General features: G+C 68.8%; 35 protein-coding genes, 1 rRNA gene and 3 pseudogenes (1 of these 39 running past the window's edge). 23 read left to right on the top strand and 16 right to left on the bottom strand.

Translation table 11 applies throughout. The features are described 5' to 3' along the window. The first annotated feature begins 177 nt into the window (after positions 1-177). From rrf to ACZ6TU_RS21965, 3 genes are all read left to right on the top strand, one after another. Positions 178-294: ribosomal RNA gene (gene rrf / locus ACZ6TU_RS21975) — 5S ribosomal RNA — on the top strand. A gap of 218 nt (positions 295-512) precedes the next feature. Beyond that, positions 513-1,670 carry a hypothetical protein gene (locus ACZ6TU_RS21970; protein ID WP_469550420.1) on the top strand — a complete coding sequence of 386 codons (1,158 nt, stop codon included), beginning with the start codon at positions 513-515 and terminating at the stop codon, positions 1,668-1,670. Further along, entirely contained in the window at positions 1,562-2,290 is a 729-nt protein-coding gene (locus ACZ6TU_RS21965; RefSeq protein WP_467675930.1) for a tetratricopeptide repeat protein, read from the top strand. Before ACZ6TU_RS21970 ends, ACZ6TU_RS21965 begins: the two co-directional genes overlap by 109 nt. Positions 2,291-2,353: 63 nt before the next feature. Here the strand turns inward: ACZ6TU_RS21965 and ACZ6TU_RS21960 are convergent, their stop codons facing one another. Continuing rightward, on the bottom strand, positions 2,354-3,646 hold the full coding sequence (locus ACZ6TU_RS21960) for a DUF1015 family protein (protein WP_469550389.1): 1,293 nt from the start codon (positions 3,644-3,646) through the stop codon (positions 2,354-2,356). 72 nt (positions 3,647-3,718) lie between these two features. Between ACZ6TU_RS21960 and ACZ6TU_RS21955 the strand changes: the two genes are divergently transcribed. The 4 genes from ACZ6TU_RS21955 (at position 3,719) to ACZ6TU_RS21940 (ending at position 7,807) form a co-directional block, all read left to right on the top strand. After that, positions 3,719-4,750: an HAD hydrolase-like protein gene (locus ACZ6TU_RS21955; protein ID WP_467675881.1), complete on the top strand. Its 1,032-nt coding sequence runs from the start codon at positions 3,719-3,721 to the stop codon at positions 4,748-4,750. Between the two features lie 107 nt (positions 4,751-4,857). Then, on the top strand, positions 4,858-5,901 hold the full coding sequence (locus tag ACZ6TU_RS21950) for a FecCD family ABC transporter permease (protein ID WP_469550386.1): 1,044 nt from the start codon (positions 4,858-4,860) through the stop codon (positions 5,899-5,901). Then, complete coding sequence (locus ACZ6TU_RS21945) at positions 5,898-6,938, top strand: FecCD family ABC transporter permease (protein WP_467675877.1); 1,041 nt, start codon at positions 5,898-5,900, stop codon at positions 6,936-6,938. The genes ACZ6TU_RS21950 and ACZ6TU_RS21945 overlap by 4 nt, the downstream gene beginning before the upstream one ends. Continuing rightward, the gene (locus tag ACZ6TU_RS21940; RefSeq protein ID WP_467675875.1) at positions 6,935-7,807 is read left to right on the top strand and encodes an ABC transporter ATP-binding protein; all 873 of its coding nucleotides are present in this window, start codon (positions 6,935-6,937) and stop codon (positions 7,805-7,807) included. Before ACZ6TU_RS21945 ends, ACZ6TU_RS21940 begins: the two co-directional genes overlap by 4 nt. Here the strand turns inward: ACZ6TU_RS21940 and ACZ6TU_RS21935 are convergent. Further along, complete coding sequence (locus ACZ6TU_RS21935) at positions 7,791-8,138, bottom strand: SCP2 sterol-binding domain-containing protein (protein WP_467675873.1); 348 nt, start codon at positions 8,136-8,138, stop codon at positions 7,791-7,793. The genes ACZ6TU_RS21940 and ACZ6TU_RS21935 overlap by 17 nt on opposite strands. Positions 8,139-8,180: 42 nt before the next feature. On the opposite strand from ACZ6TU_RS21935, the gene ACZ6TU_RS21930 reads away from it, so the two are divergent. The 5 genes from ACZ6TU_RS21930 to ACZ6TU_RS21910 all read left to right on the top strand — a co-directional run bounded on the left by ACZ6TU_RS21930 (position 8,181) and on the right by ACZ6TU_RS21910 (position 13,453). Further along, positions 8,181-8,456: a hypothetical protein gene (locus ACZ6TU_RS21930; RefSeq protein ID WP_467675872.1), complete on the top strand. Its 276-nt coding sequence runs from the start codon at positions 8,181-8,183 to the stop codon at positions 8,454-8,456. 7 nt (positions 8,457-8,463) lie between these two features. After that, on the top strand, positions 8,464-9,279 hold the full coding sequence (locus tag ACZ6TU_RS21925) for a TlyA family RNA methyltransferase (protein WP_467675870.1): 816 nt from the start codon (positions 8,464-8,466) through the stop codon (positions 9,277-9,279). After that, positions 9,276-10,181, top strand: coding sequence for an NAD kinase (locus ACZ6TU_RS21920; protein WP_354749996.1), 906 nt, complete (start codon positions 9,276-9,278; stop codon positions 10,179-10,181). Before ACZ6TU_RS21925 ends, ACZ6TU_RS21920 begins: the two co-directional genes overlap by 4 nt. Positions 10,182-10,378: 197 nt before the next feature. Continuing rightward, positions 10,379-12,097, top strand: a complete 1,719-nt coding sequence (gene recN, locus ACZ6TU_RS21915; RefSeq protein WP_469550417.1) for a DNA repair protein RecN — start codon at positions 10,379-10,381, stop codon at positions 12,095-12,097. A 210-nt stretch (positions 12,098-12,307) separates the two neighbouring features. Further along, entirely contained in the window at positions 12,308-13,453 is a 1,146-nt protein-coding gene (locus ACZ6TU_RS21910; protein ID WP_467675868.1) for a glycosyltransferase family 4 protein, read from the top strand. 13 nt (positions 13,454-13,466) lie between these two features. Here the strand turns inward: ACZ6TU_RS21910 and ACZ6TU_RS21905 are convergent, their stop codons facing one another. Then, positions 13,467-15,110, bottom strand: coding sequence for a PucR family transcriptional regulator (locus tag ACZ6TU_RS21905; protein ID WP_467675866.1), 1,644 nt, complete (start codon positions 15,108-15,110; stop codon positions 13,467-13,469). Positions 15,111-15,255: 145 nt separating this feature from the next. Here ACZ6TU_RS21905 and ACZ6TU_RS21900 point away from each other — a divergent pair, with 145 nt between their 5' ends. Beyond that, positions 15,256-16,212, top strand: coding sequence for an LLM class F420-dependent oxidoreductase (locus ACZ6TU_RS21900; RefSeq protein ID WP_467675864.1), 957 nt, complete (start codon positions 15,256-15,258; stop codon positions 16,210-16,212). Here the strand turns inward: ACZ6TU_RS21900 and ACZ6TU_RS21895 are convergent. After that, positions 16,199-16,333 (bottom strand): annotated as a pseudogene (locus tag ACZ6TU_RS21895) (BBE domain-containing protein); the annotation flags it as partial. The gene ACZ6TU_RS21900 and the pseudogene ACZ6TU_RS21895 sit on opposite strands and share 14 nt — an antisense overlap. Before the next feature lie 450 nt (positions 16,334-16,783). Here ACZ6TU_RS21895 and ACZ6TU_RS21890 point away from each other — a divergent pair. After that, positions 16,784-16,975 carry a hypothetical protein gene (locus tag ACZ6TU_RS21890; protein ID WP_469550380.1) on the top strand — a complete coding sequence of 64 codons (192 nt, stop codon included), beginning with the start codon at positions 16,784-16,786 and terminating at the stop codon, positions 16,973-16,975. A 130-nt stretch (positions 16,976-17,105) separates the two neighbouring features. On the opposite strand, the gene ACZ6TU_RS21885 is transcribed toward ACZ6TU_RS21890, so the two are convergent. Next, positions 17,106-18,374 carry a HEPN/Toprim-associated domain-containing protein gene (locus tag ACZ6TU_RS21885; protein WP_469550378.1) on the bottom strand — a complete coding sequence of 423 codons (1,269 nt, stop codon included), beginning with the start codon at positions 18,372-18,374 and terminating at the stop codon, positions 17,106-17,108. A 485-nt stretch (positions 18,375-18,859) separates the two neighbouring features. Between ACZ6TU_RS21885 and ACZ6TU_RS21880 the strand changes: the two are divergent. From ACZ6TU_RS21880 to ACZ6TU_RS21865, 4 genes and pseudogenes are all read left to right on the top strand, one after another. Then, positions 18,860-19,210, top strand: a pseudogene (locus ACZ6TU_RS21880) (hypothetical protein); the annotation flags it as partial. Next, positions 19,185-20,240, top strand: coding sequence for a hypothetical protein (locus tag ACZ6TU_RS21875; protein WP_469550374.1), 1,056 nt, complete (start codon positions 19,185-19,187; stop codon positions 20,238-20,240). The pseudogene ACZ6TU_RS21880 and the gene ACZ6TU_RS21875, both read left to right, overlap by 26 nt. Positions 20,241-20,278: 38 nt before the next feature. Further along, positions 20,279-21,259, top strand: coding sequence for a hypothetical protein (locus tag ACZ6TU_RS21870; RefSeq protein ID WP_469550372.1), 981 nt, complete (start codon positions 20,279-20,281; stop codon positions 21,257-21,259). A 513-nt stretch (positions 21,260-21,772) separates the two neighbouring features. After that, positions 21,773-22,708, top strand: a complete 936-nt coding sequence (locus ACZ6TU_RS21865; protein WP_469550369.1) for a S1 family peptidase — start codon at positions 21,773-21,775, stop codon at positions 22,706-22,708. 249 nt (positions 22,709-22,957) lie between these two features. Here ACZ6TU_RS21865 and ACZ6TU_RS21860 read toward each other — a convergent pair whose 3' ends face one another. From ACZ6TU_RS21860 to ACZ6TU_RS21840, 5 genes are all read right to left on the bottom strand, one after another. After that, entirely contained in the window at positions 22,958-26,479 is a 3,522-nt protein-coding gene (locus tag ACZ6TU_RS21860; protein ID WP_469550366.1) for a DEAD/DEAH box helicase, read from the bottom strand. Then, positions 26,464-27,336, bottom strand: coding sequence for a hypothetical protein (locus ACZ6TU_RS21855; protein ID WP_469550364.1), 873 nt, complete (start codon positions 27,334-27,336; stop codon positions 26,464-26,466). Before ACZ6TU_RS21855 ends, ACZ6TU_RS21860 begins: the two co-directional genes overlap by 16 nt. Positions 27,337-27,374: 38 nt before the next feature. After that, positions 27,375-27,821 carry a hypothetical protein gene (locus ACZ6TU_RS21850; protein WP_469550362.1) on the bottom strand — a complete coding sequence of 149 codons (447 nt, stop codon included), beginning with the start codon at positions 27,819-27,821 and terminating at the stop codon, positions 27,375-27,377. Beyond that, positions 27,818-30,061 carry a hypothetical protein gene (locus tag ACZ6TU_RS21845; RefSeq protein ID WP_469550359.1) on the bottom strand — a complete coding sequence of 748 codons (2,244 nt, stop codon included), beginning with the start codon at positions 30,059-30,061 and terminating at the stop codon, positions 27,818-27,820. The genes ACZ6TU_RS21850 and ACZ6TU_RS21845 overlap by 4 nt, the downstream gene beginning before the upstream one ends. A 791-nt stretch (positions 30,062-30,852) precedes the next feature. Then, positions 30,853-31,272, bottom strand: coding sequence for a hypothetical protein (locus tag ACZ6TU_RS21840; RefSeq protein ID WP_469550357.1), 420 nt, complete (start codon positions 31,270-31,272; stop codon positions 30,853-30,855). A 3-nt stretch (positions 31,273-31,275) separates the two neighbouring features. On the opposite strand from ACZ6TU_RS21840, the gene ACZ6TU_RS21835 reads away from it, so the two are divergent. From ACZ6TU_RS21835 to ACZ6TU_RS21815, 5 genes are all read left to right on the top strand, one after another. Next, positions 31,276-31,419 (top strand): hypothetical protein, encoded by a 144-nt coding sequence (locus ACZ6TU_RS21835; RefSeq protein ID WP_469550355.1) that lies wholly within the window; start codon positions 31,276-31,278, stop codon positions 31,417-31,419. A 630-nt stretch (positions 31,420-32,049) separates the two neighbouring features. Next, positions 32,050-32,307 (top strand): helix-turn-helix transcriptional regulator, encoded by a 258-nt coding sequence (locus tag ACZ6TU_RS21830; protein WP_469550352.1) that lies wholly within the window; start codon positions 32,050-32,052, stop codon positions 32,305-32,307. Between the two features lie 167 nt (positions 32,308-32,474). After that, on the top strand, positions 32,475-33,362 hold the full coding sequence (locus ACZ6TU_RS21825; protein ID WP_469550415.1) for a DUF6083 domain-containing protein: 888 nt from the start codon (positions 32,475-32,477) through the stop codon (positions 33,360-33,362). Continuing rightward, the gene (locus ACZ6TU_RS21820) at positions 33,359-33,838 is read left to right on the top strand and encodes a hypothetical protein (RefSeq protein WP_469550349.1); all 480 of its coding nucleotides are present in this window, start codon (positions 33,359-33,361) and stop codon (positions 33,836-33,838) included. The genes ACZ6TU_RS21825 and ACZ6TU_RS21820 overlap by 4 nt, the downstream gene beginning before the upstream one ends. A gap of 71 nt (positions 33,839-33,909) precedes the next feature. Further along, the gene (locus tag ACZ6TU_RS21815) at positions 33,910-35,406 is read left to right on the top strand and encodes a UvrD-helicase domain-containing protein (protein WP_469550346.1); all 1,497 of its coding nucleotides are present in this window, start codon (positions 33,910-33,912) and stop codon (positions 35,404-35,406) included. Positions 35,407-35,494: 88 nt separating this feature from the next. Here the strand turns inward: ACZ6TU_RS21815 and ACZ6TU_RS21810 are convergent, their stop codons facing one another. From ACZ6TU_RS21810 to ACZ6TU_RS21785, 6 genes and pseudogenes are all read right to left on the bottom strand, one after another. Further along, positions 35,495-36,583 (bottom strand): helix-turn-helix domain-containing protein, encoded by a 1,089-nt coding sequence (locus tag ACZ6TU_RS21810; RefSeq protein ID WP_469550343.1) that lies wholly within the window; start codon positions 36,581-36,583, stop codon positions 35,495-35,497. A 66-nt stretch (positions 36,584-36,649) separates the two neighbouring features. Beyond that, positions 36,650-37,333, bottom strand: a complete 684-nt coding sequence (locus tag ACZ6TU_RS21805) for a hypothetical protein (RefSeq protein ID WP_469550341.1) — start codon at positions 37,331-37,333, stop codon at positions 36,650-36,652. Between the two features lie 397 nt (positions 37,334-37,730). After that, positions 37,731-38,130, bottom strand: a pseudogene (locus tag ACZ6TU_RS21800) (transposase); the annotation flags it as partial. Between the two features lie 10 nt (positions 38,131-38,140). Continuing rightward, the gene (locus ACZ6TU_RS21795) at positions 38,141-39,949 is read right to left on the bottom strand and encodes a TniQ family protein (protein ID WP_469550338.1); all 1,809 of its coding nucleotides are present in this window, start codon (positions 39,947-39,949) and stop codon (positions 38,141-38,143) included. Next, positions 39,946-41,085 (bottom strand): AAA family ATPase, encoded by a 1,140-nt coding sequence (locus ACZ6TU_RS21790; RefSeq protein ID WP_469550335.1) that lies wholly within the window; start codon positions 41,083-41,085, stop codon positions 39,946-39,948. Before ACZ6TU_RS21790 ends, ACZ6TU_RS21795 begins: the two co-directional genes overlap by 4 nt. After that, positions 41,075-43,131 carry the 3' portion of a transposase gene (locus ACZ6TU_RS21785; RefSeq protein ID WP_469550333.1) on the bottom strand. 94 nt of this gene lie beyond the right edge of the window, so only the last 2,057 of its 2,151 coding nucleotides appear in the window; its start codon lies off the right edge, out of view; it ends in the stop codon at positions 41,075-41,077. Before ACZ6TU_RS21785 ends, ACZ6TU_RS21790 begins: the two co-directional genes overlap by 11 nt.

The raw sequence follows: 43,131 nt of genomic DNA, 5'->3' as shown, positions 1-43,131 counted from the left end.
GTTGATAGGCCGGATATGGAAGCACGGTAACGTGTGGAGTTGACCGGTACTAATAGGCCGAGGGCTTGTCCTCAGTTGCTCGCGTCCACTGTGTTAGTTCTGAGACAACGAACGGTTGTCGGCTTTGAGCAGAACAACAATTGAAGAGTGTGCTTGTTCGCTCGAAACCATTAGGGTTTCGGTGGTTATAGCGTAGGGGAAACGCCCGGTTACATTTCGAACCCGGAAGCTAAGCCTTACAGCGCCGATGGTACTGCAGGGGGGACCCTGTGGGAGAGTAGGACGCCGCCGAACAATCTTTGGAAGGACCCCTGGTCACCAGCGTTCAGCTGGGGACCAGGGGTCCTTTTTGTTTTTGCACTGCGCGCTGGGCACCCGGCTGCGCGAGAATGACTTTGCGGTACCGAAGACAGGAGTCACCATGTCCACCAACTCTCCCGACGACCGACCGGAGCGCGACCAGCGGCGACGGGAGGGTGATCGGAGCGACCGCGGCGGTCAGCGCGGGGAGCGTGGAGACCGTGGAGGCTTCCGCCGGAGCGACCGGAGCGACCGAAGCGACCGGGGTGAGCGAAGCGACCGCGGGGAGCGCGGTGGCTTCCGGCGTGACGACAACCGGGGTGGTGGCTTCGGCCGGCGCGACGACCGTGACCGAGGGCCGCGCAGGGACGATCGTGACCGGGGTGGGTTCCGGCGTGACGACCGCGGTGACCGTCCCTCCTTCCGCCGCGACGACCGCGGTGAGCGTCGGGATGACCGTCGGGACGACCGGGGTGACCGGGGTGACCGGGGTGACCGGGGTGACCGGGGTGACCGGGGTGGCTTCCGGCGTGACGACAACCGGGGTGGTGGCTACGGCCGGCGCGACGACCGTCGGGGCGATGTCCGACGCGGAGACGACGACCGTGGGCAGCGCGGTGGATTCCGACGGGATGACCGTCGGGACGACAGGCGTGACGACCGTCGCGATGACAGGCGTGAGGGCGACCGCGGCGGGTTCCACCGCCGTGACGACCGCGGAGAGCGTCGGGACGACCGGGACCGTGGCTTCCGTGGCGATGACCGGGACCGTGGCTTCCGCGGTGACGACCGGGACCGTGGCTTCGGGCGCGACGGCGATCGCGGTGGTTTCCGGGGCCGCGACGACCGACGGGATGCCCGTCGTGACGACCGACGCGACGACCGACGGGATAACCGTCGTGACGAGCGCCGTGGGGACGACCGTGGCGACCGTGGCGGTTACCGGCGCGATGATGCCCCTCGGGGCGGGCGTGGCGGATTCCGGCGTGACGACGGTCCTCGTCGCGAGCGTGGTGAGTTCCGTCGGGACGACACCCGAGACACCCGCGACACCCGTGGTGACCGCGACAGCCGCGGCGACCGTGGTGGTTTCCGGGGCCGGGACGACCGTGGCGGGCGTGGGCCGCGGCGCGACGATCGCGGTGGGCGGCCCGGGGGCTTCCGGGGCCGTGACGACCGTCGCGACGACCGGCGTGACGACCGTCGTGGCGGCGGCCGGTTCCGTGAGGAGCGCGAGCGGGACAGGGAGCCGATCAAGCGGCTGCCGATCCCCGAGGACGTCACGGGTGAAGAGATCGACAAGGACGTACGGCAGGAGCTCCAGAGCCTGCCGAAGACGCTCGCGGACGATGTCGCGAAGAACCTCGTGATGGTCGCGCGGCTCCTCGACGAGGACCCCGAGGGCGCGTACGGCTACTCCAGGGTGGCGCTACGGCTGGCGTCGCGTGTCGCCGCCGTGCGGGAGGCCGCCGGATTCGCGTCGTACGCCAGCCAGAAGTACGGCGAGGCGCTGGCCGAGTTCCGGGCCGCCAAGCGGATGACCGGGAACATCGATCTGTGGCCTGTCATGGCCGACTGCGAGCGTGGGCTCGGCCGGCCGGAGAAGGCGCTGGACATGGCCGGGGCACCCGAGGTGCATAAGCTCGACAAGGCCGGGCAGGTCGAGATGCGGCTCGTCGCGGCCGGTGCGCGGCGGGACATGGGGCAGCTGGACGCGGCCATCGTGACGCTTCAGAGCCCGGAGCTGGCCTCCAACTCCGTGCAGCCGTGGACCGCGCGGCTGCGGTACGCCTACGCCGACGCGCTGCTGGCGGCCGGGCGGGAACGCGAGGCGCGGGAGTGGTTCGCGAAGGCCGTGGAGGCCGACCGGGACGGCAGCACGGACGCCTCGGACCGGCTCGCCGAGCTGGACGGGGTGGATTTCGTGGACGCCCTGGCCGAGGAGGACGAGGGTGAGGGCGGCGACGCCTCCGCGGAGGAGAAGGACTGACGTTGCGTGAAAGGGGCGGATTCCGGTCGGGATCCGCCCCTTTCGTGTTTCAGGACCAGCGCGTCAAAGGTCCAGCGCGCGCAGCACCAGGCCCGATGCCGGCTTCGGGCCGAACGACGTCGACTTGCGTGGCATGGTGACGCCCTGTCTGGCCAGGCCGCGGACGACCTCTTCGCGGACCGGGTGCATCAGCACGGCCGTACCGCCGTCGCGTTCCGCCTTCGCGACCGTGGCGGCCGTGTCGTGGATGTAGGTGATGTGCGCGGGGGAGTCCTCTGGGATGCGCCAGACGTGGTCGAGGAGCGTGGCGTGCAGGACCGTCGCGTCGAGGGTGCGCCAGGCCGCTGGGCGGTCGGCAGGGATCGTGCGGGCCAGGAGGTCCGGGTCCGGGCGATCGACGAGGTGGAAGGCACCGTCGCCGGCGAGCAGGAACGCGTTGCCCGCGCAGGCCGCGTCCGCCAGCGCCTCCAGGGCCTCGGACAGCGGGACTTCGAGGCGGCGCACGCGGAAGTGGCCGTCCAGGGCGGCCGCGGCGTCGCCGACCGGCAGGCCGTGGAGGAGGCGGTGGATGGCGCGGACGCGGAGGGGGTAGCGGGCCGTGTCGACCAGGAGGACCAGGCCGTGGTCCCACGGGCTGGGGGAGGGGTGCTCCGTGCGGAGGCGGCGGTAGGTCGCCCAGCGGTGGTGGCCGTCGGCGATGAGGGCCTGGTGATGGGCCAGGTCGGTCTGGATCGTGGCCAGGTCGCCGGGGGCGGTGACCGACCACAGGCGGTGGCTGAAGCCGTCCTCCGTGGTGGTCGCCAGGAGCGGTGGCTGTTCGGCGGTGCGCTCGATCAGGTCCGCCGTGGCGTTCGTCGAGCCCGCGCCGCGGTAGGTCAGCAGGAGGGGTTCGAGGTTCGCGGAGGTGGCCCGCATCAGGGCCGCGCGGTCGGCGACGATGTGCGGCATGACGTCCTCGTGCGGCAGCACCACCTGCTCGGCCGGGTCCGACACGCGCAGGGCGCCGATGACGCCGCGTTGCAGCATGCCGTTGCCGTCCCGCTGCTCGTAGACGTACAGGCCGGGGTCCGGGTCGGTGGTCAGGACGCCCTCGGACAGCCAGCGGCGCAGGGTCTTGGCGGCCTGGTCGTTGCGGGTGCTGGGAGTGGCGGCCTGGGGGAGGATCAGACGGACGATGTTGTACGGGTCGGCGGACTGGAGATGGTTCACTCCGTCGGGGCGGACGACGACGTCGTACGGCGGGGACGTCACTGCGGCCAGGCTGCCGACCCGGTCGGGGTCGTAGCGAAGGCCTCGGAACGGGGTGAGTTCCAGGCCTCGGCGCTCCGTTGCTTCCGAGTGACCTGCTGTGTTCATCCCGGCATCGTACGGGTGTCGGTGGCATGGGGGATGATCGGGGGAAAGCCGTCGAACGAGGAGCGATGCGGGATGAGCCGGAGCGTCAGGACGAGGCCCGAGGGCAGTGGGCAGGCCCTGAGCGAGGCGTACGACACGGCGTTGCTCGACCTGGACGGTGTCGTGTACGCGGGCGGGAGCGCGATCGCGCACGCGGTCGAGTCGTTGGCCACGGCCCGGACGGGCGGGATGCGTCTGGCCTACGTCACCAACAACGCGCTGCGGACTCCCGGCACGGTGGCCGAGCACCTGACCGAGCTCGGCATACCGACGGGCGCGGACGATGTCATCACCTCGGCGCAGGCGGTCGCGCGGCTGATCAGTGAGCAGGTGCCGCAGGGCGCCCGGGTGCTGGTGATCGGCGGTGAGGGGCTGCGGGTGGCGCTGCGCGAGCGCGGGCTCGTGCCCGTGGAGTCCGCGGACGACGATCCGGTGGCGGTGGTGCAGGGGTACGGCGGTCCCGAGCTTCCGTGGGGCCGTTTCGCGGAGGCCAGTTACGCCGTCGCGCGCGGTGTGCCCTGGTTCGCCTCGAACACCGACCTGACGATTCCGAGCGGGCGTGGGATCGCGCCGGGCAACGGCGCGGCGGTGGAGGTCGTGCGGATCGCCACGGGCGCGGAGCCGCAGGTCGCGGGCAAGCCGTTGCCGCCGATGCACCGGGAGACCATCCTGCGGACCGGGGCGAAGCGGCCGCTGGTGGTGGGGGACCGGCTGGACACGGACATCGAGGGCGCGTTCAACGGGGACGTCGACTCGCTGCTCGTCCTGACCGGGGTGACCGACGGCGCGCAGCTTTTGGCCGCGCCGCCGCAGCACCGGCCGACGTATGTGGACGCCGATCTGCGCGGGATGCTCAGCGGCCAGCCGGATGTCGACGCGGCGGACGACGGTGGGTTCCGGTGCGGTGGCTGGACGGCGACGGCCGGTGCGGACCGGCTGGAGCTCGAAGGGGACGGCGAGGCGCTGGACGGGCTGCGCGCGTTGTGCGCCACGGCGTGGACGGCCGCCGGTGCGGGTGTGTGCGAGCTGGACGGGGGGAAGTCGCTGGCGAGGCTGGGTCTTTGAGTGCCGGTCGGCTCCGCGGTTCGCGGGCACGTTCCGGCCGGGCGTCCGTGGCGGCGGCCGGGCTCCGGAATCGAGATCAGATGGCAGGGTAGGCTAACCTAACCTGCGTGTTGGTCGAGAGTCCCCCTGAACAGCGCGCGGAGACCGCCCCCGCGCCCCCGACCCGACGGGTGATACGTGCCTTTGGGCTCGTTTTGGCCGTCGCGCTCCTGGTGCTCGTCGCGCTGGCGAGTATCGCGATCGGAGCGAAAGAGCTGTCCCTCGGGCAGGTCTGGCACGGCTTGTTCGAGGACTCGGGGACGTACGGCGACATCGTCGTCGCGGAGCGGCTGTCGCGGACCGTGCTCGGGCTGCTCGCCGGCGCCGCCCTCGGCCTGGCCGGGGCGGTTCTCCAGGCGCTCACGCGTAACCCGCTGGCCGACCCCGGACTGCTCGGCATCAACGCCGGTGCGTCCGCCGCGGTCGTCACGGCCGTCACCTTCCTCGGCATCACCTCGCTCAGCGGCTACGTCTGGTTCGCGTTCTTCGGCGCGGCCGCCGTCGGGGCCCTGGTGTGGTTCCTCGGCGGCAGCCGGGGTGCGACGCCGGTGCGGCTCGCGCTCGCCGGCACGGCGCTCAGCGCCGCGCTCTACGGCTACCTCCAGGCCGTGATGATCATGGACGACGCGGCGCTGGGCAAGATGCGGTTCTGGACGGTCGGTTCGCTGTCCTCGGCGAGCGACTCGATCATCAGGCAGGTCGTGCCGTTCCTGCTGGCCGGCATGGTCCTGGCGCTGGCCCTGTCCCGGCCGCTCAACGCCATGGCCATGGGCGACGACACCGCCAAGGCGCTCGGCGCCAACCTGAACCGGACGCGGGCGCTGTCCATGCTGGCCGCGACCGTGCTGTGCGGGGCGGCGACCGCGGCCTGCGGGCCGATCGTGTTCGTCGGGCTGATGGTGCCGCACGTCGTGCGTTCCTTCACCGGGCCCGACCTGCGCTGGATCCTGCCGTACGCGGCGATCCTGTCGCCCGTGCTGCTGCTCGGCGCCGACGTCATCGGCCGGATGGTGGCCCGGCCCGCGGAACTCCAGGTGGGCATCGTCACCGCGATCCTCGGCGGACCGGTGTTCATCTATCTCGTACGACGGCGGAGGACGGCGCAGCTGTGAAGACCACCAACCGTGCTGTGAGGACCCCGGGCGGGCTCTCCGTACGCCTGGACGTGCGGGCCTTCACCGTCGTGCTCCTGCTGCTGGTCGCGGCGCTCACGGCGAGTGTCGTGCTCATCGGCACCGGCGACTTCCCGATCCCGGCCGCCGACGTGCTGCGGACGCTGTTCGGCGAGGGCAACGCGGGCCAGGAGTTCATCGTCAACGAACTGCGGCTGCCGCGGGTCCTGGTCGGCCTGCTGGTCGGTGCCTCGCTCGGACTCGGCGGCGCGCTCTTCCAGTCCATCTCCCGCAATCCGCTGGGCAGTCCGGACGTGCTGGGCCTCGGGCAGGGGGCGACGGCCGGCGCGCTCACGGTGATCGTGCTGTTCTCCGGGAGCGCGAACGAGGTCGCCGCCGGCGCGCTGGTGGGCGGCCTGGTGACCGGTCTCGCCATCTACGTGCTCGCCTGGAAGCGGGGCGTGCACGGATACCGGCTGGTGCTGGTCGGTATCGGCGTCTCCGCGATCGTCACGGCGGTCAACGGCTATCTGCTCACCAAGTCCGACATCGTGGACGCGGCCCGCGCCGTCGTGTGGATGACCGGATCCCTCGACGGCCGTGACTGGGCCCAGGTCTGGCCGCTGCTCGGGTTGTGCGCCGTGCTCGTGCCGTTGGTCCTCAGCAACGCGCGCGGGCTGCGGATGATGGAGATGGGCGACGACGTGTCGTACGCCCTCGGGGTGCGGGTGGAGCGCGTACGGCTGTTGCTGATGGTGGCGGCCGTGCTGCTGACCGCGTCCGCGACCGCCGCTGCCGGTCCCGTCAGCTTCGTCGCGCTCACCGCGCCGCAGCTGGCCCGGCGCCTGACCCGTGCGCCGGGCCCGAACCTGCTGGCCTCCCTGTGCATGGGCGCCGCCCTGCTGGTCATCGCCGACTGGCTCTCGCAGCGGGCGTTCGGCGCCGAGCAGTTGCCCGTGGGTGTGGTCACCGGCGTGCTCGGCGGCGTCTACCTGCTGTGGCTGCTGGTCACCGAACGCAAGGCGGGCCGGATATGAGCAAGAACCGAAGGAGCACCGTGAACCGTCTGTCCGCCGAGAACGTCACGCTCGCCTACGACCAGCGGGTGATCGCCGAGCAACTGTCGGTGGAGATACCCGACAACTCCTTCACCGTGATCGTCGGCCCCAACGCGTGCGGCAAGTCGACGCTCCTGCGGGCGCTGTCGCGGATGCTCAAGCCCAGTGAGGGCCGGGTGCTGCTCGACGGCCAGGCCATCCAGTCGATGCCCGCGAAGAAGGTCGCGCGGACCCTCGGTCTGCTGCCCCAGTCGTCCATCGCGCCCGACGGCATCACCGTCGGCGACCTGGTGGGCCGCGGTCGCTATCCGCACCAGGGCATCCTGCGCCAGTGGTCGACCGAGGACGAGCGGGTCGTCCAGGAGTCGATGCGGCAGACCGGCGTCGCCGAGCTGGCCGACCGGTACGTCGACGAGCTCTCGGGCGGTCAGCGCCAGCGCGTGTGGATCGCCATGGCACTCGCCCAGCAGACGCCGCTGCTGCTGCTCGACGAGCCGACGACGTTCCTGGACATCCAGCACCAGATCGACGTCCTGGACCTGTGCGCGGAGCTGCACGAGGAGCAGGGGCGCACGCTCGTCGCCGTGCTGCACGACCTCAACCACGCCGCCCGCTACGCCACGCACCTCATCGCCCTGCGCGAGGGCCGGATCATCGCTGAGGGCGCGCCGAAGGACATCGTCACGGCCGACCTGGTCGAAGAGGTCTTCGGGCTGCGCTGCCAGGTCATCGACGACCCGGAGACGGGCACGCCGCTGGTCGTGCCGGCGGCGCGGAAGGCACGCGTCGGGGCGGCAGGGACAGGGGCCGAGAAGGTGGCCAGTACGGCCGCTACAGAAGCTTCCTGAGCTGGAGCAGGTCACGCACACCGGCCTGCAGTTTCACTCGGCCCGAGCCCCAGGCCCTGGCGAAGTTCAGCTCGCCGCCGACCAGCGCCACCAGGTCGTCGCCGGTCATGGCCAGCCTGATGTCGGCCTTGTCGGGCGGCGGTCCCGGGACCGTGTCGCGCACGTCGATCCGCCCGCCTTGCATGCGGCCGACGAAGGTGACGTCCAGGTCCGTGATGTGACAGCTCACCGAACGGTCCAGGGCCGCTGCCTCGCGGACGTCCCCTTCGGCGCGCTGCATGTTGTCCGAGAGCTTGTCGAGTGCGCTGCGGCACTCCTCGATCGTGGCCATCGCGATCGACGGTACCGCAGCGGTTCGCGGTAGCGTCAGGGCATGGACGACGCAGTTCCCGGGACTCCGGTGGTGGCGGAGGAAGAGCCGGAGCACGACCCCGCCGCCCCCGCCCCCCTGAACGTGCCCCGCACCCCCACGGGCAACGCCGACGTGGACGCGGTCCTGGACCGGCTCGGCGACGCGGACCACCTCGCCACGGACGGACACGTCGAGGTGTACGAGGATGTACACCGGGGGCTGCGCGACGCGCTCACCGCGCTCGACGCCCGCCCGGGACCCCCGGTGCCCCCGCGGCCGCACGAACACAGGAGCTGAACACACCGTGGCAGGAGTCGCTCGCCGCCGTCTCGACGCGGAGCTGGTCCGCCGGAAGCTCGCGCGCTCGCGTGAGCATGCCGGCCAGCTGATCGCCGCCGGGCGGGTTTCCGTCGGCAAGACCGTCGCGACCAAACCCGCCACGCAGGTGGAGACCGCGGCCGCGATCGTCGTCGCGGCCGACGACAACGATCCCGACTACGTGTCGCGAGGCGGCCACAAGCTCGCCGGCGCGCTGGCGGCGTTCATGCCGCAGGGCCTGGTCGTCGAGGGGCGCAGGGCGCTCGACGCCGGCGCGTCCACCGGCGGTTTCACCGATGTCCTGCTGCGGGCGGGCGCGGCCCATGTCGTCGCCGTGGACGTCGGGTACGGACAACTCGCGTGGTCCCTTCAGAACGATGAACGGGTCACCGTCAAGGACCGTACGAACGTACGCGAGTTGACACTTGAAGAGATCGATGGGGAGCCTGTGGATCTTGTCGTGGGGGATTTGTCCTTCATCCCGCTCGGGCTGGTCCTGCCAGCTCTGGTGCGGTGCGTGAAGCCGGACGCGGACCTGGTGATGATGGTCAAGCCGCAGTTCGAGGTGGGGAAGGAGCGGCTGGGCAGCGGGGGAGTCGTACGCAGCCCCCAGCTGCGGGCCGAAGCGGTGACGGGGGTGGCCGGTAAGGCCTGGGGACTGGGGCTCGGGGTGAAGGGCGTGACGGCCAGTCCGCTGCCCGGGCCGTCGGGGAATGTCGAATACTTTCTGTGGCTGCGGGCCGGGGCACCGGAACTGGACCCGGCCGATGTCGACCGTGCAGTGGCGGAGGGGCCGCGTTGACCGAGAACCGAGCTCGTACTGTTTTCCTGCTCGCCCACACGGGGCGGCCCGCCGCCGTGCGCAGTGCCGAGCTCGTGGTGAAGGGGCTGCTGCGCTCCGGTCTTGGCGTGCGCGTCCTGGAGGCCGAGGCGCGTGACCTGCCGCTGCCGGACGAGGTGGAGCTGGTCAAGGAGGCCACTCCGCAGTGCCTCGACGGGTGTGAGCTGCTCATCGTGCTGGGCGGTGACGGCACGCTGCTGCGCGGTGCCGAGTTCGCGCGGGCGTCGGGCGTGCCGATGCTGGGCGTCAACCTCGGGCGCGTCGGGTTCCTCGCGGAGGCCGAGCGGGACGACCTCGACAAGGTCGTCGACCGGGTGGTGACCAAGGCGTACGAGGTCGAGGAGCGGATGACCGTCGACGTCGTGGTGCACCGCAACGGGGACATCGTGCACACGGACTGGGCGCTGAACGAGGCGGCCGTGCAGAAGGTGTCCGCCGAGCGGATGCTGGAGGTCGTCCTGGAGATCGACGGGCGGCCGGTGACGGGGTTCGGCTGTGACGGGATCGTGTGCGCGACGCCCACGGGGTCGACGGCGTACGCGTTCTCCGCGGGCGGGCCGGTGGTGTGGCCGGAGGTCGAGGCGCTGCTGATGGTGCCGATCTCGGCGCACGCCTTGTTCGCGAAGCCGTTGGTGACATCGCCGGATTCTGTGTTGGCTGTGGAGGTTCTGCCACACATTCCACCGGGTGTGCTGTGGTGTGACGGGCGGCGGACGGTGGAGTTGCCGCCGGGGGCGCGCGTGGAGGTGCGGCGGGGGGCTGTGCCGGTGCGGCTGGCCCGGCTGCATCACGCGTCGTTCACGGATCGGCTGGTGGCCAAGTTCGCGCTGCCCGTTTCCGGGTGGCGGGGGGCGCCTCACTAGCGGTTTGTGCGTATGGGGGGAGGGGGCTCGTCGTCGGCGGGGGCGGGGCTTTTGTGGCTTGTCGCGCCCACGCGGCGGAGCCGCATAGTGATACAGCCCCGCGTCCCTGAAGGGCGATCCACTCTCGTGGGTGACAAGGGCAGGCCAGTCGCAATCCTTGGCTCGGACCTCGTAAGGTCGTGTCCGTGTTGGAGGAGATGCGGATACGGTCGCTCGGTGTGATCGACGACGCTGTTGTCGAGCTGTCGCCGGGGTTCACCGCGGTCACCGGTGAGACGGGTGCGGGCAAGACCATGGTGGTCACCAGCCTCGGGTTGCTGCTGGGCGGGCGCGCGGACCCGGCGCTCGTGCGGATCGGGGCCGGGAAGGCCGTCGTGGAGGGGCGGATCACCGTCCCCGACGACGCGACGGCCGCCGTACGCGCCGAGGAGGCCGGGGCCGAGCTCGAAGACGGGGCGCTGCTGATCAGCCGTACCGTTTCCGCCGAGGGGCGCTCGCGGGCGCACCTGGGCGGGCGCAGCGTGCCCGTGGGAGTGCTCGCCGAGCTGGCCGACGAGCTGGTGGCCGTGCACGGGCAGACCGACCAGCAGGGGCTGCTCAAGCTGTCCCGGCAGCGGCAGGCGCTCGACCGGTACGCGGGCGACGCCGTCGCTGTGCCGCTGGCCAAGTACGGCGAGGCGTACAAGCGGCTGCGGGCGGTCTCCGCCGAGCTCGACGAGATCGCCACACGCGCGCGTGAACGGGCCCAGGAGGCCGACATGCTGCGCTACGGGCTTGACGAGATCGCCGCCGTCGAGCCCCGGGCCGGTGAGGACGTGGAGCTGGCCGAGGAGGCCGAGCGGCTCGGGCACGCCGAGGCGCTGGCGTCCGCCGCCGCGGTCGCGCACGCCGCGCTCGCGGGCAATCCGGAGGACCCCGAGGGCGTCGACGCCGGGACGCTCGTCGCGGGCGCGCAGCGGGCCCTGGACGCCGTACGGTCGCACGACCCGGCGCTGGCCGCGCTCGCCGACCGCATCGGGGAGATCGGGATCCTGCTGCGCGACGCGGCCGGGGACCTGGCCGGGTACGCCGACGATCTGGACGCCGATCCGCTGCGGCTGGCGGCCGTCGAGGAGCGGCGGGCCGCGCTGACCGGGCTGACCCGGAAGTACGGCGAGGACATCGCCGCCGTGCTGGCCTGGGCCGAGCGGAGCGCCGCCCGGCTTACCGAACTCGACGGCGACGACGAGCGGATCGGTGAGCTGACCGCCGAGCGGGACACGCTGCGGGCCGAACTGGGCGGGCTCGCACAGGCGTTGACGGACGCGCGGACGGAGGCCGCCGAGCGGTTCGCCGCCGCTGTGACCGCCGAGCTGGCCTCGCTGGCCATGCCGCACGCGCGCGTGTCCTTCGACATCCGGCAGACCGAGGACCCGGAGGGTGTCGAGGTCGGCGGCCGTCCGGTCGCGTACGGGCCCGCGGGTGCCGACGAGGTCGAGCTGCTGCTGGCCCCGCACCCGGGCGCGCCGGCACGGCCGATCGCCAAGGGCGCGTCCGGCGGTGAGCTGTCCCGGGTGATGCTGGCCGTGGAGGTCGTGTTCGCGGGGACGGATCCCGTGCCGACGTATCTCTTCGACGAGGTCGACGCCGGTGTCGGTGGCAAGGCGGCGGTCGAGATCGGCCGGCGGCTCGCGCGCCTGGCGAGGACCGCGCAGGTCGTGGTCGTGACCCACCTTCCGCAGGTCGCCGCCTTCGCCGACCGGCAGTTGCTGGTCGAGAAGACGAACGACGGGTCGGTCACCCGTTCCGGTGTGAAGGTGCTGGAAGGGGAGGACAGGGTCCGTGAGCTGTCCCGGATGCTTGCCGGCCAGGAGGACTCGGAGACGGCCCGGGCACACGCGGAGGAGCTGCTGGCGACGGCTCGGGCCGACCTGTAGCGCAGGAGCGGTCGCTTAGCTGTCCGGGACGCGCCGATCTTCACTCGTGTGGGTGACCCGGCCGGGCGCATGTCCCCGATGCCGCGCCCCGCTGTCGCGCCGCCGGGCTTCGGGCGTTCCCGGAACCCGCATATGTCCTGGCATCCTTGGCGGAGTACGCGTGGGAATCCTGCGCGGTGACCGCCCGACCCGAACCAGGAGCCCGGCCACGTGACCCCCGTGAGCAGCCACTCACCGCATGGCCAGTCGCCGTTGCGCACCGTGCAGGTGCTGGGCGGAGGCAACGCGGCCAGCAGTGCGCATGTGCGCTCCCTGACTGCGGGGCTCGTCGCGAGGGGCGTGAGAGTCACGGTGTGCGCCCCCTATGAGGCGGATCACGCCTATGACTTCAGCGGTGTCGGGGCCGACCATGTGCACGTCCCGCGCAGCAGTGACCCGGTGTCGGTGGCGGCCCTGCGGGCGGCCTGTGCCGACGCCGATCTGGTGCACGCGCACGGGCTGCACGCCTCGTTCCGTACCGTGCTCGCTCTCAGCGGGCGGCGCGTGCGGACTCCGCTCGTCGTGACGTGGCACGACCGGGCGCATGCCGACGGGGCCCGCGCCCATCTGCTGCGGGTACTGGAGCGGCGGGTCGTGAAGGCGGCCACCGTGGTGCTGGGGACGACATCGGTGCTCGTGGACCGGGCCCGGCGGACCGGCGCGCGGGACGCGCGGCTCGCGGCAGTCGCGCTGCCCGGCCCTCGCAGGCCCGTGGAGCCCGACGACCCCGACCGGCTGCGACCCAAGGTGTGCGCCGAACTCGGCGCCATCGGACGGCCGTTGCTGATGGCCGTCGGCTCCCTGGAGCGGCACCGCGGGTACGACGTGCTGCTGGACGCCGCGCGCGCGTGGCGCCGGCTCGATCCCGTGCCCCTGGTCGCGATCGCGGGCGAGGGGCCGCTGCGCGGCGAACTCCAGGAGCGGATCGAGGGCGAGGGGCTGCCCGTCCGGCTCATCGGGCGGCGCGACGACGTCACCGACCTGCTCGCCGCCGCAGACCTCGCCCTGCTGCCGAGCCGGTGGGAGGAGGCGCGCTCCGTCCTCGCCCAGGAGGCCCTCCACGCGCGCGTACCGCTCGTCGCGGCCGACGTCGGCGGCATTCCCGAACTCGTCGGCGACGCGGCCGAACTCGTCCCGTGCGGGGACGCGGAGGCGCTCGCCGGCACCGTCGTACGCCTGCTCGGCGACCCCGAGCGTCGGGAGCTGCTGAAGGTCAAGGGCGCCCGGCAGGCGGCAGCCTGGCCGAGCGAGGACGAGACGGTTGCCCAAGTGCTCAGCGTGTACGACGAGTTGACCCAGCCCCGGCCTCTCGCCTAGAGCACGCCGGGCCTTAGGGAACGTGCCTGCGGGCCCGCAGGGCCAGGCTCAGGGCCAGTACCGTCTGCGGGTCGTCGAGATCCGTGCCCAGCAACTCCCCGATGCGCGCCAGGCGGTTGTACAGGGTCTGCCGGTTGAGGTGGAGCTCCCGGGCCGTCTCCGCCTTGCGTCCCGCGTGGGCGAGGTAGGTCGACAGGGTGGGCAGCAGCGGCGGCCGGGAGCGCCGGTCGTGTTCCAGGAGCGGGCCGAGGGCCCGGTCGACGAAGGCGGCCAGGTCCGGATGGTCGCGCAGCCGCCACAGCAGCAGGTCGATGTCCAGGCGCCGGGCGTCGTACCAGGGCCGGTCCGGCAGGCCCTGGGCCGCCGTGGCCGTCTCGGCCGCGTGCCGCAGGCCCGACGCCGCAGCCGTCCAGCCGCCGGCCACCCCCACGACTACCACGGGCGGCTGCCCGCCCGGCCGCAGCATCCCGGCCCGGCCGACCCCGGCGCGCAGCGCCGCCGCGACCCGTTCCGCCACCGTCGCCCGCTCCGGCTCCGAGCGCAGCCCCAGCAGGACCAGCACCCGGCCCTCCACCGGCCGTACCCCGAGCAGCACCGGCACGCCCACCGAGGCCAGTTCCCCGGACACCGCCCGGGCCAGCACGGCCCAGCCTCCGCCCGGCGACAGGGCGTCCCCGAGCCGCATGACGACCGGCAGCAGCGGGCCGTCGTCCGGCCGGAAGCCCAGCACGCGCGCCTGCGCCGGGGCGTCCTCCGCCGTGACCCGGCCCTCGGCGAGGTCCGTGAGGAAGTCGCCGCGCCCCCGCGCCGCCAGCTCCTCCTCCTGCCGCGCCTGCATCAGCACCACGGCCAGGATGCCCGCGGCCCGCTCGGCCGCCATCCGGTGCACCGGCGCCAGGGGAGCCCGTACGGGAAGCAGGACGAGACGCGCGCGGACGCCCCCGCTGCCGGGCCCGCCGCCCGGCACGTCCACCAGGACCGAGCCCGCGAGCGGTGGCTCGCCCTTGTGCTGGCCGCGCAGCCCCTCCCACACCTGGAGGGGGTCCGCGCCCTCGGGGCCGGCCCCGGCGGCGTACAGCAACTGCCCGTCCGCCGTCTCCAGGAAGACGGGATTGCCGCCGAAGTCGGCCAGAATGCCGAGGACTTGGGGGACCCCGCCGCCGCCCAGCAGGGCCTGCGTACACCGCCGGTGCACCTCCTCGGCCCGCTGGAGCAGCGCGTAGTGGCCGTTGACGATCTCGGTGTGGATCTCCTCCGTGACCGTGACGAACGGCACCTCGCGGTGCAGCTGGACGAGCGGCAGCCCGGCCGAACGGGCCGTGTCGACGAGGGCGGCGGGCAGCCGTGTGAAGCGCGGGCCGAGCTCCACGACCAGGGCGGCGATGTCGCGCTCGGCCAGCGTGCGCACGAACGCCCGCTGTTCGGCCGGGCGGGTGCCGAGGCCGTAGCCCGTGGTCAACAGCAGCTCGCCGCCCTTGAGGAGCGAGGCGATGTGCGGCACCTCACCGGCGTGCACCCAGCGCACGGTCCGCCCGAGCCGGTCGGCACCCGCCAGCACCTCGGGGAGCCCGCTGCGCAGACCCGGCAGCTCCAGCGCCCGCTGCACGGTGATTCCGGCGCCCCGGGTGTCGTAGCCGCTGTCCGTCCCGCTCTCCATGTGCCGGACGCTACCCGCGCGGGCGCCTCCCGGACATCTCCGGACGGGCACGGGAGCGATCGAACGCGGGATCACGGGCGACGGAGCACGGGACCGCGCGATCGAGCACGGAATACGGCGCAGACGATCGGGTACGGGCGCGGTCATGGACATGAGCGTGGTCGCGGTAGGGCGGGAGAACGACAGTCCGGTCGAGGAGCCGTTGCGGGTGGCGGTGCTCGCCGACCGGCTCGGGTACCGGGAGGTGTGGGCGGGCGAGGGACCCACGTGGGACTCGTTCGTCCTGGCGACGGCGATCGGCGCGGCCACCGAGCAGGCGACGCTGACAGCCGGGCCCGTGCCGGTGTCGGTGCGCGACCCGCTCACCATCGCCCGGGGCGCCGCGTCCACCGCGGCCGTCACCGGCCGGCCCGTCGGCGTGGCCTTGGGCACGTCCAGCAAGCGGGTCGTCGAGGGCGTGCACGGCCGACCCCGGACCCGGCCCGCCGCCGCGCTCGCGGAGTCGGCGGCGGCCGTGCGCGCGCTGATGCACAGCGTGCCGGGCGAGCCGATCGTCCCCGGCAGCGGCTTTCCGCGCCGACTGCCGCCGCCCGGAGGCGAGCTCACCGTCGCGGCGTTCGGCGAGCGTGCGATCGCCACCGCGGCGGAGCACGCCGACCGGATGCTGCTCGACATCGTCTCCCCCGAGCAGGTCCGCATACTGCGGGCACGGATGCTCGCCGCCGCCGAGCGGGCCGGGCGTACGCCGCCGCGGCTGGCCGCCTGGCTGCCCGCCGCCGTGGACCCGGAGCCGGAGACACTCACGCAGGTCCTGCGCAGCGTCGTCGGCTACCTCACCGTGCCGGGCTACAGCGACATGTTCGTCGAGGCGGGGCTCGCCGAGGTCGTCGAACTGGCCGCCAAGGGAGCGGACCCGGACACCCTGCTGCGGGCCCTGCCGCCCGAGGCCGCGAACACGGTCGCCCTCGCCGGCGACCTCGACACCGTCCGCGCCCGCATCGACGCCTACGCCGACGTCGGCCTCGACGAGATCGCCCTGGTCCCGGCCACGGCCGGCGACCCGGCGGGGGAGCGGACGCTCACGGCCCTCAGGCCGGCGTGATGTTGTGGTTGAAGCGGAACACGTTGTCCGGGGCGTAACGCCGCTTCAGCTCCGCCGGCCGCCGGGTGCTCCGGGCGCCCAGACCCGCGACCACCCGCTCGCCGCCCTCGTCGCCGATGAGCCGGATGCACGAGGTGACCGTGGATCCGGCGGCCCGGGCGCGCCCGCCTTCGAGAGGGAAGCCATGACCGCCCCCTTCCGAAAGGGGGGAAATCTCCGGTTCCAGCCCAGGTGGCCGCGACCGGTCGGGCCCGGTGTAGGTTCCCTTCGCGCTTGGCCACCGTCCGTGCCCGTGACCTGCAGGTTGAGATGTGCGTCCCAATAGGCTGTCCACGGTTCTGTTCCATGATCGTGTCCATTTCCTCGGGGCTGTTCCGTTGCATGTCAAGTGCATGTTCAGAGGACAGCGCATCGATCCCCGTGCCGGACGCACGCAAGCTCGACCGCACGACGTACGGCAGCCTGCGCGAGGCCCGCAGCGCGTACGCGAACCGGCAGCGCCAGGTGCAGCTGGCGCTCGCCGACCCAGAAGCACCCGAAGCGCTGAAAGTACCCCGGCTGCCGCACCGCGTTGAACGCTGCCCTCTGGCTCCTGGCCCGGGTCGGGCGTGCGACCGAGCAGTACTGGCGCGTCACCGAGCAGGAGGAGCAGTACATCGGGCCGGTCGAGGCCGGCGCGGCCGACCGAGTCGAGCGAGCCCTCGTCATCGCCTCGCAGCAGCGGACGCTGATCTCCCGCATGCAAGTGCGGTCGGGCCGCTGACTAGGTCTGTTGCCATAAGGGGGTGAGACTAGCGACCTGTTGGCGGGTCCGGTGTTCGTCCAGAAGTCAGGCGGCCTTCATCGCGATGACGCGGTTTGCCCCGGTCGTTGGCCGACCGCTCCGCCGCTTTTCAGTCGAAGGCGTGGACGATGTCCTCGATGATGGCGTGCACGCCGCGCCAGTCGCCGGTGCTGCGCTGACCTGAACGAGCTGCCTTTACCTTTTTCTCGAACGCCTTCAGCACCAGGGCCTTGTGCGACTTCGACAGCGCGCCCTGGTGGCGCTGCACGGCGGGGATGAAGGCCCCCTGGTGGACCGGCGCCAGTGTGCCGTCGATCGTCAGGACGTCTTCGCCGAGGTACATCTCCAGGGAGCCGGCGACACCGTTCACATTGGTCAGCGACACGGTGGGGGAGGGCGGCTCTATGGTGGGATATTGGGCTAGCAAGGGCAAGTCCGGATAGTGGCGCACCTGACATCCAGCCGGCAACTTCTGTCTCTTCAGGTTGGCGAACGCCTCATGTCCGCCGGCGTCGTTGTCGGCGATGGCCACGAAGCGGTTGGCGACGCCCGCCGCGATGAACGCGTTCACCATGGTCGCGAGCATGCCGGCACTGCCGCGGGCTTTCGGGGCTTTTGTGCCTGTGTAGTCAATGAAGCGGACGAAGCTGGCGAGGTGCGGGTGGGTGACGTGCATCGCCTCGGTAAGGAGCCTGGAGTCGGTGCTTCCTTCCGTGAGCACGATTAGCGGGGCGTTATCGGGCAGGGCCGCGAGCTGCCGCTCACGGGTCGGGCCTGCGATGGGCTGCGCCGTGTCCAGGCTTACGCAGCAGCCCGTCAGCCCGCTCAGATCCAGCCCGACCCGCATGTGGCCAGGGGCCTGGTCGATGAGCAGCCGTACGAGGCTGCGTTCCTCGACGACCCAGCGAAGCTCCTGGACGTCACTGACCGTCTCGGCGAACTCGTCCTCGTACTGGAAGTACTCCTGGAACGTGGCGAACGATTCCTCCGACCGGTGCGGTCGGATCGCCTGGCCGACAGCTGCGAGCAGTTCGGCGGGCTCACGCGGTGGCCGGGCCAGAGTCTGATACAGGTTCTCACCCCGCGCTTCTCGTTCCCTGAGCTCGCTCTGGCTGTCGTAGATCTTCTGCCATTGCCCGATTCCCTCCGCGAGGTCGGCGAGCGCACGACGCGAGGTGAAACCCTGCACGTTCAGACGCTGCCGCAGAGCGTTGGCGGTGGTGTAGTACCCGAACTCGATCTCCCGCTCGTCGCCGCCGTCGGTGACGACAAACGTGCGGTCGCTCTCGTTGAAGAGCGCTGCCAGTTCCTCGTCGTAGTGATCGCGGGTGTAGAGGAACTGGTACTCGCCGACGACCAGATAGGAGTGATGCCCCATCCCCGCAGGATCCCATCGCTTCGGGTACGACGCGGCCCATTTTTCCTCAGCGACAGCCGGGCGGCGGACGCCGGACCGGTTCTCGAATCTGTCGCCGTAGAGCGAGGCGGAACGGCGTACGCCGAACCCGCTGACCAAGCCCGTGATCAATCACACCTGGACGCCCGGTACGTGCCGGCCCCCGACCGAGTCGATCAAGGCCCGGGCGTCCGGCGCACGTTTCCGCTCGTCGCTTCGGGCGCGGTGCCCTGCTACGCCTGGGAGCCCGTGGAGTCTGTCGCCCACCGGTGCCTGCGTCGCGGGTGCGCGCTCCTCTCGCTGGCCACCGGTCGGCTGTGGATTCCCCGCACCTATCTCACGCGCCGCACCGAGGACTCCGGGCGCCGGCGAGCCGAGAGAAATCGGATGGGCAGCGACACTTTTCGTCGAGACTGCAGCCGCAGCGACGTCCAGGACGTCATTGCTGACATCACCTCTTCAGGCCCGGGCCGGTGGCCGGCGGCATGCCCGCGCAGCACATCGCCGCCCGGCCCGGAACCGAACCCGTCTACCCGGACCCGGATCTGGAGGCGATCCTCCGGGACACCTACGGCGTGGTCATCTGGCGCGAGCGGATCATCGACATGCTCTCCGAACCAACACGCAAGACCTTCCATCTCACCCACGCAGAAGTCTTGGCCAAAGGGTGCATAACGATGGACGGTGAACCTGGTCTCGTGCTTCTATGCGATCAGCGTCGCGTGATCGGGGGCAGGAATGAGGCAGTCAACACGGGTGCTGAAGCGAAAGGCTCTGGCGTCGTTCAAGAGAATGACGGTCGCGTTCAACGCGGTTGAGGACGAGGGTCGAACTTCATCGGTCCTGCTAAGCCTCCAACATTCTTTCGAAATGCTCCTTAAGGCGGCCCTGGTCCACAACAATGTGCCGGTCTTCGACAAAAGCCTCGGACGCTCCATCGGATTCGAAAAATGTTTGCAGCTGTCTCGCCAGGAACCGAACATCAAGATCACAGATGCCGAGGCGGGAACGTTGCGAGCGATTGATGCTCTGCGAGACGACGAGCAGCACTGGTTTAATTCCGTAAGTGAACCCATCTTGTTCATCCATGCTCGCGCAGGCGTCACACTTTTCGATGACCTCCTGAATCGGGTCTTTGGAGAGAGGCTAGCAGACAGTCTCCCGATACGAGTCCTGCCTATTTCCACTGAACCTCCGATGGGACTCGATATTCTCATCGATCAAGAGTTCAGCCAGATCCAAGACCTGCTGCAGCCGGGACGGCGGGCACGAAACGAGGCTAGAGCCAGGATCCGCACACTGTTGGCAATCGAGGGGCACGCGTCGGAAGAGAGCCTCGTCAGCGAGAGGGACGTGGATAGAGTCGAGAAGGGAATAGCTCAGGGAAGGCCTAGGGATGCCGTCTTCCCTGCTTTGGAGCAAATCTCTACCGCGTTCTCTGGCGAAGGCCCGACACTAACCGTGCGATTCGATAAAAAGGGACCACCGGTCAAGTTCGCCGACGACAACTCAGACGCTGCTGCAATTCGAGAGATTGACCTCCAGAAGAAGTTTCATTGGTCGGCAACAGAGCTAGCCAAAAAGCTCGAGGTCTCCCTGCCCAGGTTGCTGGCGCTGCGTCAGCACCTGGGGATCGACGATGACCCGAAGTGCTTCTATGTATTCGAGATGGGCTCACAAAAGCATCCGAGATTTTCAGACAATGCCCTCAAGCGCATGAGAGACTCCATGAAGAGCCTAGACATGGACGAAGTATGGGCGGCACACAAGCCGGTAGGCAGAGGAAAGAGTCCTCGCGAGTGCCCCATCGAGGGATGTGCGCAAGCCTCCCAAAAGCAGCTATCTTGAGATCTGGAGCCTCGATGAACTTCAAGAGGCGAACCGTCATGCAGCTCGCCGACATGATCTGCGGCAATACACCGGATGGCAGGAAGCACGAGGAAAACTACTTCAAGTACCGAAGCAGTATGTACTTGACGGAGTTTTTCGCGGACATAGAGACTGACTTTCAGCACGACGGATCAACGCGCAAGATGTGGGTGGCAGACACACTGGAAATAATCCTGTCAGAGCCCCGTTCCAGCACTCACACCGTTCCTGAAACCTTCGCTCGTGTAATTTCTAGACTCATGGATCCAGACGATGCAACCAACGAGGAGGACGATCGATTCAAGGCGCTATCAGATTTGAACCGTGCGCTAGCACGGGAGGGAATAGAGGCGTTCTACGCCGAGGACAAGAAATGCTACTTACGAAATTTGCAGACGAATACGGTAATCACACCTTCGCCTAATCCGCACCGCCCATTCACCAAGGCGGAAATTGAACGACGTGAGAAACTGTCGCAATACCTCGATACGGCCTCAGAAGATGCACTGATCGAGGAAGTGCTACTCCCCCTATTTCGCCAACTCGGATATCATCGCATCACTGCCGCGGGCCACAAAGATAAGGCACTGGAATACGGCAAGGATGTGTGGATGCGATACACGCTACCTTCGCAACACTTGATCTACTTTGGACTGCAAGCGAAGAAAGGGAAGCTAGACGCATCCGGGGTCACCAAAGGTAGCAATGCCAACATGGCCGAAATCTACAACCAAGTCCTAATGATGCTTGGCCACGAGATCTTCGATCCAGAAATCGGCAAGCGGGTCCTTGTCGATCATGCATTCATCGTAGCTGGCGGCGATATTACCAAGGCAGCGCGGAACTGGCTCGGCAACAAGCTCGATGCTTCGAAACGAAGCCAGATCCTTTTTATGGATCGTGACGACATCCTCAATTTGTTCGTCGTCACGAATCTACCGCTACCTGATGCCACTTGGCCCAGCCGGGCAAAGTATCCGGAAGAACCTCCGTTTTGACGTACCGCAGGATCCGCCAACCCGGACGTGGTCATCCAGCTCATCAGGCAAACGGAAGGCCGGAAGCACGTCCTTCGACCGAGGACGGCTCACAGTGAGATCCCGCCCGAGGACGCGTAACCGTTCGGCATGCTGGTCAGCTGGCAGAGCTGTCCGGCGCGAGCAGCGTAAAGATCCATGAACGCGAAACACACCTTCGATGATCTCGTGGAGATGCAGAAGGCGGCCGACGAGGCATACGCCCACGTGCTGCAACTACAGAAGGCGTACGGTTGGCCACGGAAACACCGTGACCGCTGGAGCAGACCGAGACGTACGAGAAGGCGTGGAAGGACTGGAGAGACCTGGCCGACACCGTCCAGGCCGCCATCACAGCGCACGCCAAGGCCGAGGGCGTACCCCGCTTCGACGTCGAGGTCGCCGTACGGACCAACGTCCGCCATCCCGAGCCGGAGCCGACAGCCGCGTAGAAAGTGGCCCGCCGCGAATATCGGGTGCCCATAGGCTCCCGACATGCAAGGAGCCCGCCGCATTCACACGCTGTCCTACGCCGCTCTGCACATCGAGGCCTGGTACCGCTCACGGGGAGACGCCGACGACAAAATTCTCGGGCCAGCCACCGGCTTCCTGGTCGGAATCCCAGGCGACTACTGGCTCGTCACTGCCTGGCACGTCCTTAGCGGCCGACGTTCCGACACCGGGGAGGTGATGTTGAAGAGCGGCCTGTGTCCGGACTACATCCGCGTGCGGTTCGCGAATGAGAAGGACCTCGCGCCCATCCACGTGACATACGACTTGTACGACGACGAGTCGCAGGACACGCCACGGTTCTCGAGCTCTTCCGACCATCGGATCGACGTCGCGGCAATCCACATCGGCGACGTGCCAAGGTCCGCAGTGGACGCGGCCATGCCCAATACCTGGCCCACTCTGCGCGAGCTATCCCCCAGAGAACGTCGTGCGCAGCTCGGCAGCGAGGCCGACACCCCTATTCCTCTGAGGATCACAGACCGCCTCTTCGTCCTGGGCTTCCCCTTCGGGAACACCGGCAGTTGGCCGTTTGCCGTCTGGACCGCAGCTCCAGTGGCAAGTGAGCCCCTCGCCGGGTGGAACGGACTTCCCGGATTCCTGCTCGACTCCAGGACTCGCCCGGGCCAGTCCGGATCTCCAGTCGTGATGCATATCCGGCCCGGCGAACCCGTCGTTGCTGACGGCACCGTTCACCTGCACGAGGAGTCGGTCACGGCTCTGATCGGGATCTACAGCGGACGACTGGATCCGACCTCCGACCTGGGCATGGTCTGGACGACCGACGCTCTCTTCGGATTCCTCCCTGAGATCGCCCCACCGAACTGGTCGCCTACCTTCGTTCCTGCTGCGCCGTCGGCGAGCGGCGACAGCAACCAATCCGCTGACGGAGGGAGACTAGCCCGGGAACAGCGACCCTGATTCGTGAACGCCCTGAGGCCAAGCGCGGGTGCTCGGGACGCTGGCAACGCTGACGGACACCCGCCTCCGAGGCGCGGATTTGCGGCGATGGCCGCGGGCCGGCGCCGGGACGGCGGCATTCCCATCCACTCTGCGGCCGGACGCGGAGTTCGCGCCCGCTCTTGCTGCCCTCGTACCGGCGATCCCGCGCAGGACTCGCAGGCGGGATGACAACGCCCTGTCGGGGGGTCTACTCGGCCCGCTGGTGGGCTACCGGCTGCGCCGAGTGGTGATGAGTTGCCCATTGTGCACGCGGTGGTCGAGTTCGAGGCCGCTGTCGAGCATGGCCAGGACATCGAGGTGACGGTCGGCTGGCACGGTCGCCACGCGGAGCTTGTCGCGGCGGACGCGGATGGTCGGCTGGCGTTTGCTAGGCCGTGCGACGTCCACCGGGCCGTCGTTTGTCCCGGGCACGAGTCGGGTCAGCGGGGTGGTGGCCTCACGGTCGTCGAGGAGCCGGTTGATGGGGGCGGAGGGGGTGCGGACGTAGTCGAGAAGGTCCTGGATCTCGTAGTCGTTCGCCCCGTACTGCTCGATCCAGCCGTCGATGTGGTGCTGGGCGGTCCACTGTCGCAAGTCGGTCGAGTGGTGCCCGAGGCGGTGGGCATCACGGCCCAGCAGGTGGGCGATGCGTCGGGAGGTGAGGCCAGAGGTGAGCAGGGTCAGGGCCTGCTCGGTGTCGACGCCGTGGCGGATGTACCAGGCAGTGTGTGTGTTCAGCCTGGGCGCGGAGGGGGAGAGAGCGGGGTGGGCGTTGATTAGGTTGACGAGTGCGCCGACGGTCCAGCTCAGGGCGTGTCCGAAGGCGGTGCTGATGTTACGTACGGCCTGTTCGAGTGCCCACTCGGCGGGAACGCCAGGCTGCCAGGAGCGGGCGATGTCGGGGATTGCGGTGCCGGAGATCCACTCCTGGAGCGCGGGGGCGACCGGGACTGCCATGCTCGTGCCCCGGGTCTCCTTGTCCTTGAAGCTCCAGGTCTTGGTGACCTCCGGGACGTTGCTGAGCAGGCGGTCGAAAACCTGGTGCTCGGTGAGGAAGTCGAGAGTGCGCTGCAGCGACCATTCCTCCGGCTCCGCGAGCCATCCGTCCCCCGTGGATCCGGGGGCACTGTCAGCCGCGTGCTGGTCGAGCAGCACGCCCAGGTGCTTCGCGAGCCAGTCGAGATAACGGGCCGACCCCAGACTGGTGCCTGTTGCGGCCCACCGGCCGGCCGGGGCGGGGTCGGTGTTCTCGAACACGGCGGCGACTCGGTCCGCGAGCTGTAGCCACCGGCTTGTGATCCGCCCGTTGCCGGGCTGGGACAGGGCGAACAGCGCGTCTAGGGCGTCGAGGGGTTCGCCTTGCGGAGCCGACGAGGAGGCGTGGAGATGGAGGACGAGCCAGACGAACGAGGCGAAGTCCGCAGCAATGCTGTCCGCAAGCGCGAAGATTCCGTCGGCGTCGTCGCGCAGCGTGTCCTCGGCTCGGGCGAGATCGGCCAAGGCTTCGGCGGTCAGCAGTGACGAGACGACGCGGAGCTGCTCTTGGTCGGGGTTGAGGGCGTCGAACTCGGCGGGGCGGGGCGGGTAGGGGCGGGTCAGGAAGATCCACCCCTCGCTCTCCCGGCCGGCCCGGCCGGCGCGCCCGATGGCGTTGAGGAGTTCGGCTGGGGACAGGGTGCGCTGGCCGTCGTAGGTGAGCGGGTCGCCGTCGACCTTGTGGTGGACGATGACCGTGCGCACGGGAAGGTTGACGCCGTCGGTGAGGGTGCTGGTGCTGGTGATCGCCAGGAGTTCGTTGCGGCGTAGCGCGCCTTCGACAGCGTGGAGGACGTCGTCGGGCAGGGCGCCGTGGTGGTAGGCGACGCCGTGCCGAGTGCAGCGGACCAGCGGGTGTTCCGTGCCGAGGGTCTCGGCGAGATAGCTGTTCAAGACGGCGGCCTCGGGCCGCTCGGGGAGGCGGTCGGCGATGGCGAGCGCGGCGTTGCGGGCCCGTTGTCTGGTATCGACGACCATCAGGACGCTACCGGCCTCGGTGAGTTCCGCGGCGCCAGCGGCGAAGACCTTGTAGTCCGCGATGCCGTTCGGCAGGGCGGTGCGGGCATTCCACTGGCGGGGGTTACTGCCGGGGTAGCGCCGGGATCCCACTGCGCCGGTGGTCAGCCGGGCGATCGCGGAGGAGGCTGTCGGCCGGACGTCGAGGAGGGCTTCGACCGGCACGGTGGCGATTACCTGAGTGAGGCGCGTCGCTGTTGCCTGCCGTTCCGTCAGCTCGGCCTGGTCCGCCATCAGGTTCGGATACATGAGGCCGTGCATCCGGCGCGGTCCCCTCCAGGTGTCGGTGAAGTAGACCTCCCGCTCGGGGCGCTGCGGGTCGAGCCACGAGGCGATGTCCCCCTTGTTGCCGACCGCCGCGGACAGCAACACCAGACGGATGTCGCTGCGGACCCGCAGCAGCGCAAGCAGGCTCTCCAGGACGAAGCCGCGCTTCCCTTGGCCCAGATGGTGCGCCTCGTCGACGACGACCAGCCCGACATCGGCCAGCGCTCCGTCGGGATTGTTGCGGATCATGTGCATGAGCCGTTCGGGGGTGACGATCTCCACGTCCCCGCCGTCCGGCTCGGCCGAGGACACCCAGCCGGCCAGGGGGAACTCTGGCTGCTCCGTTGTCAAGCGTCGCCCGAGCAGCCGCAGCCGACCCCGCAGCGCCGCACGCATCTCCCGTCCCAGGCTGCGCATCGGCGACACGTACATCACCCGCCCGGGGCGCTGCGCCAGGTGCGAGCAGATCACCAGCTGGGCCATCAGCGTCTTGCCCGCGCTGGTCGGCACGCTGATCAGGCTGCGCGAGGTGGCCGGGTCGAGCGGGTTGCCCCGCTCCAGCTTCAGGAGCTGCCGCTGCGGGGGCCACAGCGTCATCACCGGCGGCTTCGACAGCGTGAAGCTCCGCGCAACCTCCGGGGGGGTGCCTGGGGGCATGAGCCGGTAGAGGCTGCTGGCAGCCATCTCCCCACTCAGCTGGTACAGGTGCGCAGCGACCCACCGCGCTAACCGGTCTCCGCGGCCGGCCGTCTCCGTCATCACTTCCAGCAGCCGCCGCTGCGCGGCCAGCAGCTCCCCCTCCTCGCCGAGCCCCAGGAACTGGTACAGGTGGAAGACCGCCTCCACGACGGCCTCCGCGGGCCCGTACATAGTCCCCGCCAGGGACTCGCGGCGCATCACTACCCGCACCCTGCGCAGCTGTCGCCGCCACGCACCCAGCGCCCGGTCCACCTCCGGACGTTCGAAACCGAGGAAGACGACGCCGGCCTCCACCGCCAGGGTGCCGATGTGCAGCCGGAGTTCACCGGTGTTGTCGATGAGAGCACGCACCTGCCGGTAGACGGCGGTGGCGTTCGGGTCCTGCTCGCTGCGCCGGTATCCGGCCTGCGCGGCGAAGGCGATCTGGAGCCGTTCGACCGCCGGTCGCCGTTCGTCTCCCAGGGCGAGGTCCATCAGGTGCGCGCTGACGGCGAAAGCCTGCCGCACGCGTACTGCGTCGTAGCCGGGAGTCTCCGGGTCGAGTGCGGCGAGGCCGTGCAGAAACCACGCGGTGGCGAGCGTCTCGTCCCCGATTTCCTGCTCACCATGGAACGCCGCGACCTCCAACTCGGTCATCGCAGCCAGTAGGTCCGCCGGGCTGGGCAGCACCCCGCCCACCCGGTATTCGCCGAGCGCGGACGCGAGCACCTCCGGGTTTAGAGTGCGCTCCACACGTACCCCCTTACTGTCTTGGCGAAGTCCTCAAAATCCTCAATCGCCACCACCAGGCCTTGCAGCGCGCCCAGGTGGGTATGGGTGGTGAAGTGCAGGTGGGAGCGGTCGAAGGCCGTGGCGGGGGTGTCCGCGGCGTCGATGGCCACGCTGACCCCGCCGCTGCCCGACTCCTTCGCCTCCACCCACTGCCGCGCCATCGAACTGACGAACACCCGGGTGTCGGGGGCGAGCTCCCGCCCTCCCCAGGAGATCTGCCCCAGGTACCGCGCGCCCCAGGTGTTCAGCTGCTTCCAGGCCTTGCGGATCGTGTCGCTCGGCTTCGTCTTCTCTGCGGTGAACTTCTTCATCTCCCACAAGCGAAAGACGAACCCCAGTTCGCTACCAGGCATGCGGTGGATCACCAGACCGTCGGGCCCACTGTCGGTCACCGTCGACGACGGCGGGTCCAGGATCTCCACGCTGCGTCCAGGTTCAGGGGGAAGATCGCGGGTGGAGAGGTACCAGAGCCACTCGCCCACATAGCCGGTGACACCGGTGGAGTCGTTGGCCTCGAACACCGGACCCGCGTACAGAAGGACATGCGCACGGTCGGGGCCGGTCAAAGTCGTGCTCGCCAGGACGTTGTCGCGCCAGAGCCGGTAGGCGTGATCGTCCAGGTCGGTGCGGGCCCGCATCATCTCGTCCGCGATGATCCAGGCCGCCGCGGCGCGGTCCTCGGGTTCCTGGCCGATGGTCACCACCAGGTCCCATGGGCACACCTGCCCATGGCCGCGGCTTTCCCTCCAGATGAGATCGACCAAGCGGCCGCCGACGGCCAGGGCGTGCTCCATCGCCTGCCGCGCAGGTATCGACACCCTTCCCACTTCCCGCTTCTGGAGGACAGTTTGCGGCACTACGCTGCGGGGCGCAGCAGCCTGCTCCTGCGTGTCTGCGCGGACGCTGTCCGCCGGCGTACCTGGGTCTCCCATTCCTCGAGGTCGGTGCGTGGAAGGCCGTGGTTGAGTGGGATGACCCACAGGTGATGCCAGGTGGCGCGGGCCTCGGGGGGCTCATTGCCACGGTAATGCTCGGCGGTGCGATGCCGGATGGCATTCATGTCAGGACGCTGGGTGGTGCCGCGCTGCACGGCGCCCGTGTACAGGCAGCGGTGCTGCTCATCGAGGGCGACGTAGAGCGCGACGGGCCACAGCGGCAGAGCGTGGGTGGTCCAGGCGCCATGGCGATCACGCAGCGGGTATACGCACGTGGCGAGCGCGTTGGCGGGGACGGCCAGGTGGGATCCGGGGACAGCCGCAATGACAGTGGCGAGTCCAGCGCTGAGGGTCCATCCGGCGGTCATTCGCCCTCCTTGGGGAGGGCGTAGGGGTCGCTGGAGGGGGGCGTGACGTCGACCGGGATGAGGCGGACTTCGCCGCCGAGCTTCCACAGCAACTGCTGCAGTTCCTCCCGGTGGGCCGCCTCCGCGAAGCGGGGCGGGTTGCTGCTGCCGAGGATCTTCTCGATGGTCAACTGGACACGGGTGATGTCCGTCTGCAGCGTCTTGAGGGTGACGCTCCCGTTCTCGTCCTTGTTGCCGTTCTTGCCTGCGGCGCGGGCGGCCTTCTGGCGGGCCTCGACCTGGTTACGCCGACTGCTGGATAGGCCCGGGTAGGCGGTGTCGAAGACGTCCCATTCAGTGGCGCGCTGAGTCAAGCCGTAGGGCGCGACAATCTTGGGATGGCCGTCGTTCGCGGTCTCGATCTTGGGGACCACGAAGCCGCGGGAAAAGTCCTCGGGCTGACCGGGGACCTTCGCGACCCAGTCGGCAAGAGCCTCGCTGAGCATGAGGCGGCCAGCCTTAGTAGCGCGGAGTGCCGCGACAATGCTGGGCGGCTTGGAACGGTAAGGGGTCTTCCGATCCTGAGGCGTGGTGGAGATCAAGTCCTCCTTGGAGCCGCGGTCTCGGGTCAAAGCCTCGGCCACGATCAGGGCGTCGCCGCCCAGCACGGAGAGCTCATCCCTGGCCGTCGGGTCGTCCTCCTCGGCGCGCTTGCGGAGAAGCTCCACAGCCGCCTCGGCGGCCATACGGGGCGGCAGATCGAGGTGCTTGGTCTCGAGGCGGGTGAGGGTGAACGCGTTCTCGCCACCGGGGACGCGGGCCCACATCTCCCGGGTGATGGCGCCGCCATCGGCCCAGGTGTGGACCACCTGGGGGAAGACTGTCTTCTCGTCCGAGCGCAGGAAGCGGGTGGCGAAGATCGCCACGATCTCCAGCAGCTTCCGTGGGAAGCCTTTGGCGTTGGGATCCAGGGAGAGGTACTCGGCGATTGCGGAGCGGATGTGCGGGCCAGCACCAGCGGACAGGACAGCCTCGAACAGGGCCGCGCGTGCGAAAGCCGGGTGGAAAGGCAAACGGGTAGCGCGGGTGAACGCTTCGCCGTGCAGACGCCCGGACAAGGCCGCGGCCTCGCCTTGGGTGAGCTTCTCCGCGCGGACGGCCGTGCTCAGGGCGTCGGCGACGGCCTTCTCCCGGTCGCTACCGCCACCCCAGGATCGGGTGCGCAGGTGGATCTGGGTGAGGAACTCGGTGAACCACTGGGTGGCGTCGCACGGCTCGCCGGTGCGGGTGAAGGTGCCCAGCACGAGGTTGACCGGGGCAACGTGGGAGTGGAGGAGGAGTACCTCCCGCGCGGTCCACGAGTGCGTTGCAGCTGTCTGCAGAGCATCGTTGACGGTCTTTCGAGTCGCGGACACGGCGTCGTGCGCGAACATTCGGCCGACGATTTGCTCAGCGTAGGAGCGGGCCTCCGTGCTGGTGAGCTTCCTGCCGTCGATCTTCAGAGTGTTGCGCCAGGCGGACACCAGGCGCGACTGACCGTCGATCACCACCACGATCAGCTCGTTGTGGCCGTTGTCGTAGTGCACGCGCATCGCCATGCCCACCAGGGGCTGCTGGATGCCGGTGCGGGCGATGGAATCTGACCAGTCGTAGTCCAAAAGGTGGTGCTGGACGGTCTGGACCATCATGTCCCGCAAGTGAGCCTGCGTCGGCAGGCGAGTCTCCAGCAGGCCGGGCGTGGAGCCCTCAATCGCGGGGTCGGTGACGCGCCCCTTGGTGAAAGCGTGCTGCAACAGGGCGATGAACCGCGGGTTGACTGGCAGGACCTTCAGCCCGGGCAACTGGTGCAGGGGGCTGTGCACGGCCGAGGCATAGCACATGTCCGTAGTGAGCCGGTTCAGTCGACCGAGGGGAGAGACAGCGGGGGGCGGCGTTTTGGCGTTTTTGCGCCCGTTGCTCCGGGCGCTGTGAAGCTGCGCCGCCATGGTCTCGGGGTGGGCGAGTTGGTCTAGGACTTCGTGGTGGTGCGTGACGCCGGATAGGAGCGCCTGGACGGCGTCCTTGTCGAGCGTCACCGCCGGGTGCGGGACCGCTGCTGCTGTCAGGGCCTGGAGCTCGCTGGGGGCGGGGATCGGTTGCATCTGCAGCAGCCCAGCGGCGAAAGAGGCGTTCTGCTCGGCTGTCAGCTTGCCGATCACGTCGAGGGTGGCGTCCTCGTCGCCGTAGACGCCGGGCACGGGAAAGGTGGCCAAGGTGGACATAGGCGTGTGCCTCCTGTCGCAGGGGCGGCACTTCGGTGCTCGTCGAAGCGCGTGCCATCCAAAGAGAGGCCCCTGTGGGGCCACCGCTCGGGATGGGGATCCCACGACAGCGCCAGCCGCCCGCACCTGGCGCGGGCAGTCGACCTGGTCGCGCAGTCACAAGGACGCACCTGCTTTGGGAAGACCCAGGGGATGGCCCGCAGGCACGCTGGATCCGCTCACCGCCTCGCAGCGGACCCCGCCACGGGGCGGGAGGCAGTTACGACTCGCTCGTGCTGAGCAGTCGCAGGCAGATTACATGCCAGGCGTGGGGCATCAACTGCCTTTCAGGAAATGTAGTCAGACGCACCGTCAACGTTTCGAACGTCGATCCCTGGTCAGGTGAGGCGTTGGCGTAGCGCCCCTTCGAACGCCTGGCGCACCAGCTTGCCGACGCCCCGCCCGAACCCGCGAAGACGGCCGCCACGCGGGCAGCTCGGTTAGATGGATTCGGCTGGGGTGGTGTCCGGGCCAGTCAGCATGGTGCGGCCGTCGACGAGTTGCGCTCACGGGAGACGGGCGCGCGTCGTCGCGTCGATGCCAGCGCTGGACACAAAGTGCTCGACGGCCTGGTTGAGGGCGGCGGCGAGCGCGGACGGTGAACTGTTGATCTTCTTGCACGCGTCGTAGCTGTGGCTATCCCTAACGACGGTCTCCGCGGCCTGCACCGACTGGGAGTCGATTGCGACCGCGTGACGGGGTCCGGCCCATGCCCCGACGGATCTTCCAACGCAGTTGGTCGTAGCCGGTTGCTACGACTCACTCTGACGTCCCGGCCGCGGCTTCCAGTGGACTTCACCAGCGTCGCCGTCGCAGTTCCACGCTTCCAAGACGTTCGCGCGCAGCAGCCGATCGAAGAGGTCGTCCATTTGGGCCTGCGACAGGCCGCATAGGCGGGTGAGATGGTCGGCGTCGGCCCGCCCCGTGTCAACCCCCGTGTGCGCGGCCAGCACGAGAGCAGTCAGCTGTATCGCCGAGGGTGCGGTTCGGGCCACGGCCAGCGGGACCGGGTGTAGCGCCCAGTGTGCGGCTCGTGCCCGGCCCGTCCGGCCTGGCGCTGGCACACGGGCGTCGGCATCGAGCAATTGCGCTTCCACGCCACCCTGCCCCTTGTTCCTGCCCGCCGGCAGGCAGCGCAGCCAGCCGGCGTGTTCCAGTTCCTGCCAGGGCATGGCGTGACCACCAAGGCGCATTCCGCGCAGGAGCCCGCCCGGCAGGTGCACCTGCCCGTGGCCATCGGCGCGCAGTGCGCACTGCAGCGCGAGCAGCCGGGCGATCGGAGAAGAGAAGCGGGGCAGGACCGTCGCGAGATGGGTTAGCGTCTCCCGTACACGCCTGCGTTCGTCGGGTCCATGCGGTCGACTCACCCGACGTCGGGCACGAGCTGGGCCAGATCCGCTGGACGTCAAAGTGTCCGGAACAGCTGCCCCATGGGGAACCGCTCCGGCGCAAGCACCGCACATGTCGGCCAGCCGCCAGATCCGACCGCCATGCTCACGCATGAGAACCAGCCGCACGGAACCGGCGCACCCATGGTGGCGCGGATGCCACCGACAGCCCCGTTCCCAGCACTGGCAGGTCCGGAAATGGGGAGCGAGCACGTCACGGCGCGCATGCACGGCCAGATGCGCAAGAGCCGCTGACCGCGCGGAGGATGCCTCCAGGGGCTGGACCGCCGGCGCGCACAGAGGACAGACGAGCACCGGTCCGCCCGGCTGTGGCCGCAGTTCGACCGTCCAGACACGCCGCACGGCGTGTGTTGTACAGAGCCTCATCGGGCACGTGCTCCTCCCGCCCATCCGCGCTGATGCCGGCCCCACGCAGGCGGCGGGAAGCGGCTGACGGCCGCACGATAGTGCAGACCTCTGCCCGACCGTCCGGCGACCGACCGAGAAATAGGGCATAAGTCTGCACTGACAGGGCAGGGGGCTGCACCGTCGGATTGTCGGGTGACGATCTTCCCGCCCGATCCGAATCTCGACGCGCTGCGCCTGGAGCTCGGGCGTCTACGGGCGGCGCGAGGTTGGAGCTACGACGAGCTCGCCGCCCGCAGCGGCTTGGCCAGGCGCACTCTCATCGAGATCGAGCAGGGCCGCACCATCGGCACCCTGAAGACCTGGCACGCCCTCGCCCACGCGTTGAGTACGCCGGTTGAGGACCTCTTCGGCTTCCTGTGCCAAGGGCACGATTCTCCCGGGGAAATCTGACTTCTGAGGGCCCCCGCAAGGGCCGTCATTCATCACCCGAACCGGCGATCCGAGGGTGAACACGCGACCGTACGCTCGCACACCCGTCCCTATGGATGCGGCCAGCTGGGGGACTCTCACGGCGTCAATGAGGTGTGCTCGGTGTGTCGTCCGCCATCTTCGCGCACATGCCCTCCACACCCCCGCCTTCTCGACGACACTGGGACGGCAGCCCCGTCACCGTCCACGCGCGGCGCTCCCTCCGGCTGACTCCCGATGGCCCCAGTCGGCTCCTGCGCTGCGGCCAAAGCGGCCGCTGCCGTGACTGCGGCAACCGGATCGAGTGGTACCACGGCATCAATCAGCGGCCCGTGCGCCTGCATCCCCACGAACTGCCGGTCGCCGACGTGCCCGACGCCTGTCGCTGGCACGTCAGCTCCGGCGTCGCCCACCCCTCGAGCGACGGCAGCGGCTGGTGCCGTCTGCCGCACGCCGTGCTCTGCCCCACGCGCGACACCCCGCCGACCCCGCCCGAGCTGGCAGAACTGCGCCGCCGCCTGGCGGTCAGCACCCGCCGCCTGATCGATGCCGGGGCCTTCACTCCGCCCTCTGCACCGCCGGACATTGCGGCAACGCCGCCAGCCGTTTGCCGCCCGGCCCGGCCCGTCGTGCGGCTCCTGTACGTCCACTACCTCGCCTCCCGCCCCGTGGACGAGATCCAGTGCGTCGCGCAGACCCGGCTCCGCCACCGCTGCACCAGCGCGTTGCTCACCCCTGCCTCCCCCGCGGGCACCTGGCGCCTGGTGCCGGCCACCGCCGCCTCAGGTCAGTTGGCCCTGCCTGCTGCGGTGATGGCCGTCTACGACCTCACCCGCCTGCCCTACGCCGAACAGCTGCGCTGGCGCACCCAGCGCTGTCCGCAGCACGCCGACACTCCCTCGGCCCCGGACCTGACAGTCGCCGGCTGGGAACCCTTTGACCCGCTCGTCCATCACGAACACATTCACACACGCCTGCCGGACCGCATCCGGCGCCCCGGCCCATCAGGGCGCGGACGGGAGGCGGACCGCCTGTGACACCGCACCACGCCATTGAGGTCACCCTGACCCGGCCCGCCACGGCCGCCGAACTCCGCCGGGCCCGCCGCACCGTGGCCCTGGCCGCCAACGCGTTGCGCACCCGGCTGATGGCAGTGCAACAGGCCAGGAGTCCCGGCCGCGCGCTGCTCAGGCTGCGCCTCCAACTCGACGCCCTGCTGCCCATTGACGTGCTGACCACCCACTACCCAGACCATCGAGGCGATGTCCGGCTCAATGTGCCCCTCAGCCGCCGCGCCACTCGGACGGCCATCCGCCGTGCCGCGGCTACCCGGGGCCAGCGGCCTCAGGACTTTCTCAGCCAGCGCGTGACCGCAGCCGTTGCCCGGCACGAAAGAGAACGCGCCCAGCGCCTGACGGCACAGCTAGAAGAGCTGCTCGCTCACCACACAACCGAAGAGGTGCTGGCCTGCGCAGCCAGCACGCTTCTCGCCCGCCGCCTACCACCAGGCTAGTAGGGACTCTGCGGCACTCCACGGAGCCGACCGCCGAAACGATCCTATTCCCCTCTTCCGCGGAGTCCTTGTTGCCCACCCCGACCGACGAACAGACCGAAGCAGCGGACGCCTTCCGCGCAGGCCACCACCTCGCCCTACAAGCAGGCGCCGGCACCGGAAAGACCAGCACGCTGAACCAGCTCGCAGCCAGCACCAAGCGCCGCGGCCGCTACGTCGCCTTCAACAAGGACATCGCCCGCGACGCCTCATCGCGTTTTCCCCGCAGCGTGCTCTGCAAGACCGCCCACGCCATGGCCTACGCCGCTCTCGGCCACCGCTACACCAACCGTCTGAACAGCCCCCGCCAGCCTGCCTGGAAGACCGGCCAGGCCATCGGCATCACCCGAGCCATCCGCATCGGAGACCACGAGGTCAGCCATCGGACCCTGTCCCACATCATGCTGCGCACCGTGACCCGCTACTGCTACTCCGCCGACCGCGCACTGGCCCGCCATCACGTACCGCACCTGCGGGGTCTTGGAACACCGGCCGAGCAAGCCCAACTGGCGTCCGAGATCCTGCCGTTCGCCGACAAGGCCTGGGCTGACCTTCAAGACCCCGACCAGGGCGTCGTCCGCTTCGAACACGACCACTACCTGAAGATGTGGGCCCTGGCCGAACCGAAGATCGAGGCGGACTTTGTCTTCCTTGACGAGGCCCAGGACACCAATCCGGTGCTGGAGCAGGTCTTTGCCGCCCAGCGCGACCACGCCCAGCTCGTCATGGTCGGCGACTCCGCTCAGGCCATCTACGGCTGGCGCGGCGCCCGCGACGTGATGACCGGCTTCGACGCCACGCCCCTCACCCTGACCCGCTCCTTCCGCTTCGGGCCCCGCCTGGCCGAGCATGCCAACCGCTGGCTGGAACTGGCCGACGCACCCATCCGCCTGACCGGCACCGACGCCATCCCCACCGAAGTCGGTGCCATCGGCCGCCCCGACGCGGTGCTCTGCCGCACCAACATCGGCGCCATAGGGGAAGTCATGAAGCTGCTTGCCGCAGGCCACCGCGTCGCCCTGACCCGCGGTGGACACACTTTGTCCTCGTTGGCACTCGCCGCACGTGACCTCAAGGATGGCCGCCGCACCAGCCACCCGGAACTCGTCCTCTTCACGTCCTGGGGTGAACTGCAGGACTACGCCACCTATGACCCCGCCGGAGGCGACCTCCAGCCCTTCGTCGACCTCGTCGACACACACGGACCCGACGCCATCCTTGCCGCCGTCGACGAACTCACCGACGAGAAGCACGCCGACGTCACCGTCTCTACAGCCCACAAGGCCAAGGGCCGCGAATGGCCTACCGTCAAGATCGCCGACGACTTCCCTCCGCCCAAGGACACCGACCAGCATGACGCCCAAGGCCGCCCGATTCCGGAACCGGTCAATGACATGGACGCCCGCCTTGCCTACGTCGCCGTGACTCGGGCTCGTTATCAGCTCGACCTCGGCGGCCTGTCCTGGATTGGCATGTACCCCACGGCGCCAAGCGGGCACGAACCCCGTGCCTCAGGTAAGCCATCCTGAGGACCTGGCCCGGATCGATCAGCACCCCGACAACTCCATGAGGCGTTGCCCATGAGACCCCGTCGTGGCCGTGTAGTGATGTGCTCCCTCAGGGGACGATAGACAGGCTGCGCGTCGCAGTAGCCGTAGCTTGCTGGCCCTTGCCGTCGAAGGTCGTGAGGGTGAGCCCGAACATGAGTCGGTTCATCTCTTCACTCGTGAGCCCGAGTTCGGCCGCGACGGACCAGGGGCGAACATGCTTCGAACGCAGCGCGGTGAAGACCTTGGTCAACACCTGCGACGTTTCGCGCTGGCTCATGCCCTGCGGCTCGCCGGACCGGTACCCCAACCTGCTCAGCTCGGCGCAGGTGGACCGATACTGCCAGTCAGAGAGCAGATGCAGGTCGTGCATGCGGTAGGTCAGGGCCATCGCGGAGACGTTCCAAATTCGCTTGCCGCGCAGGATCTGATCGACGTGTGCGCCTGACGGCATGTGCCCCAGAACGCTCGCTCGAGGCATCAGGAACGCTGAAGCGAAGTCGTTCGCTTGCCGTTCGGCCTCGGGGCCTGAGCAGGCGTGCTCGCTACCATGCATGACGAGGTGGCCCAGTTCGTGGGCCGCGTCGAAGCGCCCTCGCTCGGCCGACTTGAGCGTATTGAGGAATACGAACGGAACGCCATCGCGCCACACCGCGAACGCGTCGACCTCGGCGTGGTCGGGATCGAGTGAGAACACCCGAACTCCGTGCGCTTCCAGAAGGTGCACCATATTGGGCGCTGGTGCTTCCCCCAGACCCCAGCGAGTGCGGACCATACCAGCGGCTGTTTCCGGGTCAGGTTTGCCCAGTGAAGGCACATTCGCTGCTGGCAGGCGGAATCTCTCGTCGATCCACTCGTACAGCATCGCGCCCAGTGTGCCGGCGGCTCGCGCGGCTTCGAGGACTCTGGCCGACGTCTTGCTGCGCGCCCTCCATGAGATGCCTTCGGCAGGGAGCTCGTCCAGCTCAGGACCTTCGAAGAAGACGGTGGGGAAGTCGAGTGCTGAGGCAATCTTGGCGAGGGTGTCGGGACGGGGTGCGGTGCGACCCGTCTCGTAGTTTGACAGGCTCTGCAATGACAGCTCGGCTCGGTCCGACAGCTCGGCAAGGGTGAGGCCCCTGCGCTTGCGGGCCAGTGTGATGCGGGACGGGGTCACCATGTGGGGCTGCCTCAGTTATTGGTGGTGCAGGGTGGGGCGACAGGCTTCGTGCCCCACCAACGGGCTTCAGCGGAAATCGACGGCGATGTCGATCTCCTCAGGCCCATCATCGTTCGTAGGTTCGATTCCGTCCATCACCAGGGCGGGAAGCGGAATCCGCTTACCCCATTCGATCACGAAGCCGTCCTGGAAGCGCTTTGGCTGCGACAGCTCACAGTCGATCCGCACCGTGTCGCCGATCGTCGTACGGTGCGACAGCAGGAACCACGTCTTCAGGGCGAAGGCCTCTTCTTCGCTCAACGCAACCCCGTCAGGGCCGACGCCGGCCGCGAACAGAGCCGTCTGTACGGATGTGGTGGCGTCGCCGGCGTTGGCGCGAGTGACCATTTCAGTGGCAGCTCCGCGTCGGCGTGCGTTCTTCGGGAACAGGCTTGCCTGCCCCGTGGCAGCGTCGCCGACCATCACGCCCATTGCGACCGATCGGTCCGGGTTGCAGACAAGTTCGAGCCGACCGTGCACGAGACGGGTCCACTTCTCCTTCTCGATGTGCAACTCGCGGATGGTCCGCACGTGCGCCTCGTAGGCCCGTCGGCCCGCCGTTCCCGTTGGATCGTTGCGGACCGCGGTGCGCCTTGCGGCTTCGCCCGCGCGCAGTACGTCGTGCAGAAGCTCAAGCCTGGTCCCAACGCCACCCAACTTGGCCCGTACATCATCGGGTTCAGGAGAGGGCTTCACAAGGGACAGGGTCAAGGGAACCTCCGGGCGTCGGCGGTGAGCTTATAAATACTCTACCTCAAATGAGGGGCAAGTTTTATAAGGGTTGCCGACGTTCGCGACTCCTCTGTAGGCCGGGAGTCGGGCCGTAGGTGAGAAGGGCTCGCTATCGCGGACGGTCCGCCGCAGAGAGCGGCTCTCGGCACCTGGTGCTGCGATATCCGCACTGCGGCTGCTCAGTCTGCGGGAGGTCTCGAACCGGTTCTCCACCCGGCTCAACGAGGTCAGCGCCAAGCCGGAGACGAGTCCGGATGCGCAGGACGACCGGAGAAGTCTCCTTGCCCGCGGGGACGAGCGGCTCCAGCGGGCCGTTGGCAGTCAGAGCATCGCGTACCCCAGCAGATCAAGGAGAGCCGTCCCCCGCGCACTGGGGAATCTTCGAGCCGTACTTGGCCCGATCCACAGGGTTCGGACATGTCAGGCCCCCCATGTCAGGCCCGCATGTTCAGGGAGTCGATCGTGCACCTCGACCAGTCCAGCTCGCCGCGCGAGTCCAGTTCGTCGAACAGACGATGCAGCTTGGCCCACACTCGGGCTTTCGTCCACTCGCTGAACCTTCGGTGGGCGGTTGCCCCGGATAGTCCGACCGACGCTGAGGGCAGTTGCTGCCGCGTGCAGCTCGACGTGGCCACGAACGCGATCGCGGCCAGCGCTTCACAGTCTCCATGCTTCCGTCGACCACCACCCTGAGGCCGCTTCGGCGCCTCTGGGACCACCCGCTGGAACAGCCCCCACAACTCATCCGGCACTATCCGCTCAACGATCCCCACCACGGCCAACAACCTACTGACTCAGATGAGATGACCTGTAAAGGGTTCGTATGTGCGGGCCGGCGGCTTGCCGTACTGAGGGGGTAAGCGTGTAGTACGTGCGGCGCCGCCTACATCCTTGTCGTTCATCCGCGGTTTCAAGACGACTCGAGAGCCAGCCGGCTTCTTCGAGGCGTTTGAGTTGCTTGAAGATCGTGGTTATCGGTATGCCGGTGGTGGCGTGGATCTGTGCCGCGCAGGCCTCTTGGTCTCTGTGAGTGAGGAGATGCCTCAGGAGCGGCAGCATGGGTAGAGGGATGAAGAGTCGGTCGCCGTGCTGGGGGCTGCTATGAAGGTTGGTCAGCGAACGGCGCTCACCGTCGACTGTGGCGATTGCGGAATTGATCGCGCCTGGTTCGGGAATTTTCTCGATTCTGGATCCGAGCGCGGCATGCATGAGGTTCTGGACGTCATCGCGGTCGAGATCTTGCAGGAGACGGGCTCCTCGTCTGGTTGGGCTCTGCGGCGCGTGTCGGACCGACCGGCGGAACAGTTCGGCTCCAACGGCGCACTCCAACTGGTCGAGCTGCGTGGTGAGCGTGCTTGGCCGTAGGCCGAGATAGCTGGCGCTAGTTGTGAGGGTGGGAAAGAACATGCTGATCTGGAAACGGCGTAGGCGGCGCCAGCCGTGAAGTGTCTCTTCCGCTGCTGCTCGAATGTCGGGCGGAATTGATGCATCGAGCTTTGTGATGAGAGCGGGGCTACTGCGGCCCGACGGCCTGCGCTGGATGCCGAGTTGTTCGAGCCGGTGTCGAACGGCCTCGCGGTGGGTACCGACCTCCTCGGCAATGTCACGGCCGGTCCGTTTATGTGTGATGTATTGCTCGCGGAGCCAGTCGTCGTTGAATACCGGTGGCCGAGTTCCTCCACTATGGATGGCGACACCCAGGTTCTTGGTGTGGCGGACCACGTGCGCGATGGGCACGCCCACTTCTCTGGCAATGGTGGCGAAGCTTTTCCTGCCCTCGGTGTACTCGCGCTGCAGGAACTCGGGCGTCAGGATCCGGACACGGCGTTCATGGATGCGCCAGCTGCCCAATGGCGACTGTGAGTCGGTGGCGTCCGTGAGCGCGGATTCCCAGGCGGAACGGCAGGCGGCGCTCATCTTCCGCAGGTCGGACGGCCCCAGGGACTCGGCGAGCCTGGACAACAGGCGGTCCGCCTCGACGAAGACGGCGTCAGCGCTGGGGAACGGAGGGAGAATGATGCCGTTGATCGCGGTTTGCGCCTGCACGATCGGATGGCCGTGACTGAGGCTGAGCTGTGGCGCGCTGGTCAGGTCTGCGCCGCAGACACTCCTCCTGCCGGTTCGGCGCATGCAGTGTCCGCGCGGATGTAGATGCACCGCTCTGGGCAGGAAGTAGCGCGGTTCGTGACCACAGCTCGGACAGGTGCGGTGGAGGAGGGCGTGGTGTTTGGTGCAGGCGAAAGGCCACGGCAGCCACCAGAGCGTCGGCCAGCGGCCCTCGTCGTCGTGCAGACACTGTGGGCAGAACCGCCAGCTGGGCGCCCGGCGGCCGAAGATCTCGGCGGGCAGGACGGCAGTGTCAAGATGGCGGGCAGGCAGTGCCACCTGCTGTTCCAGCCGCCGCAGTGCCTCTTCGGGGACTGAGGTGAGGAGATAACGCGTGCGTTCCCGGACCGACATCTCGGGCAGGCCCAGGGCGTCCAGCAGAGCCGAGAGTGAAGTCCAGCTGCGCCGGGCGAGGGCTTCCAGCCAGCTGTCGATGCTTTCCCCGGGGCGAGGCAGGACGCGGATTGCCAGGGTGCGCGGTTCGCTCATGCCGCCTTCTTCCCTGGCCGGCTGACCAGGCGGCCGGAGGCTAGGGCGTGTTGGAGTTCCTCGCGGGCCTGCTCGGAAGCAGCGTCGTTCTTCACCTGGTCCAGCAGTTCCTTGTCCAGGCGCTCGGCGCCGGTGCGTACTGCTCGCTGGCAACCGCGGTTGATCAGTGTCATAAGTGAGCCGATGTGGCCGGTGCTGCGGGCGAAGAGTTCGTCGGACAAATCGTCCGCGATCATTCCGGGGTACTTGTCTGCGAGGACGACGCGTTCTTCGATCCCGAGGAGGGCGTCGCGCCAGTCCGCTCGTCCCTGTTCGGATGAGATGGTGAACGGGTCCATGTTGAGCCGGGTAGTGCGGCGTCCGGTCTGCGCGAGAACCGCGTCCTCGTAACTTGATCCTTCGCTGAACAGGCCCCGCTTTTCCAGGCCAACGCCGATCGTCAGCAAGGTGACCGGGAATTCGTTGGCGATGTATTTGAAGTGGTTGCTGACCTCGATCCCGTTCTTGTTTCGCCACTTCAGGAAATGCAGGTCGTCCACGATCAGGAGCTTTGTTTCTGCTGATAGGACCGAATCGAGAGCGCGGTAGCCGAATTCGGCGGACGTCCCGCGAAAGCGGCCAGGGTGTCCGTAGTACTCTAGAATTGCCCGGTTGAAATCACGCATACCGGTGTTGCTGGTCAATCCGACACGGCAGACGGGCCACCGTTCGTGGCCCTCGTCGGTGTAATTTCCCTCTTCTTCGATGATCCGCCGGTGGACCTTTTTGGCGAAGGCGAGCACTGCTGTGGTTTTCCCTAGACCGGGGAAGGCATCGAGAGCGATGCCGCCCTTGACCTTGTCGCTGTCCTGGTCATTGCTGTCGAAGATGTCCCAGAGGTCTTCGTGCAGTGCCTTCAATTGTGGGGTCCTCAGGGGGCCCAGGTTCGCGTGCCATTTGCGGCGGTCTCGGTTGTATTCGGCAAGGGCATGTGTGCCCAGCATTTTCAGCTGGCGGCGCGACAGACGCTCCGGACGCATCCTGCGTGGGGCCTCGGCCAGGCGGCCGAATCCTTCCTTGCGGGACAGCGTGAGGTGATCCAGCCGGGAGCGCATATCGGCTTCCTCGGCCTTCGCGCGGGTCGGCTTACGCGTCATCGTCGATGTCCTTCAAAGCCGTGGCGTAGAAGTCGAGTTCCTCTTCCAGCTCATCCAGGCCGTCGGCATCGTCATCGCCCACCTCCGCGTCCTGAACGGCCTCGATCGCCGGAGACGTCGGCTGCTCGGGAAGGGACAGCACGCGGGCGACCGACGGCAGTGAACTGACCTCGTCGGCCTGCTGCTCGGGAAGATCCAGGGCGACCTGTTCGCGGGAGAGCCGCAGTGCCATCCGCCGTTCGACCAGAGAGGTGCCAAGGCCGAGGTTCCACCGCTTCAGCAGCAGGGCGATGGCGAGTCGGTCGTCGGGATAGGTGTACTCCTTCGCCGCCAGACGCCGGGCGAACTGCAGCGCTTCATCGCTCAGCGGCATGGTGAGGCCGGGCGCATGTTCCCACTGAAGCGTGTGCCAGATGCGCTTGTGGTCCCGGAAATGGATCCGGGTGACGTCGTCGGGGTCCGCGAAGAACTCCAGCCGCCGCTTGTCCAGGTCGATGTCGGATCCGGCCATGTCCCGCAGTCCGTCGAGGCAGTCGCCGTTGTAGCGGCGGCTGTTGATCTCGACGCCGTAGTGCTGGACGGTGCGCATCGTGACATCGAGAAACTCGTAGGCCAGGTGCGGGTCGCGGGGCACCTCGATGTAGCCCGCCCGCGCGAGCCCGTGCTCGAACATCGCCGACGGGGACAACTCCACCTTCGGCAGGTGCGGATCGACGAGACCCTTGTGTGGCCTGCGGTGATACGTCACGGCGGTCCACTCCCGGATGATCGCCTCCAACTCGTGGTGGAAGAAGAAGGCGTCCTTCTCCGGGTTCAGCCCGCGCGAGTGGATGTCCGGTCCCTTGTAGCCGGGCAGTCGCTGCAGCAGGTCTTCCCGCAGCGTGCGGAAATACCGCTCCACCGGCCCCTTGTCCCGGCCAGTGCGCAGCCTCGCCGGCTGCACCGAGATCCCCATCCGGCGGCAGACGCTGGTCAGGTGCGCCGACAGGTAGATCTTGCCGTGGTCGACGATCAACGTCTCCGGCGGCACCTTCGGGCCCCATACCCCAGTGAGGGGCCCGTGGACGGCCTCGACCTCCACCAGCACCCCACGTGGAATGCCGTGCTCGGGCCAGGCCGCTTCCCTCGGCCAGCTCTCAGGAACCTGCTGGGGGCGGTAAGCCTGGTAGAGGACGGCCGCCGCGTCGATCGCCTTCGTCGACACCGGAGTCACCCGCAGACCGATGATGCAGCGGGTGTACCAGTCCATCGCGACGGTCAGCTCCGCCTGCATCCACCGCAGCGTCACCGGGTCGAGCGCGAAAACGTCCAGCCGCGTGGTGTCCATCAGCACGTACTCGCCTGGCCGCGTGGGCCGCAGCTTCCCGTAGACGCCTCGCGGGCGGTCGGCGATGTCCCGGTTGCGCTGCGTACTCAACCGGAACGTCGGATGATGCCGTTCCAGCTCCTGCATCCACCGATAGGCCGTCGTCCGCGGCGGCAACTGCACCTTCACCAGCTTGAACTTGGCCCTGACGCGGGCCTCGACTTCTTCCAGCACCACCTTCACCGAGGGCCGTGACTCCTCCTCGTACTCCTTCAGCACCTCCTCTGCGGTCTCGACCCAGCGCGGATCAGCGTTGCTCAGCCCGCTGTCCGCCCGCGCGGTCTTCGGCACCAGACCAGCCTCGCCCAACTCTTGGAAGGACCGCACCCACCGGCGCACCGTCCGCTCGGTCACTCCCAGTTCCGTCGCCTTGGCCTCGTACCGAGCCCGCAGGGGCAGGCCAGGGGCGTATTGCGGGCGCGGCTCATCCGACCGCGGAAGGTCCTCGCTGCCGGAGCGGTAGCCCGTCAGCATCTCCCGGACATGCTCAGCCCGCTCCAAAACCTCCTTCCTCTCCTCCTTGGTCAGCCGGTTCAGCACCACGGCGGCAAGGTCCTCGTCATCAGTGGACGACGGGCCCGCCCTGTCATGGATCAGCTCGGCACGGTCCGAAGTCAGCAGCTCACGCAGCGACATCCGGGCCATCCGGCCCCGGCCGTCCTTGAGGACGACCTCCATGC

This window comes from Streptomyces sp. NPDC052064, assembly GCF_055585925.1.
The sequence above is the reverse complement of the archived record's forward strand: the minus strand, read 5'-3'. Positions and strand labels throughout refer to the sequence as shown.

What these genes read in the sequence shown, in the direction of transcription:
- ACZ6TU_RS21960 (WP_469550389.1), bottom strand. Translation starts at nt 3,646, where the DNA reads ATGAACACAGCAGGTCACTCGGAAGCAACGGAGCGCCGAGGCCTGGAA.
- ACZ6TU_RS21955 (WP_467675881.1), top strand. Translation starts at nt 3,719, where the DNA reads ATGAGCCGGAGCGTCAGGACGAGGCCCGAGGGCAGTGGGCAGGCCCTG.
- ACZ6TU_RS21940 (WP_467675875.1), top strand. Translation starts at nt 6,935, where the DNA reads ATGAGCAAGAACCGAAGGAGCACCGTGAACCGTCTGTCCGCCGAGAAC.
- ACZ6TU_RS21935 (WP_467675873.1), bottom strand. Translation starts at nt 8,138, where the DNA reads ATGGCCACGATCGAGGAGTGCCGCAGCGCACTCGACAAGCTCTCGGAC.
- ACZ6TU_RS21930 (WP_467675872.1), top strand. Translation starts at nt 8,181, where the DNA reads ATGGACGACGCAGTTCCCGGGACTCCGGTGGTGGCGGAGGAAGAGCCG.
- recN (WP_469550417.1), top strand. Translation starts at nt 10,379, where the DNA reads ATGCGGATACGGTCGCTCGGTGTGATCGACGACGCTGTTGTCGAGCTG.
- ACZ6TU_RS21905 (WP_467675866.1), bottom strand. Translation starts at nt 15,110, where the DNA reads ATGGAGAGCGGGACGGACAGCGGCTACGACACCCGGGGCGCCGGAATC.
- ACZ6TU_RS21900 (WP_467675864.1), top strand. Translation starts at nt 15,256, where the DNA reads ATGGACATGAGCGTGGTCGCGGTAGGGCGGGAGAACGACAGTCCGGTC.
- ACZ6TU_RS21885 (WP_469550378.1), bottom strand. Translation starts at nt 18,374, where the DNA reads ATGGGGCATCACTCCTATCTGGTCGTCGGCGAGTACCAGTTCCTCTAC.
- ACZ6TU_RS21875 (WP_469550374.1), top strand. Translation starts at nt 19,185, where the DNA reads ATGACGGTCGCGTTCAACGCGGTTGAGGACGAGGGTCGAACTTCATCG.
- ACZ6TU_RS21870 (WP_469550372.1), top strand. Translation starts at nt 20,279, where the DNA reads ATGCAGCTCGCCGACATGATCTGCGGCAATACACCGGATGGCAGGAAG.
- ACZ6TU_RS21865 (WP_469550369.1), top strand. Translation starts at nt 21,773, where the DNA reads ATGCAAGGAGCCCGCCGCATTCACACGCTGTCCTACGCCGCTCTGCAC.
- ACZ6TU_RS21850 (WP_469550362.1), bottom strand. Translation starts at nt 27,821, where the DNA reads ATGACCGCCGGATGGACCCTCAGCGCTGGACTCGCCACTGTCATTGCG.
- ACZ6TU_RS21845 (WP_469550359.1), bottom strand. Translation starts at nt 30,061, where the DNA reads ATGTCCACCTTGGCCACCTTTCCCGTGCCCGGCGTCTACGGCGACGAG.
- ACZ6TU_RS21840 (WP_469550357.1), bottom strand. Translation starts at nt 31,272, where the DNA reads ATGCCCTGGCAGGAACTGGAACACGCCGGCTGGCTGCGCTGCCTGCCG.
- ACZ6TU_RS21825 (WP_469550415.1), top strand. Translation starts at nt 32,475, where the DNA reads ATGCCCTCCACACCCCCGCCTTCTCGACGACACTGGGACGGCAGCCCC.
- ACZ6TU_RS21810 (WP_469550343.1), bottom strand. Translation starts at nt 36,583, where the DNA reads ATGGTGACCCCGTCCCGCATCACACTGGCCCGCAAGCGCAGGGGCCTC.
- ACZ6TU_RS21795 (WP_469550338.1), bottom strand. Translation starts at nt 39,949, where the DNA reads ATGAGCGAACCGCGCACCCTGGCAATCCGCGTCCTGCCTCGCCCCGGG.
- ACZ6TU_RS21790 (WP_469550335.1), bottom strand. Translation starts at nt 41,085, where the DNA reads ATGACGCGTAAGCCGACCCGCGCGAAGGCCGAGGAAGCCGATATGCGC.